This is a genomic window from Anaerobacillus sp. 63XJN7_5_ISO-PGPR-S23-430, from assembly GCF_056173695.1.
Map to the genome: position 1 here is coordinate 2,127,536 of NZ_CM149686.1, position 57,671 is coordinate 2,185,206.

Consider the following 57,671-nt stretch of genomic DNA (forward strand, 5'->3'; position numbering starts at 1 on the left):
CCGCATTTATATGAAAAGATTAAAAACCACCCTACTGTTCGAGCGAGCTATGCGAAGTATCTTACTGAGCAGAAAGTCATCGAAAGTGGTGATGGCGAGAAATATGATGAGGAAATTCTTGCACAGCTACAAGAGCAATACGATAAGGTGGCTAAGGGTGGCGAAGCTGATACAGATGTAAAAGAACTGCAGCCGCCTAAAGAAATTGTTAAAGGAATACCAACTATTGATACATCTGTTCAACTTGAAACATTGAAAGATATTAATGAGAAGCTTCTAATTCGTCCTGATGGCTTTAATGTATATCCAAAGCTTGAGCGGATTTTAAAAAGAAGACTTGATATGTTGGAAGAGGGCGGAAAAGTGGATTGGGCCCTTGGTGAAACGCTAGCATTTGCTTCTATTCTAGGTGATGGAACTCCAATTCGTATTACAGGTCAGGACTCACAGCGTGGTACATTCGCGCAACGTCATCTCGTTCTTCATGATAAAGAAACTGGAGAGACGTTCTGTCCGCTACACGAAATACCGCAGGCAGAGTCTTCCTTTGCGATTCATAATAGTCCACTATCTGAAGCGTCAGTTGTTGGATTCGAATATGGATATAATGTTTTTGCTCCAGAAACACTCGTTATTTGGGAAGCACAATATGGTGACTTTGCTAATGCTGCTCAAGTTATATTTGACCAATTTGTTTCTGCTGGAAGAGCTAAGTGGGGACAAAAATCAGGAATGGTTCTTCTACTTCCTCATGGTTATGAAGGTCAAGGTCCTGAGCATTCAAGTGGTAGAGTTGAACGCTTCCTTACTTTAGCTGCAGAAAACAACTGGACAGTTGCGAACCTTACTAGTGCGGCACAATACTTCCACATATTGCGAAGACAAGCTGCGATACTAGAGAAACAAGAAGTTCGTCCGCTCGTTATTATGACTCCTAAGAGCCTACTTCGTAATCAACGTACATCATCACCTGGTTTCGAATTTAGTCAAGGTCAGTTCCTAAGCGTTGTTGAACAAGCGGGTCTTGGTGAGAAGAAAACGAAAGTCGAACGTATTGTTTTATGTACTGGGAAAGTAGCTGTTGATCTTGCAGCTGAAATTGAGTCATCTGATGAAAAGTATGACTGGCTACATGTTTTAAGAGTGGAGCAATTATATCCATTCCCTGAGGATGAAGTGAAGAAGATTTTTGAACGGTATTCAAATGTGAAAGAAATCATTTGGTTACAAGAAGAACCAAAGAATATGGGAGCATGGAATTATATCGCATCTCGAATTCACGATTCAGCACCTGATGGAGTTTCCGTTACCTATGTAGGACGTCCTGATCGTTCAAGTCCTGCAGGTGGAGAGCCTAACGTGCATAAGAAAGACCAGGAAAGAATTATTCAAGAAGTATTAGAACCATCCAAAACTGTTTCCCATCAAGGAGGTAATCGTCGTGATTGAAGTTAAAGTACCAGAACTAGCAGAATCCATTACAGAAGGTACCATTTCTCAATGGTTAATCAAAGTAGGCGACAAAGTTGAAAAAGGTGACAACCTTGTTGAGCTTGAAACAGATAAAGTAAACATTGAAGTGAGCGCAGAAAATGATGGCGTGATTGAAGAACTTCTTAAAGATCCAGGAGATAATGTTGAAGTAGGCGAAATTATTGCTTATCTTGGCAGCGGAAGTGGAGAAAATAGTTCTTCTGAAACAAAAGAAGAGAAATCCACTGAAAATGCGGAATCAAAACAGGAAGAAAAAGAAACACCTGAGGATGCGAAGTCAGAGCAAGAATCTAAAGCACATGCAACTGAATCAAGTGAAGAAAAATCCGAGAATGGTCGCACTGTTGCTTCACCTTCTGCGCGTAAGCTTGCCCGTGAACTAGGTGTTGATTTAAACAATGTTGAAACACGCGATCCATTAGGTCGTGTTCGTCCAGACGATGTGAAGGCACATGCAGATAAAGCGAACCAGAAAGAAGCACCTAAGCAAGAAAAGAAACAGGAGACTCCGAAACAAGAAAAGAAATCTCCTGATGCAAATGAAGGCAAGCCAGTAGAGCGTGTGAAGATGTCACGTCGTCGTCAAACGATTGCTAAGCGTCTTGTGGAAGTACAGCACACGGCTGCTATGTTAACAACGTTTAATGAAGTTGACATGACAGCAATTATGGAACTTCGTAAGCGTCGCAAAGACAAGTTTCTAGAAGATAATGATGTAAAGCTCGGATTTATGTCATTTTTCACGAAAGCGGTTGTTGGCGCACTGAAGAAATATCCACGTCTAAATGCAGAAATTCAAGATACTGATATTGTCTTGAAGAAGTTTTATGATATCGGTATTGCAGTTGGAGCAGAAGAAGGACTTGTCGTTCCTGTCGTTCGTGATGCAGATAAGCTATCTTTTGCTGGAATCGAACAGGAAATTGGTAACCTTGCAAAAAAAGCTCGTGATAATAAATTAAAGCTTGATGAACTTCAGGGTGGTTCATTCACTATTACTAATGGTGGGATTTTCGGATCAATGCTTTCGACACCGATTTTGAACGCTCCTCAAGTTGGTATTCTAGGAATGCACAAAATTCAATGGCGTCCTATGGCAATTGATCAGGAAAGAATGGAAAACCGTCCGATGATGTACATCGCCCTCTCATACGATCACCGTATTGTTGATGGAGGAGAAGCGGTTAGCTTCCTTGCTAAAATTAAAGAACTTCTTGAAGATCCAGAACAGCTACTTCTAGAAGGGTAATTTAACGAAGAACCTGAATCTCACCGATTCAGGTTCTTTTTACATCAAGACAGTTGGTGATTCCACGATTAACTTGTTTGAAAAGGAATAGATGATCTTCCTTTAACTTATTGGTTCTGTCATGTAAAATAAAAAGAAAGTTGAAAGGAAGTGAAACAAGATGATTCATCATTCATGGAAAGAAGCACCTACTATTAAAAATGTGAAGTGTGTACATACAGATGCAAAGAAGTATATGGTCAATCGCGTATTAACAGAAGGTAAAACATATGAAGTTAAGAATGAAACAGAAGAGTTTTTATTTGTAGTTGATAATAGTGGAAAAGTTGGCGGATTTTATAAAGAGTATTTTGAGGAAATCTAGTATTCCATATCGTTTAGACCAGATCATTAATGATCTGGTCTTTTTATTATACGCAATGATTTTTCACCATTATGAAGGGCACTGGATATTATCCAGTGCCCAGTTACGTTAGCAAAATTGATCATCTTTTTTAGGATTTTTCAAACCGAATAGTGGTCTTAAATAAAGCGCAACATATGAACCTGCGAGAGCTACAATCATCCATACCCAGCCGTGAAGGCTAAAGGATGCAATCCCGCCAAAGTATGCCCCTATGTTACAGCCGTAGGCGAGACGAGCACCGTAGCCCATTAATAAACCGCCTATAATAGAAGCAGCAGCTAACTTCAATGGAACTCTTCTCATAACGAATGCGCCCCCAGCACCTGCTGCAACAAAAGCACCTAAAATGACACCGAAGTTCATAACGCTAGTTGAATCTGTAAGGATTGATTGTTCAAGAGCAGCAGCTTTTCCTCCAGACCAATAACCCCATTGCGTAACATCTATGCCAAGAAACAGCGCAATCTTAGATCCCCATAGAGCAAAAGCTGACGTAATACCCCAAGGATTTCCACGCGAGATAAGTGTTAATGCATTTAGGATACCGAGCGCAATGGCAGCTGTCCAAATCGGCCATGAGCCGCGGAAGATCCGTTTCCATCCAGTTGATGTCGGCAAAGGTTTCATCTTAGGGGGCTTTCGTTTCTTTGCAATACCTCTTATTACAATGAATATGATAGCAAATAAGAATAGTTGGGCAATCCAAGCACCAAAATATCCTAAGCCTGTGTCTTCTGCTAACGAGATTGCCTCAAAGGATGGCATCTGATTTACCCAGAAATCAAAGTGCCAGGCACCAATGACAGATCCAACAATGAAACCAAATAACGTTAGCAGCATTTCAGACTTTCCCCATCCAACTGTATAGAGTGTCCCAGAAGCACATCCTCCACCGAGTTGCATGCCTATACCAAATAGAAAAGATCCTACTACAACACTAGTTCCCACTGGAAAAACATATCCTGTTGGATTTGTATCAAATAAACCAAAACCATTTGCGAGTATTGGCGCAAACAACGTACTAGCCACAGCTAACATAAGCATATGTGATTGAATAGCTGTCCCGTTGCCTACACTAAGAAGTTGTCTAAAGGCGGAAGTGAATCCAAATCTTGCATGTAAGAGGCAGTACCCAAGTAATAGGCCTAAACCAAATAGCACAAATTGTTGAATGCCTTGATCCAGCCACAGAATTAGTGCTAGTAAACCAATAACGATAAAGCCACCTGTTAACACAGGTTTTTGTGGCGCTTTTAAAAACGGTAATTGTAAATTTGTTTTTGAACGATGAATCGGCTGTTCCATAGCCATATATAATGCACCTCATTCCGATGTATTTAGTATGAATTGATTCGTACATCCTACATGATATTTCCCTTTCTGTAAACAAGTACGTGTTCTTTCCTAAAAGCTATCATAATGAACGGCTTCACTTGGATGAACAAAACAATGAGGTATTAACAATATAAAGAAACATCGCTTCTTAAAACCGATCGTTTGATATGTACCATTCGTCCTATATAGAAGGGGTGTGATATAATATTTCTGTGCAAAATGACGTCTTTTCATAGGATTAATAGAACGATATTCAGCTTAAGATCAGGTGTTACAACCGTCTCAGGCTATTGGAGGTTGAGACAATGGAAAAAGAACAATTATTAGATAGTGCTTATGACTTTGTCGATCAAGCTTATTATGAATTAAACAAAGATCCAGCCGAATTAATAAAACGAAAAACTGAAATAAAAAGAGAAATTACCGATACAGGATCCTATACTCATACATATGAAGAGTTAGTTCAAGGTGCAAAAATGGCTTGGAGAAATAGCAATAAGTGTATCGGTCGCCTTTTCTGGAATACGATGACTGTTTTAGATGCTCGATCGGCTTGTACTGTAGAAGAAGTATCTGAAGCATTAATAAATCATATTCGAATGGCGTCTAATGGAGGTAAAATTAAACCTTCCATCACCATTTTCGCACCTGGTAAAGTGCAAATTTGGAATCACCAACTCATACGTTACGCAGGCTATGAAACCGAGAATGGCATCATTGGTGATCCTGATTCAATATCATTTACTAAGAAAGTAATGGAACTGGGTTGGAGAGGTGAAGGGACGCAACACGACGTTTTACCGCTTGTTTTTTGTATAGATGCTGGAAGTCCAAACGTCGTCGAGATCCCTGCTAATGAAGTTATCCAGGTACAAATTAAGCATCCGGAATATGATTTTTCTCCTTTAAATGTTAAGTGGTATGGTGTGCCTATCATATCAGATATGCGATTAGAAATCGGAGGGATCCATTACAATGCAGCCCCATTTAATGGCTGGTATATGGGCACAGAAATCGGTGCTAGGAACCTTGCAGATAAGAATCGATATAACCTTCTACCAGAAGTCGCTAAAATCTTAAATCTCGATACTCTTTCGAATGCGACGCTTTGGAAAGATCGCGCTTTAGTTGAGTTAAATCGTGCTGTTTTGTATTCCTATCAAAAGAATGGCATTAGTATCGTTGATCATCATACTGCTGCAAAACAATTTCACAAATTTGAACAAAATGAAGCGAAAGCAGAACGAGAAGTAACGGGTAATTGGACTTGGCTCATTCCACCTGTATCACCTGCTACAACGCATATTTTTCACAAACCATATAAAAATAAAATTGTAACTCCTAACTATTTTTATCAAGACAAACCATACTAAAAGAGTCTTGAACGTAAATATGGGGCATTGATATTTGATGCTAACTTTAAAAACCACTTGTCGGTGGTTTTTTCTTATGAGCATTAGACTATACAAAAGTCTTAAAAAGCAGTATCCTTTAATATAAATATATTCCTATAAGAAAGGTTGGTATTAAATTGCCTTCATCTATACCTAGACCTCTAGTGAGACTAAATCAATCGTTTATTTTTATATTTGCTACGTCATTTGTCTTTTTTAATCACTGGTTATTTCTTATTATTCCTCTCATTTTTGGAATAATGGGGCTACTTATGAACTTTAATCCAGTTATGAAGGCGGGTAAACTTTTCTTAAAGAAGCCTGTTAATCAATATATTCCTGAAGATAAAGATCAACAGCAATTCAATCAAAAAATAGCTGTGACGTTGTTGTCTGTTTCATTAATCGCCTATTACCTTAACGTGAACTGGTTAGCGATCACGTCTGCCACTATGGTGGCACTTGCTTCACTAATTGCTATTCTTGGTTTTTGTATCGGTTGCTTTGTTCGCTTTCAATGGAAGCAGTATCAATATCGTCGTTCTCAACATTCTTCTAAAAAACAGCCTAATTAGGCTGTTTTTTTAGTTTTGAATGGTATGTTCAAATTGCTCATTAATCTCTCGCTTTTTAGAAAAAACAGATAATAGCATTTCTGGTATAATAAAAGGAGATAATAGATGCAAGAAGAGAAAGGATAGGATTGGATGAAACAGAAAGTATACGATTTAATTGGTGTTGGGATTGGACCATTTAATTTAGGGTTAGCTGCTTTGATGGATCCAATTAAAGAAATGGATACACTTTTCTTTGAGCAGAAAGAACAATTTAATTGGCATCCGGGAATGTTGATTGAAGGGACGCGGCTCCAAGTACCTTTTATGGCGGATCTTGTCACAATGGCTGATCCAACTAATCCGTATAGTTATTTAAATTATTTAAAACATCATAATCGTTTGTATCATTTTTATTTTCTACAGCGTCTTGAAATGCCACGTAATGAGTACAATCATTATTGTCAGTGGGCAGCCAATCAATTGGAAAGCTGTCAATTCGGCTCTAAAGTATTAGCTGTAGTTCCAATAGGTAAACCAGTCGAGCGTTATGAAATTACGGTTGAAAAGCTTACCACTGGTGAAACAGAAACATATGTAGCTAAAAATATTATCCTTGGAGTAGGGACTATTCCGTCATTACCTAAGGCGTTGCAGGATTTACCTGAAGAAGACGTTTTTCATTCTTCCACATTTCTAGATCACACAGAGCGGTGTAAACAGGCTAAGAAAATCACGGTTATTGGGTCCGGGCAAAGCTCTGCAGAGATTTTCCGTGAGTTGTTAAAAGAAAGACAAGAGTACGGGTATTCCCTTAATTGGGTAACAAGGTCTCAAGGATTTTTCCCAATGGAAGAAACGAGATTAAGTTTAGAGCACTTTTCTCCTGAATATGTTGATTATTTCTATGATCTACCTCAGGAGCAAAAAGATGATATCTTTAAAGGACAGCAGTTATTGTATAAAGGCATTAGTCCTCATACCATTACCGATATTTATAACCTTCTATATGAACAGTCCGTGGGAGGTAAAGATATGGATGTGATGCTAATGCCATTAACTGAAATCAATGGAGTTAGAGAAAAAGAAGATGGAACAGGGTATGAAGTAGAGTGTCGACAATGGCAAAAAGGAGAAAATTTCCTTTTGGATAGTGAAGTTATTATTGCTGGTACAGGTTATCGCCCGTTGATTCCTAAGTGCCTTCAAGATTTAGAAGAGATTATTGATTGGGATGAGAACGGGCGATACCATGTCTCAAAAGATTATCGCCTTAACTTAACATGTGAAGCTTCTTCTCACATTTATGTTCATAGTGGCATGCAGCATACTCATGGCGTGGGCTCAACGAATCTCGGACTTGCTGTAAATCGAAATAAAATCATTATTAATCAACTAGCTGAGAAAGAAATATATCCAGTTTTGGAAGGTAATATTTTCCAACAATTTGAACGGAATGAATAATTAAACTTTTAATTTTTAATGGAAAACATTATGATTAAGAAAAGGATCGGGGAGGACTTGAAATGGGTGAAGACATAAAGAACTCCTTGTCACAACTAACGGCTAACAAGTTTCTAGGAAAACTGATTACGCAATATGCTCACATTCATCAAAGGGCGATAGGGTCTGAAGCACAAGAGTATATTAAACAATTAGGGATTCGAACTGGAGAATGGCTAGAAGCTTATTACGATGAACCGACATTGACTCCTGACGATTATGCACATGCTATTGTAGATATCAAAAACGCAATAGGTGGGGAATTCTACATTGCAGAAGTTACAGCGGATTATGTTGTTGTAAAATCAAACAAGTGTCCCTTTGGTAGTCAGGTGAAAGATGCGCCTCATCTTTGCATGATGACTTCTAGTGTATTTGGCGGTATTGCAGCTAGACACTTTCAATATGGGGAAGTCAATCTTAGACAACGTATTGCCATTGGTGACCCAAATTGTGAAGTGATGATCGCACTTAAACCTGGGATTGAATCAGGTGAATGCTACAAAGACATACCAATTACACCTAATAATGGTAACCCTTTTACATGGGAAGAGGATACCATTGCTCTTCTGAATAAGGAATTAAAACGGAGTGACGAGATGGTGATGAAGCTTGTCCAGGAGTTAGAAGACCTAAAAAAACAGGTGGAAAATAGATAAGCTGAAAACCAGCCAACTTGGCTGGTTTTTTTGTATGAAAATAACCTTTTGATAGAAACTAATGTAAAGGAGGAGTGCCATATGGAGAAAAATGCACGAGGTTATGTTCAAGATAGCTGTAGGGCTCTTGAAGAAGCGAGTAAATATTTAGAGGATGCTCTTTCGACAGTTGAAAAAGGGCAAAATCGTGATCGTATTCAGCAGTCTCTAGATGAGTTGATGACTGTTCAGACTCATTGTAACGAGACTGCAAACGTTCTAGAGCAGCGATAAAAAATTTTATTGAGTAAATTTGTAAATTATAGTTTTAGCTCAATTAAAATCGGAAATGGTGAACTAACGCTTTACACAAGGAGGGAAAACAATGAGTCTTTTATTTGGAAAAGGCATGCAGGCGTTCGAACAGGACGCTAAAGCAGAGAAGGAAAAAGTTCAAACGTCTCCTACTGCTCAATTTAACAAGAAGTCTAGATTGAAGCAAAAACCTACGAAAATATAGCCATCCTTTTGGATGGTTTTTTTTATTTCGCTTATTTCGTTTAAGCACGCATATCCATTTACATAAAAATGTGTAAGATTGAAAAAAATGGGGAACAGTTCGATTGTGATACAAAGTAAATTGGAGGAGATTTTAAATGGCTAAACAATGGACAACAACTACATTACACAACGGTATTAAAATGCCAACACTTGGCTTAGGTGTATGGAAAATGGAAAACAATGAAGAAGTGAAAAACGCGGTTAATGCTGCTATTGACGCTGGGTATAAAGCGATCGACACAGCAGCAGCTTATAAAAATGAGGAAGGCGTTGGTGCTGCGATTAAACAGAACGGCATCCCGCGTGAAGAACTCTTTATTACTTCAAAAGTATGGAATGATGATCAGGGTTATGAATCGACAATAAAAGCCTTTGAAGAAACTATTTCAAAACTTGGTATTGAGACGCTAGATCTTTACTTAATTCATTGGCCGGTAGAAGGAAAGTATAAAGAAACGTGGAGAGCTATGGAGAAGCTTTATAAAGACGGTCGTATTCGCGCTATTGGCGTTAGTAATTTCCATCCGAATCACCTTGAAAATCTAATGAAGGATGCAGAAATTAAGCCAATGGTTAACCAAGTTGAATTTCACCCACTATTAAATCAACAAGAGCTTCGAGACTATTGTAAGCAACATGCCATTCAAATGGAAGCATGGTCACCACTTGCTCAAGGGAAATTGTTGGATCATGAGGTGGTTAAAGATATTGCTGAGCAGCATGGCAAATCAACTGCTCAGGTGATTATTCGTTGGGATCTTGAACATGAGGTCGTAACGATTCCTAAATCTTCGAATCCAGAACGCATTAAACAAAATTTTGATGTTTTCGACTTCGAATTAACAACAGATAATATTAGAGCTCTTGATGAGCTAAATCAAAATGAACGAATGGGACCTGATCCTGATAACTTTGATTTCTAAAATAAAGCCGGCCAAAGTGCCGGCTTTTTGTATGCAACCATTTCTTTTTGGCCTCGTCTACAATTAAAAGGGGGAGTAAAGAGTGGGGAAATGGATTATCGGAGCAACGATTATCTTATTAATTGTAGGTTTTTTTACAGGGGTTTGGTTTACAATGATTCGTAACTATTACCCAGAGGCAGAAACAACAGAGTCTGCTTTAATTCAGAAGATAGAAAAACCCTCGAATGGAAACGGATACAAAATAGGTGAGCCTTATGTTGAAAAAGATATGGATGGGAAGGAAATGTTTAGACTAGAAGTAAATGAAGTTGATCAAATTCCAGGACAAGAAGATTTACCTGAATTAGAAAAAGAAAAAGAATATATTGGATTTGAAATTTACGCAAAAAACTTCGATGATGCTGCAATTGATTTTAAGCCATATTACTCGAAACTAAAAGTAGACAGTTCTTACATAAAACCAGAGGAATTTGTCATTATTGATCAAGATGGCTGGAACAAATATTGGATAAAGGGAGGAGGTTCTTTTCGAATCGTCTTAATTTATGCAATCGACCGAAATGCTAAAGAAATGACATTAATCATTACACCAGAGTTTTCTTACAAAGACATCTTGTTTAAAGTAGACAATACGAGTTGACAATAATTTGGATTCAAGATAAAATTATCTCGAATTCGAGATAAATACAGGGTGGTGATCTATATGTTGATTCAGCGGTATAACGAAGAGCAACAAGGTGTAGGCCAATTTGACGGTGGAAAAATCACAGAACAGAAACCAATTGGTTTTCCAGGTGAAGGCTCTGAAGTGAAACGAGTAGGTCCTTTATTTTATTGGGCATGGGCGAAGTCTGAGCATGAAGGATACATCCCGCTTCATCCTCATCAAGGTTTTGAAATTATTACTTATGTGATCAGTGGGAAGGCGGAGCATGGAGATTCACTAGGTACGAGAAGTATCGTAGGTCCTGGTGGTTTACAAGTGATGCAGACAGGTTCTGGTGTATCCCATGAGGAGGGGTTTGTTGGACCCGATATGCAAGGGTTCCAAATTTGGTTTGAACCTCATTTGAGAGAAGCTCTTCGCCGGAAACCTACCTACCAACAATTTGAGCATGAAGAGTTCCAGATAGACGTTCACGATGGAGTACGTGTTAAGGAAATACTTGGTGACGACTCTCCTGTTGCTCTCGAAACAGACGTTCATATGTGGGATCTCCATATAAGCCATCCATTCATTTATAAACAACACATTGGAAAAGGACGTTCAGTAAGCATCTTAGTTTTAGAAGGAAGAGGACGGATAAACGAGACTTCTTATGAAGGAAAGGAATTTTTTGTTATTGAAGCAAGCGAGTTAGAAGAAATGAACATTCAAGCAGAAGCAAAAACAAGGCTTATCGTGATCGAAGTACCGACTACTGTCACCTATCCTTTGTATCGAAAATAGAAAAATGCGCTTTTCCGATCGATTTACTGGAGATTAATTCCTCTTCTAGTGTACGATAGTAAGTACAGATTAATCGGAAAGGCTGGCGTTTGTTTATGAATCATCTTTATAACTCTTTTATTAAAAACGATCGACAAAAGCAGTTGTTTGAATTGGGAAGTAATCTTGCGAATTCATTTGCAACAAGGGCAGACCAAATTGATCAAGAGGGGCGCTTTCCTTTTGAGAATTTTGAGGAGCTGAAAGAATCTGGATATCTTTCGTTAACTGTACAAGAAAAATTTGGAGGTAAGGGCATCAATTTGTATGAGTACGTGATGCTTCAAGAACGACTTGCAACAGGTGATGCTGCTACAGCACTTTCAATCGGATGGCATCTTGGAATCATCCTTGAAATGAGAGAAGAACAAATTTGGACAGATCAAGTATTTGAAAGACTTTCGCATCTCATCGTTGAAGAAAATGCTTTGTTTAACCGGGCGGCTTCTGAACCTGCAACTGGTAGTCCGACCCGTGGTGGGATGCCTCAAACGAAAGCTGTACTTAAAGAGAATAAATGGATTATAAGCGGTCGTAAATCATTTACTTCAATGGCGCCAGGTCTTCAATATGCACTTGTCTCATCCCAAATTGGAGAGACAGGAGAAAAAGGCTTCTTCCTTGTAGATATGACAGCTTCTGGTGTTACGATTGAAGAAAAATGGGACACGATGTCGATGAGAGGTACGAGAAGTGATGATCTTGTCCTAGAAAATGTTGAATTACCGCAAGATGCCCTTATTGAGGGACCTAATACTGCCAAAAGTGAACTGCCAAAAGCCTGGCTCTTACACATACCAGCCTGCTATCTTGGTGTCGCGATTGCTGCTCGTAATGAAGCAGTTGCTTTCGCATCACATTATTCACCAAATAGTCTGCCGGGTCCTATTAAAGAAGTCCCTGAAGTTCAACGGAAAATAGGGGAAATGGAATTGGAGTTAATGAGAGCTAGAGAAATGATGTACTCTGTTGCGTTACGGTGGGTTTCAGAACCCGATAAGAGAAATGAAATGGGCCCTGAGTTAGCGGCTGTAAAACACGTCGCAACCAATAGTGCAGCAAATGTAGTCGATATGGCCATGAGAGTTGTAGGTGCAAGAGCATTATTTAAAGATAATCCTATGCAGCGCTATTATCGGGATGTAAGAGCAGGATTGCATAATCCTCCTATGGATGATGCAGTGATTTCGATGCTTGCTAGCAATGCCTTTTCAAAATTCGAAGAATCTTCCTAATGGAGGGTTCTTTTTTAAACTCACTGAATTGTTCAGGTGGCGCGAGCTCAAATTCAAATCGTTCTAACTTTCGATAAAAAGCAGTAAAATAGACCCTTTATAGCCCTATTTCTTCCTCAATGCCTTCAAATAATACAGCATTCTAGGTCATTAGTTTTAAATTAGACAGAAAAGAAGGAAAAAGTCATTCGAATAGCGAAATAGATCATTAATAAGCGAAAGGAGGGGAGTATGGTGAGAGAACGTCAAACCGTTTCGTTAAGTGGAAGCTTGCTGTTAACGCATCCATGGGGTATTGATCTTAAAGATGAACAAAATCCTAAAGAAGACGGATCTTACGTAATCAATAATCACAAACAGCAGGAGTTGAAAGAAAACAAATGATGCTTATCCATTATATTCTTACAAAAGAAGTCTCATAGATCAGAGCCGTGCGAAATGTTCATCGCTTCGGCTCTATTTTAATTGGAAAGGTTGTGTAGAAGATCGGTATAAAGAAAAAACTAGCTTGTGGAGCCTTAATTTCTAGTTTGTTTTTAGGACGTCGATATCGCAAAAAAAGAAGTGGTAAAATAAATAACGGAAAGACATTGTCTCAATCTCTACATAGCATAGTAAATGATGAGCGTCTTTATGGCGCGATTGCTGGGATAAGCATCCGTAGTAATCATAGTGGAGAGCTTCTCTACGACCATTTTGGAGATTTAAGAATGACGCCCGCTTCAAATATGAAGCTCATTACAGCGGCGGCAGCTCTAGAGAAACTTGGTGCTGACTATCGATTCAGCACTGAGGTACAAACAGATGGAGAAATACAGGATGGTCGTTTAATGGGGAACCTTTATCTAAAGGGGAAAGGAGACCCAACGGTTTTACAGGAAGATTTAGATCAAATTGCTTTAGAATTGAAAGCTCTTGGGATTGAACGTATTCAAGGTGATGTTATAGGTGATTATTCCTGGTATGACGAGCAGTACCTATCAGAAGATATGGTTTGGAGTGATGAACATGAGTATTACGGTGCTCAAATCTCTGCCCTCACTATCTCTCCGAATATTGATTATGACGCAGGAACCATTATTGTTGAGGTTTCACCAGGAGAAGAAGGCGATTCACCTAAAGTAGTTATTTCTCCCACGGCGAACGATATACAATTAGTGAATAACGCTCTTACGACTTCACCCTCTCACGGGGAAGGGGAATTACATATCATTCGTCAGCATGGTACCAATACGCTTACAATCAGCGGTACCATTTCGAAGGATGCTCCACCAGAAAAAAAGTGGATTGCGTTATGGAGCCCAGATAGTTACGCCCTACATCTGTTTAAAGATTCCTTAAAAGGACTTGGTATTTACATAAGTGAGGAAGCCTTAAAAAATAAGTCAACTGAAATCAAAACGCTTTTAACTAAACAATCCATGCCTCTTTCTGAATTGCTACTGCCATTTATGAAACTAAGTAATAATGGGCATGCAGAAGTTCTTATAAAAGAAATGGGCAGGAAAGTTAGGGGAGAAGGAAGTTTTTCAGCTGGTCTCGAAGTTGTGAGAACATTTTTAAGAGAAGAAGGATTAGATCCTGATAACATGTGTTTAAGAGATGGTTCTGGTATTTCACAAATGAACTTGATACAGCCGAATCAGCTATCTTTGCTTTTATTCAAACTTCAAAGCAAACCCTGGTTCTCATCATTTATGAACTCACTTCCTGTAGCGGGAATCCCTGATCGGCTAGTGGGAGGGACTTTGCGAGAGCGTCTAAGGGCTACATCAGCAGAAGGCGTTGTTTTTGCTAAAACTGGCTCTCTAATTGGTGTTACTTCTTTATCTGGATATGTTAAAACGAATAATTCGCTCATTTTTTCAATTATTATTAATAAGTTTCTAGATGAAGAAGAAATGGAAAAGATAGAGGATGAACTGATGATCGTATTATCTTCTACCTTTATGTAATGGGGCATTAGTGGTTGGTAGAGTTGAAGGGTTGAAAATCGAAAAAAGAAATTTAACAGATTGAATTGTCGAATCGTGAAGCCGGTCATCTACATGACTGGTATAATAGTAGTAGACATTACTAATACGGAGGCAATTTAAAATAGCCATTCAGTCATAACTTCAAGTCAATCTATCAGCGGTCAAAGCTGTTTATGACGACTTCAAAGTTAGATATTCATAAAGAAAGAGTAGCAAGGGAAGGGGGATTAAATGTTGAAGCGTTTGTATCAATATCTTTTATTTGTATGTGTGATTTTATCCGTTTCAACGATTTGGTATGAATCTCCCTTTCAACAGGCGATCCTCATCGGCACTTGGATCGTCTTTTTTATTGATTATACGGTCTTTCTTTATTTATCTGAAGATCGATGGGAATATATAAAAAAGCATCCATTTGATTTAATAGCGCTAATTCCGCTAGATTCAATCTTTCAAGGAGCTAAGCTTGCGAGACTTTATAGACTATGGCGAATTAAAACAATCGCCAAGCGATTTAGTAATCCCATTCTAGGTAAAGCGATGGGTATGTCTCCTCAAACGTGGTTTTTAACTAGTTTTGTATTTGTTATCGTCTCAACATTTCCATTCTATTTCTATGAACCTGTCGTGGATTCTTTTCAAGATGCAGCGGTTTGGTCATTAGGTTCGATCATTTTTGTTGGACGATTTTCAGTAGAACCAACTTCTTTTGTAGGTAAATTTGTGATTATTTTACTTACAATTGTAGGAATACTTCTTCATGCGCTTATTGTGAGAACTGTATTTCGTTACGTGGATTACCTTCGTAAAAAATGGTCATCCACAGAGGATGACCATTCAAATGAAGCCTAGTAAAACCATTTTACGATGAAGAATGTAAAAATGGAAAGAGCAACTGATACAATTGTAATAATGGCCATTGGCTTTAGTGCTTTATCTTTCAAATCCTTCAGACTAACACTCAATCCTAGGCCTACCATAGCAGCCGTCAAACACCACGTTGTTATTTCGGTTACTACATTTGTTGCAGATTCAGAAAAGGGAATAATGGGTCCTAGGAGATAAGTTCCTGCGAGACTCATTAAGATAAACCCGATTAAAAACCATGGAAAAGCAACTTTTTGTTTTGTGCCCGCGTTTTTGCGTTTCATTAGGTACATGAAAAGAAAACAAACTGGCACGAGGAGAAAGACTCTTCCTAGCTTTGCAAGGAGCCCCATTGCAAGAGCTGTTTCTCCTCCTGGCGCTGCTGCTAATGCAACGTGAGCAACTTCATGTAGTGAAATACCTGACCATACTCCATATTGACTTTCAGTTAATGGAAGGAATGGGCGAAGAATCGTATATCCGATTGAAAATACCGTTCCAAATAGAGCGATAATCCCCACTCCAATTGCCGTATCCTCTTCTTTAGATTCCACGATCGGCGCAATTGCTGCAATGGCTGCAGCTCCACAAATCCCTGTACCAGCACCAAGTAAAAAGGTTATGGATGTATTAGCTTTCATCACTTTAGAAAGCCAAACAGACGATAAGATAGAAAATACGATGATAAGCGCGCCTAATAATAATATGGGTAATCCATCTTGAAGAATCAGGCTTACATTTAGTTTAATTCCATATAAAATGATGGCGAACCTAAGTATTTTTTTAGATGAAAAAGTGATTCCTCTTCTTAACCATTCGGGATACCCGGCTACTTGCCGATAAACGATTGCGATCAGAATGGCTGATGCGAGTTGTCCTGTAAGACTAAAGCCTGGCACCATAGCAAGGAAATAACCTAATAGTGCAATAAAAAAGGTAAATGCTATGCCGAGGAAAAATCGCATCTTCTCAGGTATAGTTTGTTGTTGTCTTAAAGTATTAATCATCATGTCCCCCCCGTTTCTCTTTCTTTAGTCTACTTCAGCTATTGCTATAAGTGAAATAATTAAATAGAATATGTACTATAAGTATTAACTTATAGTAAGGGGTGATGACGTGGATCAGCAGTTACACGTTTTCGTTACAGTCGTAGAAAAACGCAATTTCTCTCGAGCGGCAGAGGAGTTACACATGACTCAACCTGCGGTTAGTCAATATATCAAAAGCCTGGAAGAGGCGCTTGGTACTAAACTGTTAGAAAGAAACAACCGATCTGTGGAAATGAACAAGGCAGGAGAAATTGTCTACCACCATGCGAAAGAATTCTTAAATCTTTATTCAAAGATGACGTATCTTTTGGATGACCTAACAAACCGAGCGAGTGGGAAAATTACAATTGGTGCAAGTTATACATACGGTGAATATGTCCTTCCACATGTGATTGCAGCTATTAGAGAAAAATACCCATTAATTACACCATCTATAACGATTGGGAATTCAAGAGAAATTGGTGATCTTGTCTACTCACACCAACTTGATGTTGGCATCATAGAAGGTGACTATCCTGCTAGGGACATGCAAGTGGATAGCTTCACTGAGGATGAAATGGTTATCGTAGCATCACCAACACATCATCAAGTGAACAGTGGAAAGACACTTGAACAAGAGATGTGGGTTGTGAGGGAGGAAGGGTCTGGGACGAGAGAAGCTACAGAGAAGATGTGGAAGCAGCTCAATATAGAGCCTACTCAAAAACTAGCCTTTGGGAGTACGCAGTTAATTAAAGAATCTGTCGAAGCTGGAATTGGTATAAGTATCTTATCGAAGTGGACAATACGGAAAGAGTTAGAACTTGGTACATTACAAATTCTGGAAATACCGAATTTCACCTATTCAAGGACGTTTTCAATTTTGATGCGCTCTCCCTTTCAAACAAAAGTACTTGAAGTTTTTCTAGACTATGTTCATTCTCATCATAGAACGTAGCACATATGTAGAGAGTTTTTCGTTAGCGTGATATAGTTAGGGAATTGAAAAAGGAACGGATAAAAGGAAGCGATGTAAGATGAAAGAATTAATTGATGAATGGCAATTAGCGCTTCGCGCTGAAATTGCACACCTTAAAAAATTTGGTAGCAGACCAATTAGAGTTGTCAATGGAAGGCTGCTGTCTTCAGGTGACGATTTTAGGTATTACTTTGATGCACGTACCCCAATTCAAATCCCAACTGGATCAAAGGTTCGGCTTGAGATGAAACATATTAAGCGCGAAGGCAGGGTACTGTCTTCAGAAGGAAAGAATGTCATTCTAGCTCTTGAAGCTGGTTTAGGAGAGCGAATTGGAGAGGCAGATCTCTATCATGACCCATGGGAACTGCTAGATGAACTGCATGAGCGTCTTGAAGAAATAAAAAAAAGCAAAAGAAGGTTAGCTAGGGTTAATCGAGTAATGAATCCTCCCAATTCTGTGAAGCATCCTGATGATAAGATCAAAAGCCGGCTTCATGAGCTGATTCTACGAACCAAATATAACCCAGTGACGTACGTGTGGGGACCTCCAGGGACTGGGAAAACCCATAATCTAGCAAGAGCCGCTGCAAATCACTTTTTCAAAGGAAATAGCGTCCTGATCTTATCTCATAGTAATCAAGCTGTTGATGTATTAATGCGGGAAACAGCCTCATTTGCTGAAAATAGAGAGAAATTTGAAGAAGGAAAAATTGTGCGGTATGGACAACAGCGCGATGTTTCATCAAATCTGCCGCTTTTTACAGATCAATTGCTTATGACGAAGCATCCAGACCTTGCCAACGAGAAAGAGAGTATTCTTGATGAACGAAAAAAACTGAAGGAGGACTTATCTAATTCCTTTAGTAAACGCGATTCTGATCAGTTATTAAAGCTTGAATCAAAATTAGGAAATGTTTTAGAGCAGATTCGTCGGAAAGAAACTCAGTTTGTAAAAGAAGCAACGATTATAGGCACAACACTAACAAAAGCCGCTATTGATGAGAATATCTATCGGAAGAGGGTAGATGTAGTGATCATCGATGAAGCGAGTATGGCCTATGTGCCCCAGGCAGCATTTGCTGCTTCACTTGGAAAACGCGTTGTTATATGTGGCGATTTTAAACAGCTACCTCCTATAGCGTCTGCACGGCACCCGCTTGTTTCAAAATGGTTAAGAGAAGACGTATTTCACTGTTCGGGAATTGTTGAAACTGTCGAAACCGGTAAACTTCATCCTCAACTCTTTCTGTTAAATGAACAAAGACGAATGCACCCGGTTATTTCAGACTTTACAAACAATAAAATTTATCATTCACTTGTAACAGATCATCCGAAAACTGCCGTACTTAGAGCACCGATATCAGACCAAGCTCCTTTTAAAGGTATGGCATCTGCTCTAATTGACACAAGTCATACTGGCTATTTTTGTATGACGGGACATTCATCGAAGTCACGAATGAATTTATGGCAGCTTTTTCTAGCTTTTCAGGCAATTTACGAAGCGTTACAAGCGGGGATGTCATCAATTGGTTATGTTACCCCTTATCGCGCTCAAGCGAAGATGATGAATTTATTAATAGACGATCTTTTAAAACATTCTTTTGTTGAGGCTGACATTCTCTCAGCCACGGTTCATCGTTTTCAAGGAAGTGAGCGAGATATGATGGTGTTTGATACAGTAGATGGAGAACCAGAATCACGTCCTGGCATGTTATTGAGTGGTCACAATAGTGAAAGACTGATCAATGTTGCGATGACGAGAACGAAGGGGAAATTTATACAAATTAGCAATGTTGATTATATACAAAAACGGATGTCTCCATCAAAAACACTACGACAATTAGTTGATCATCAGCTATTAAAAAAAGAGAGAATTTCTCCTACGCATATAGGAAAGTGGGTAAAGAATCAGCATCCCAAATTGAAGTGGCACCACGCACTGAATACTGACATGATTTTTCAAGATATTCAAACTGCGGAAGAAATCGTTATTTCAATTCCTAAGGGAACAAGGTTAACAGCCGAGTGGGTGAACGTATTAAAAAAAGCAAAAGGTAAGCTGTCCATTATTTCACCAGAGATCGTTCAGTCAGTCCCGATTGCTCACCATGTCGACCATAGTCTGGCATTCCCATTTATAGCGCTTGATCAAAATGTGCTTTGGCTTGGTGTTCCATTTGAAGGGATGAAAGATGTCCTTCCACCCGCAGTTGCCTTGAGACTTGAGTCTACACTTTTTACTGGAGAAATATTGAATCAAATTGTTCCCCGAGATTAATAGAATAATGTTCCTTCTACTTTTCTTCGTTTACGTTACTGTGATAAAGTTACAGGGAATAACGATATGAAAAGAAAGCTGGTGACTTATGGGGATTCAAAAACTGGAACATGTCGGGGTACAAGTAAGAAATATTGAAGCTTCGAAAGGTTTCTATCAAGGGATTATTGGATTAGAGTTACTTGATGAATTCGATCATCCTGATGGTGATAAAAAGCTAGCCTTTCTTGGTTTAAACGGGCAAATTTTAGTAGAGCTAATAGAAGGTTATAATCCTGATTTACCCGCAGAAGGAAAAGTTCATCACATTGCCTTTACTGTTGAAAATATCGAACAAGAACGCACTCGTCTTCATGACCTTGGTGTAACGTTTATCGATGAAGAAATCAATACATTACCAAACGGTGCAAAATATTTGTTCTTCGCAGGACCTGATGGAGAATGGCTTGAATTCTTTGAATCTGCTACTTATTAACTACGAGTGAAATGACTAAAAACCAGCGTCCCATTCAGAAGGATGCTGGTTTTTTCTGTTCAAGAGCTCCAATCCATTCGTTTCTGACCGCTCGTCTTCGCTTTTCGTTGTCTAGCTGCGACTCGCAGAAACTACTGGATTTCGCTCTTTCACAAAACACAGAAGGCGTGTTTCTGTTCAAGAGCTCCAATCCATTCGTTTCTGACCGCTAGTCTTCGCTTTTCATTGTCTGAGCAGAAAACTCTTAATCAAAACAGTGATGTTGTAAGATGGTAGAGAACTTATGTGAGAGAAAGAAGGAATATGTATGGCGAAACAGCAGGGTCTTCAAAAAGAGAAGATCTGGACGCGGGACTTTATTTTTATATGTATGGCAAACTTTTTTATTTTTGCAGGATTCCAAATGACCCTCCCAACGCTGCCTTTATTTGTGAATGAACTTGGTGGGAGCGACCAGCTTATCGGTTTTGTTGTTGGTATTTTCACATTATCTGCTTTGCTTATACGACCGTGGAGCGGTCATGTATTAGAGTCACTCGGAAGAAGAATTATCTTTTTAATTGGCTTAATCGTTTTTGTCATTTCCGTTGGCTCTTATGCGTTTACAGGAAGTTTGATTCTTTTGTTTCTTATGAGAGTAGTACAAGGCCTTGGCTGGGGAATGTCTACAACCGCGGTTGGTACAATTGCAACTGACTTGATTCCTCAAAAGCGAAGGGGAGAAGGCATGGGTTATTTTGGCCTTGCTGGGAATTTAGCGATGGCATTTGGACCAGCTCTCGGTTTATTCTTAATCGCTCTTTCTGGATTTCAAACGATGTTTTTGATTGCCGCTTCTGCCGGTTTACTTTCATTCATCATCGCTGCCTTTATTCGCTATAAACCTGCAAATAAAACACCGATTGAAAAAAAGAAATGGGATATATTTGAGAAGACAGCTTTAATGCCTTCTATTCTTCTTTTCTTTATTACAATGGTCTTTGGAGGAATCGCTACTTTTCTTCCGTTGTATGCAGAACAGCTAGGAATTGATGGAATTGAATGGTACTTTGTCGTATTTGCTGTTTCGCTTATGCTCGTACGTGCTTTCGCTGGACAAATCTATGATCGAAAAGGTCATAAAGCTATATTTCTTCCAGGTGCATTTTTGATTTTACTGGCTATGGTAGATCTAACTTTATTAGCCAATCAATTTATGCTCATTCTTGCGGCTGTGTTATTTGGCATAGGATTTGGCTCCGTTCAACCTGCTCTTCAAGCATGGGCTGTTAATGAAGCACCGCTTCACAGAAAAGGTATGGCTAACGCAACCTTTTTCTCCTTCTTCGATTTAGGTGTAGGACTTGGTGCGATGTTTTTCGGTCTAATTGCTTCTACTTTTGGATATGCTGATATTTATTTAACAGCTGGAATATCTGTCATCATTTCTATGGTGATCTACGTCATTTACTTAAAAAGAAGTGCAGCTGTTCATAAACATAGTGAAGCTGTTCAATGGAAGTAAGATTAAATAAGGAACACGTCTGTGTTCCTTATTTTGCTATCGACTAGCCGGAATGATCAAGTCTTTGTTTACTTCAGTTAGGTCTCGACAACCTGATAAGGCCATCGTTAGATCAAAATCTGCAACAAGGTTGGAAAGCACTTGTTTCACACCATTTTCACCACCAACCGCAAGGGCGTACATACATGGTCTGCCGACAAGCACCGCTTCGGCACCAAGCGCGATGGCTTTAAATACATCTGCTCCTCTTCTAATCCCGCTATCCATTAATACCGGAATGTGATTCTCAACAGCTTCAACAATAGCCGGAAGTGCATCCAGTGCTGCGATCGCACCATCCACTTGTCGTCCACCGTGATTCGGAACGATAATTCCATCTGCTCCATATTTAATCGCAAGCTTAGCATCATCTGGATGAAGAATTCCTTTTAAAATGATAGGAAGAGATGTGTATTTTTTGAGTTCTGCTAAATCCTCCCATGTTAATCCTGCATTCCCAAAAACGTTTGTCCAGTGCATAATCGCACCCATAGCGTCTTTTTCAGGCGGAACGTGAAGTCCTGCTCGAAAGGCAGGGTCAGTTAAATAGTTGCCAATACCTTCTCCAATAAGAAAAGGCAAGTAGACATTTTGAAGATCTAATTCTCGCCAGGCCATCATTGGTGTATCAAGCGTTACAACAATCGCAGAATATCCAGCATGCTCTGCTCGCTGAACAAAGCTTTTGGCAATCTCAGGATCGCGACTCCAGTAGAGCTGAAACCATTTTGGCGCATCGCCCATCGCGTCAGCAATCTCTTCCATAGAATGACTTGATGCTGAGCTTGCAATGTAAGGTATTCCCATTGAAGCTGCAGCTCTAGCAGAAGCAAGCTCACCTTCTTGGTGGATAATCGATTGAACTCCTACTGGAGCAACCATTATTGGAGAAGGGAGCATCTGACCGAATAAACCTACCTTTAAATTTCGTTCTTCAACGTGACGGAAAACGCGAGGAACTATGTTCCAACGTTTAAAGGCGTCTCGATTCGAATTTTTCGTATCTTCAGCACCAGACCCTCCAGCCACATAATCATAAGGACCATCCTCTAGTACTTCTCTCGCTCTTTTTTCCCAATCTTCATATCTTGTTGGAAGGCGATCAGGATCAGGCGCATGCATCTGCTTATATATGCCAAACTGTATCTTATTACCAATATTACCCATGATAACGACTCCTTTAACAATATGATTAAGTGAATCTTCTTTTCTTTCAAGCCAATTCCTTCTTAAAAAGGAAAAGTTTATTAAAGTTAAAGGCTTAATAGGAGGATTTCGCTCATTAGTTTCGAAATAGTAGATTGGCACTAAATTCGTTCATTACGAACATAATGGGGGACAATCATGAAGCTTTCGATCATACATACGAACGATATTCATAGTCATTTTGAGAATTTCGCAAAAGCGACATCACTTATTAGGGATTACGCAGATGACCACACACTAATTTTGGATGGTGGTGACTTTGCTGATTTTAAAAGTATAGAGCTTCAAGGAACGCAGGGGATCGCGGCCGTGAAGATGCTTCAATCTGCCGGTTATGATGCGATTACGATTGGAAATAATGAACTGTTTAATGGAAATGAAACGCTAGAGCATATGGCGGTACATAGCCCTGTTCCTTTCATTAGTTGTAATCTTCTTAAAGCAAACGGTGCGTCATTCAAAGGGGTATTTAGTAGTACGATCATACAAAAGCAAGGGATACGTATTTTGATTACAGGTGCTTCACCGGATTTGCAGGAATTTAATGATTTGATGGGTTTTCAAATTTTAGATTACATAGAAGCGATTCAGAAAGAGATAGAAAGCCAAAAAGGAAACTATGATATTTGTATTGTGCTAAACCATGTTGGCACTGAAGGTGATATTGAACTTGCCGATGCAATTGATGAGATTGATTTGATTCTTTCCGCACATGACCACGTTCTCTACGATGAAGCTAAAGTAGTGAATGGCACCATTCTGAACTCAGCTGGTATGTACGGGGAACATATTGGTATTGTAGAAATAGAGGTTACAGAGGATGGTTTAACCTTATTAGCCTCCAGAGCGATCTCAACAGCAAAAGCGGTAGAGGATGAAGAGATTAAAGATATTTTACTTTCAAGTAAGAAAGAAGCGATCGACAATTTGAGTAAACCACTTTTCACAGTTAGTAAAACGCTCTGGCATGATGTACTTGAAGAAAACCCTATGGCGAATTTAATTGCGGACGGTTTAAAAGATCGCTTTGAATGTGACCTCGGACTAATTAACAGCGGCATCACTAATGGGGGAATCGTTGATTTTGTGTCTAATAAAAAGCTCATTGAAATATGTCCTTCACCATTAAATCCGACTTATTTTGAAATTCAGGGAAAGCACTTATATGCTGCTCTTGAAAGCTCGTTAGATAGTTCGGTTTGTATGTCAGATGGCAGGGGGCCAGGCTTCCGAGGTAAATATGTTGGGCGACTTCATGTATCAGGTGCAGTGATCCAACATGATCAAAAGAAAATACATTCTATTACGATTAATAATGAGGTGTTAGATCCAGAAAAGTGGTATCGAATTGCCTCTTCTGATTATTTGTTAAGGGGCTCTGGGTATCCGGACTTAGCATTTAACCGGAACTTCTCCTATCAATCTGATGAAATAAAAGATGTGATAAGAGAATATGCCGAAGATCAAACCTTCGTAGAAAATGCATTTAAAAAGCGCTGGGTGGTTCCAAATGGAGTAACGTTAGACGTTCATTAATGAACTCACTTATAATAGAACATAAATCTTTTCCTAATAAAGAGATTACTAAATGGTCAACTTAAATGGTTTTTTTGATAAATAACAGAATATGTTTTGAACAAATGGGGAGCGCTTGCTTAATAAAAAGTAAGCGCTCTAAGTCGTTTTAGGGCAGTAGATGGGAAGAGTGAGCATATGTTCATCATCGTATTCAATACGAATCGCTCACCATGATCAAGAGATTTTTCACAAAATGTTCACTTACGTAAAAAAATTGAAATGACTATACTATTCACTATGCTTGAAAGAAGGGAGGAGTATTTTTCAAAAACGAAGTAGAAGAGTGAAATTCTGGCCTAATGATGTACTTTGGGATCGTAGATCGTATGCAGGGAAACATTTTATAATTTATCTATGAACAAGCTAATTTGAGAAAGGGCTCTTATGGTAGGGCTCCTGAATCTAATGATTTACCTTATTCTAGAAAATTTTAGTGGTAGCTCCAATTGCGATGAAGACCACGTACGGTAATACATACATATGTTCATAATTAGGAATCAGAGGAATAATGTGGACTACCCTAATATCTTTGGGGGCGCAATGTAAAGATGCACACGTTTAAAGGAGGTATTTGATATGTCAAATGCTAAGGTGAAGAAAATAGTGATCGTTGGCGGAGGAATTGGTGGACTATCAGCTGCTATTGCTCTAGGTGAGATAGGAATTGAAACAGAGATTATTGAACTAAAACAAAAATGGGAAGTATATGGCGTTGGAATATTTCAACCACCGAATGCACTTAGAGCTTTAAATGAACTAGGAGTAGCAAATACATGTATGGAATGGGGCTATAGCTTTGATGGAATGGAATATTGTGATGCGGAAGGGAACCGATTTGCAGAACCTCAATCTCCAAAAATTGATGGGTATCCTGGGCTAAATATTATTTCTCGAAGGACGTTGCACTCCATTTTATATGAGAAAGCAAAGTCTGTAGGAACAAAATTTAGGATGGGAACAACTATAGTAGATATTCATCAAGGTGATGACCAAGCTCAAGTAAAATTAACCGATGGATCTATGCTCACAGCGGATTTAGTTATTGGTTCAGATGGTCAGAATTCTAAAGTGAGAAATTTGATGTTTGGAAAGGTTGAACAAGAATATCTCGGGCAAGCGGTATGGCGTTATACGTTACCTCGGATGGAAGACATAACAAGAAGTACTTTGTATTACGGTCCGAATGCAAAGGCAGGTTTGGTTCCAATGTCTGAAGATGAAATGTATCTGCTGTTAACAACTTCTGAACCCGGAAATCCAAGAATGCCAGAAGATCAGTTAGATCAAATTTTACGTAACAGATTGGGGGATTTTGGTGGAAAAATAGCTGAAGTTAGAGAGCAAATTGTAGATCCTAAAGAAGTCGTTTACCGTCCGGTTTTTAGTTATTTATTACCGTCTCCTTGGTATCAAGGTCGAGTATTGTTAATAGGAGATGCTGCCCACTCCACCGCCCCACATCTTGGACAAGGTGCGTCTCTTGCAATTGAGGATGCTGTTGTTCTAACTGAACTTATTCAACAAGGACTAAATGTGACTCAATTGTTAAAAGCATTTAATGACAGACGTTATGAAAGGTGTCGTATGCTTGTTGAAAGCTCGAATCAACTTGTTAAGTGGGAGTTTTTAGAGTGGGAAGGAAAAATGCCTGATGATGTTAGTGTTCCTAGATTTGTTTATGAAACGTTAGCAAATATGAATGAAGCTATATGATCCGGGCAACTCTATGAAAAAAGCGGAAAGACTTATGCATCTATAAGGAGAACTACTTTTATATGAAAAATAGATTGGAATATTTCAACCGATCATAAGAGAAAAATTTTATTATTTCATAACATCATAAATGTTGAAGTTCGAGCTTTATTAATCAGGCGTAATTTCGTACTAAGAAATTACGCCTTTTCTATGTAGAAATGGTTAAGTAAGTGGGGGAATTTCAATAGAAACTAAATAGCGGGGTTTATTTATACTTTTTGAAGATTAAATGGTTTGCGATTGTTACCAATAACTCTCTGGGTAAATAGGAGTGAGTGCTTTCGGATTGCACAATTGTCCTAATTGTTGTACATTTGTGCAAAGGGGAGAATGCGATGGAGGAAAGAAAGGAAATTAATACGCTATATCAAGTTGCAGAAATGTACTACGAGCAAGATATGACGCAAAGTGAAATAGCGAAAGAACTCGGGATCTATCGAACAACCATTAGTAGAATGTTGAAGAAGATAAGAGAAAAAGAAATCGTACAAATCCGTATCAATTATGATGTCTTCAAAGATGTTACCATCGGGAGAAAACTAAAAGAACAGTATCAACTGAAAGAAGTCATTCTCATCCCCGAGAAAAAAGGTGCCTCTAGTGACCAAAATTTGAAGGCTATGGGGCAAGCATGTGCAAAGTTCTTAGATGGAGTAGTCAAAACTGATGATGTTATAGGATTTTCATGGGGAACATCTCTTGCCGCCGTTGCAGAGGAATTGAATCCTCAAAGAACTCAAGAAGGAATCATGTGTGTCCCGCTTATAGGTGGACCGGACGGTAAACTAGAAAGTCGTTATCATGCTAACACCATCGTTTATGAAATAGCTAAAAAGTGGAAAGGAAATTCTAAATTAGTTGATGTTCCCGCAATCGTTCAATCAGAAGCGTTAAAAGAAGCGTTGATGGATTCTGAACACTTTCGTGAGGTTGAGGATTTATGGGGAAAGTTGACAATTGCCATTGTAGGTATTGGGTCCCCACTAATCAGCGACGGTCCAAACTGGCTCGCTTTTTATGGAGAAAGATTCCAGGGTGAAATGGAAAAGAGTAAAGTAGCAGGGGACATTTGCTCAAATTTCTTTGACAAATCCGGAAAGACTCTAGATACGAGACTCTCAAATCGCACAATTTCAGTTGATATGAATGATCTTCATAAGGCAAGGTACACCATTGGAGTAGCTGAATCTAAGGAAAAGGTTGAAGCAATCCGCGCCGCGCTAGTATCTGGTCACCTTAATGTTCTTGTCACAACGGAAGAGACGGCAAGTGAGTTATTGAATGATGAGCTAGGTTAAACATGAACATTAAGCTGAACTCGAATTTAAGCTTTATGACATGATTTTACGACGGGATCACTTAGAAAAATCGCCTCATCTAAAAGTATATTTGTATGAGCAAAACGAGGTGTACCTTCATAACAGTTAACTTCAGCTATTGGACAAGCCTATTTATTCTTAAAAAATTATCAGTTTGAAGAAAGGTTAATAAGATTGGAAGCGGCTAGATGTATCTTTATTTACCCCTATTGTAACTAACGTGTTCATACTGTCGAAACAAGAGTTAGAAAAATCACGTTAAAAGGAGAGGTTTGAAATGAAGCAAGTGAATTGGGGAATTGTTGGACCAGGAGGGATTGCTACAGATTTTGCACAGGCGATTAATGAGGTTAATGGGCAAATCTTTGGGGTCTGGGGAAGAAATGTAGAAAAAGCTAGGGAATTCGCTGATCGTTATGGAGTAGAGCACGTATATGAGAAAACGGAAGATATGTTTAAGGATGATCGCATTGATATCGTATATGTAGCAACTCCACACAGTATTCACTATTCTTTCATCATTGATGCTTTGGATTCTGGAAAGCATGTTCTATGTGAGAAGGCAATCACAATGAACGGTGAACAGCTGCAAGAAATTATTAATTTAGCAGAGTCCAAGAAACTAATCGTAGCGGAAGCGATGACGATTTATCATATGCCTCTATACAAGAAGTTAAAAGACATTATCCAAGAAGGTAAAATTGGAAAAGTCAATATGGTCAATGTGACCTTCGGTAGTTGCAAGGAAGATGATCCAACCAATCGTTTTTTCAATCCAGACCTTGCTGGTGGTGGGATGTTGGACATTGGTACTTATGCTCTTTCATTCACAAGGTTTTTCCTATCCAGTCAGCCAACGGAACTTCATACAACTGTTAAGAAATATGAGACAGGGGTAGACGAACAATCCGGAATTGTGTTGAAAAATGATCAGGATGAAATGGCAGTTGTCTCATTGGCGATGAGGGCTAAGATGCCTAAGCGAGGAATCGTAGCTGGAGATGAAGGGTTCATCACAGTAGATAATTTTCCAAGAGCTGATAAAGCAACAATTACATATACATCTGATGGTTCTGTAGAAACAATTGAAGCTGGAGAAGAAAGAAGAGCCCTTATGTATGAAGTGCAGGCAATGAATGACCTGATTTTGAATAACAAAGAGAATTGGACCTTACCACTTTCACGTCAGGTAATGTATTTAATGGATGAGGCCCGTCAGAAGTGGGATCTTACGTATCATTTCGAATAAAAAATACTTTTACAGTTCTAATGTGTGACATGATTCAATTCTATTCTTAGGTTTCTTAAATCTGCTCAATTCAAGGAAGGAGAGAATAAGATGTATAGAGGTATTGACCATATAGGGATGACCGTACCAAATATAGAAGTAGCAACTAATTTTTTCCGGGAAGCTTTTGACGCTAAAGTTTGTTATGATGTGCAGCGACCCGAACATGATCCGATGAAAGGAGAAGAAGTAGAGAAACAATTGGGGTTACCATCTGGAAAAATAATTATTCATATGCGTCTATTGAGAATCGGTGAGGGACCAACTATTGAACTTTTTCAGCTAGGAACAAAAGCAGACAAGGATCCAGCGAAAATATCTGATTTGGGTCTACATCATTTTGCTTTATATGTTGACGATATTAAAGAATCTTCTAAACGTTTCGAAGCTGCAGGTGGCTCTCTTTTGTCGGAACCCCACCCACTGGCTGGAGTGGAAGATGGACCACGTAATAGTGGAGTATATGGGACAACCCCTTGGGGAAGTTTGATAGAATTAATAAAGTATCCTGATGGTATTGATTACCCGAGTGAAAGTGAAGCAAAGAGATGGAGCCCTCCAAAGCACTAGAAATTGATCCTGTTCTTTATTGAACTTTTGAATGGAACAAGTTATGTTTCCTATGTAAACAACACTTCAGATTTAAGTCAGCATTTATGCTGACTTTTTTTATAGTTTAAGCATGGAAAAGGGTTTTGCAAAAAAAGCGACTCACACCAACAAGAAAGCGAAAAATCTCCTCTGCAATCTGATGTGCAATTGTAATGAACAATTTAGTAGAAGGACTATGTTTTCAATCTACATAATATCAATATTTTAAACTATTATATTATTAAAAGGAGAGGGTAAATTTGATACACCACATCGAGCTGTATGTATCAGATCTGAAAGAAAGCACAGAATTTTGGGGATGGTTATTAAAAGAACTTGGTTATACACCATTTCAAAATTGGAAAAAAGGGAGAAGCTGGAGAGATAAAGAAAGCTATATCGTATTTGTGCAAGTTGAGGAGAAATACAAAGAAGTGGGATATCATCGTAAACGGATTGGTATAAATCATCTCGCATTTCGTGCTCATTCAAAAGAGCAGGTAGAAAATATTCGATTAATGCTCGTACAAAAACAAACTTCTATTTTATATAACGAGCTATATCCTCATGCGGGAGGCATTAATCATTATGCGCTTTATTTTGAAGATCCAGATCGAATAAAGGTAGAAATTGTATCACCTAACATATAATAAATTTCAATTACCGTACTGTATACACAAAATTTAAAAATAATAGTCTTTAAAATTATTGCAAATCACGAGCGACGTCAATACAAAAAACAGGCCAATTTGGCCTGTTTTCTTTATCCCTTATAAGTCTTTCCAATATACTGAACGATCTTACGTAACTCTGTAACAGTAGGACGACCAAATGGACTTGTTTGTCTTTGTTGATAAAGCAATTCGCCCTTATCATCAATAAGGAAGTAGGCTGGCTCACCATGAGCGCCATGATCTTCATATGGATCATCTTCTCTATGATAGTGAACATCATATGCTTCAAGTGCTTTTAAATCCTCATCAGCTAATACTGGAAAAGAAAGATTCTTTTCTTCAGCCATTGCTTTTAAATCATCAAATTTATCAGTTGATATAGTTGTAATATGAACATTTTTCCCTTCAAAGAAACCAGTACTTTCTTCTAGACTTTCAAGATCACTCACACAAACGGGGCACCAGGAACCTCTAAAGAAAATGACGAGGTGCCATCCACCTTTTTCTTTACGGTATGATTCAAAAGAATATTCTTCGCCGTTTACTGCAGGAAGTGAAAAATTAGGGACTGCGTCTTTCAATGCAAATTTAGACAAAACTATTTCCTCCTTTGAATAATAACAATCTCCTTATAATGTAAGGCAGTTGTTATGATACTCTAATTCAGAAATAAATGATGTAAGATACCTTACTCTATTTTGAGACTGAATAATTGACAAAGATAATTGTCGTTATAGCCTTTTTATTGGGAATAAAAACGAATTGGCTATCATACGTTCAGAACAAACTAATTGCACGTATTCCAACACAATGATACAAAACATATATTGTGTATCATTGTGAAAATGAATGAAAGCTTATTTTTAGGGGTTTTTCTCTTTTCGAACGGAACGAAGAAAGGTATAATGATACATATTAACCAAATGTTTATCATTAACGATACATATTGAATAGAGAAAGAAGGATGCCCTCATGAACACGGTTCAGCCGATTCGTGATCCTCAGAAGATCAAATTAGTAAAAAAACATCTACGAAAGCGAAATTCTAGAGACTGGTTTTTATTTAATATGGGAATTAATACCGGTCTGCGGATTAGTGATTTACTTCCATTACGTGTGGGGGACGTTCGAAATCAAACACACATTATTATTAAGGAGAAAAAAACAGGGAAAGCCAAACGATTTCCGATCAACTATTCTCTTAAGGAACTCATTGAGTCGTATACGTTTGATATGGAAGAACGTGATTTTTTATTTCCATCGAATAAAACCGATTTACCGATTCAAAGAGGACAAGCGTACAAAATATTAAATCAGGCTGCAGCGGAAGTAGGACTTTCCGAAATTGGAACACATACTATGCGTAAGACGTTTGGTTATTTTTACTATAAACAAACAAAGGATGTTGCAATGCTTCAGAAGATCTTTGGACATTCTGCACCATCGATTACATTAAGGTATATTGGAATTGAGCAGGAGCAAATGGATGAATCATTGTTCAACTTTAGTTTATAAGTGAAGCAATGATAGACATGTTATAATTTATAAAAGAGGGGGGAGGAGTTGAAGGTATAAATATAGTTTTGCTTTAAGAAAAACTTCTTGATGCTGCAAAAGCATATTAATGAAGAAACTCATTTGAATTACTGTTTTTGTAACCGATTACAAACAAGAAGGAGGTTATCCCTTTGGATAAAAAAGATCACGTTGATCCTACCGAATCATCTATACATACGGATTTTAAAAACAATATGACTTACGGAGAATACTTAAGTCTCGATCAAATACTCTCTGGGCAAAATAGACTTTCAGACCATCATGACGAAATGCTCTTTATCATCATTCATCAGGTTAGTGAATTGTGGATGAAGTTAATTTTGCATGAACTTAAAGGAGCCATTGAAGCAATTGAAAATAATGAACTTTCGTCTGCCTTTAAAATGCTTGCACGTGTTTCAAAGACCCAAACCCAAATTATTCAGGCTTGGGATGTTCTTTCAACATTAACCCCTTCAGAATATATGGAGTTTCGGGATTCGCTCGGACAAGCATCTGGTTTTCAATCTTATCAATACCGCATGATCGAATTTTCATTAGGATACAAAACATCACACGTGCTTAAAATCTATGAAAAGGATGAAGAACTTCACGCACAACTGAAGAATGCTTATCAAAAACCCGGCATTTATGATGTCGCCATTAAAGCTCTATCCAGGGCAGGTTTACCGATAGATCAGGAAGTTCTTCAGCGCGATGTAACCAAAACTTATGAGAAGAATGATTCTGTGCTGCAGGCATGGCTGACGGTATACCGGAATGTCGATACATACTGGGATCTTTATGAGCTTGCCGAAAAGCTCGTCGATATTGAAGATTGGCTGCAGCAATGGAGATTCCGTCATATGAAAACCGTTGAAAGGATTATTGGCTTTAAGCAGGGTACAGGAGGCTCATCAGGGGTCGGTTATTTAAAGAAAGTACTTGATCACCGTTTCTTCCCAGAGCTCTGGGATATTCGAACTGCTCTATAGGTGATTATAATATCATTATGTAAACTTATGTGAAAAACGCTCTCATTTGGGAGCGTTTTTTTATATGAGTAGTTCATTTAGTTTTGCATCACTTTCTAGGAAAGAGAGCGCCTTCCTTTGAAAATCTTCATCATGAAGGTACGTATATCGATGGGGCTTAACAGAAGGAGCCTTTAAAATAGCTTCAGCCAGGTCAGATTTCTGCATACGTTCTTTCTTAAGGTAATCAAAGAAACCAGTACGTTCAAATACTTTTCTCATCCGTATCGCTCTGTGGTTCTGCACATTAGCCATAATATAAGTTGCGATTCCGACCTGTATGCCGTGCATGTGCGGATTTGATAATTGTTTATCGAGCGCATGGGAAATTAAATGCTCTGAACCACTAATTGGTGCGCTATTGCCGCTAATAACCGTTGCCACACCGCCCATTGTTAACGAGCTTACAAGTTCTTTAATAAAGATCGGATTTTGAATATCTGACATCGGCGTTCGAATGAAACTGTTAACAGCCTTCTTACTTAGCATCGCTGCAAAGGCATTTACGTGCCCTTTCCCATTCTTTTCTTCAAATTCCCAATCATAAAGAGCCGTTATATTACTCATTAGATCACCAACTCCTGCAAGCAAGAAGTGAGAAGGGGCTTGTTTAATCACTTCGAGGTCAGCAATGATCCCATAAGGTACCTGTGCAGGAACAGTAGTTTTTTTGTGATTCACAATAAGAGAGCAGTTGCTACTAGCAAAACCATCATTTGAGGCAGAAGTCGGCATGCTTATAAACGGTAGTTTTCTAGAGAACGAAATATATTTCCCATAATCTATAACCATACCACCGCCCATAGCAATCACAACATCATAAGAATCAAGGGAAAATGCATACCCGATCAGATCATGAATGGTTTTCCCAGGTTCCATCTTTTGAAGATCGATGGAGACATATTTCATATTCTCCTGAAAGGACTCGCCATAAGTCTCATATGTAAATTCATCGAATAAAAATAGGGCATGATGAAAGCCGTGCTTTTGGAGAATCATATCAAGCTGATGGCGGATACCAGAACGAATCTCCAAAATGGCAGGGATCGGAATATTCGTTAATGGATGCATGGTCAAATCCTTCCTTTCTCATGCAGGAAATCTTCAATCTGTTGAAACGATTCAATAGCTACGAATGGCACGTTATTTTCTTTTAGTAGTTCTTGCAGTGCGTCTTTAGCAAAAGTAAGATCAGCAACTTTGGCTGGATGAGAATCTGGTTCGCTATCACCAGCAAAATAAACCACTTCATACTTTTCTTTCAGATCAGAAATCACTTTTGATTTATCAATACCATATCTTCTCGAATAATGTTTATGATTCTCATCAATCGACAAATGGACATTTTTATTCTCGTAATAGCCTTTGTTCGAGAAAACAGGAACATTCTGAATCCCATAATGATTCAAAATGTGGTGAATGTAATAATCTGTCCCAGCACTTAAAATGTAGAAATCCCCGCCGTTTTCTTGTACTTTCTTAATAAAGGAAGGAACATGCTCATCAATCGGTAAGGAGAGGATATCTTGAATAATTTGCTCCTCGTGCTGATCAATGGATTGAAATACCTGCCTTAGAAAATCAATATCTTGCATTTCCCCAGCTTTCCACTTCTTATACAACCCTTTACCTTCAGGATAATAAGTTTCAATCACAAGCCAGTAGAAATCTTTTTTTGAAATGGTTCCGTCAAAATCAGATACAAATGCCCACTTTTTCATTGATATTTCCTCCTTCATATAGTCGTTGATCTATTAAAATTGTAGCATGCTTTCATATTCAAAAGAAATCTGATTCTTTTAGAACAATAACGTACAGCCGCACTAAATTGTGTTAAAATGAATTTTAAAAAGTTAAACAATTCAATTTAATCTGAAGGAGTGCGAGAATGAGTAAAACAATCAGTAAAGTCCAGGTGGAAGATATCATTATCGCAAACCAGGTTTTAAAAGAAGTCGTTGTTCATACACCGTTACAGCGGAATGATATTCTTTCTGATCGATATAATTGCAATGTGTATTTGAAAAGAGAAGATTTACAAAGTGTTCGTTCTTTTAAAATTAGAGGCGCTTATAATTTGATTCAAGGTTTAACGATGGAAGAGAAAGCAAATGGAATCGTATGCGCAAGTGCAGGGAACCATGCCCAGGGCGTAGCATTTTCTTGTAAAACCCTTGGCATTCAAGGACATATCTTTATGCCTGCTACGACGCCCCGTCAAAAAATCTCGCAAGTTGAATTGTTTGGTGGATCGTTTGTGGAAGTCATTCTAACAGGCGATACGTTTGATGATTCCTTTCTAACCGCTAAAGAATTTTGTAACAAACACGACAAAGCATTCATTCATCCTTTTGATGACTATCGTACGATTGCAGGCCAGGGAACAGTAGGACTTGAAATTATGAATGATATTGATGAAGTCGACTTTGTTATGCTCAGCATTGGAGGAGGAGGTCTTGCCTCAGGCGTAGGGTCTTATATCAAAAGCATTAGCCCACACACGAAAATCATCGGTATAGAGCCTGAAGGTGCCCCAGGAATGAAAAGTTCCATTGAGAAGGACGAGGTCGTACCGCTTGATTATATCGATAAATTTGTAGATGGAGCTGCTGTGAAACAAGTTGGAAAGCTAACACTCGATATTTGCAAACATATCCTTGATGATGTCGTACTTGTGCCAGAAGGGAAAATTTGTACAACCATCTTAGAGCTATACAACCAGAACGCCATTGTGGCTGAGCCAGCCGGCGCTTTGTCCATCGCCGCTCTCGATTTTTATCGTGATCAAATAAAAGGAAAGAATGTGGTGTGCGTTATTAGTGGGGGAAATAACGATATTAATCGCATGCAGGAAATCCAGGAACGTTCTTTAATTTATGAAGGGCTAAAACATTATTTTATTGTACATTTCCCACAACGAGCTGGTGCGTTAAAAGAATTTATGGCTGATGTTTTAGGTCCAACAGATGATATTACCCGCTTTGAATACACGAAAAAGAACAATCGTGATCGAGGACCCGTTCTAGCAGGAATTGAGCTCAAACACAAAGAAGATTATGAACCTTTGATTGAGCGTTTAAATCGAAAAGGATTTTCTTACATTGAAATTAACAAGGACCAAGATCTCTTTAACCTACTCATTTAAAACGCCTATAGCAGGCGTTTTTCTTATGAAGTCGTTCGAGTATAAATTGGCCACTTTTTTCTATATGATAAGGAGAGATTGTATTAAAAGAGGTGCGGAATGAAATTAAGTATACTTGATCAAACACCAGTCTTTCATGGAGAAACGACAGCTGAGGCACTACAAGCTTCAAAAGAGTTAGCTATTCTCGGAGATCAACTTGGCTATGTTCGTTACTGGGTTACGGAACACCACGACCTAGATCACTTAGCGTGTCCCACCCCTGAGGTACTCTTAAGCTATATCGGAGCACATACTAGGCGAATTCGACTTGGAGCTGGAGCAATACTACTTCCTCACTATCAACCATATAAGATAGCAGAAATTTTTCATACACTAGCAACCCTTTTTCCAGGTCGCATCGACCTTGGATTAGGCAGAGCACCAGGGGGATCCGCCGAAGCGACTACAGCTCTATCTCCACGATTTTTAGAAGAAGTTCGGAAGATGCCAGAGAAAGTAGATGAACTACTTCGCTTTATCAAAAATGGCTTTGCAAAGGACCATTTGTATCATAATCTTCAAGCAAAGCCTGTTCCTAACCACGTTCCCGAGCCATGGCTCCTTGGAACAGGAAAGAAAAGTGCGCTGTTAGCAGCAGAAAACAGTATGTCCTATGCGTTTGGCTATTTTATGAGCGATCAAAAGGGGAAAGAGCTTCTCGACACATATCGAACAAACTTTGCGGGAGAATCTCCTTATAGCATTCTAGCGGTGTCCATTATTTGCAGTGAGACACAGGAACGTGCAGATGAGCTTGCGCACTGGACTCACGTAGTCAATGAATTTCGAGCTAAAGGGAAAACAACACTCCCAAGTGTTGAAGAGGCACTTACCGTATCACTTCCTAATGATCACACCTCAAAGCTTATTAGTGGAACACCTAAAATCGTCCAAGAAAAGCTACAGGATCTCCAAGAAGAGTATCAACCAGATGAATTCTTAATCACAACGATTACGCCACATCGAAAGGAAAGACTGACTTCTTTTCAACTTCTTGGTGAGGTGCTTATTCAAGGATAGATCTTTTTTCACTAATAGAAGGAAATCTGTTATGATAGAGTTTGGTTTCTTTTGTTTTTTATAGGATTAAATTTTTAACTGTATCCATTTTACAGTGCCAATAGATATGAAAATAAAAGGACGGATCAAGCTAGAAGAGGAGACCGTACATGACCCAACCATTACCTTTTGAAATCACAAAGGAAGATTCCTTTTTCGAGAAACTCGGCGACTATGTTGGCGACGTATTCTACGACATTTTACCGGAGCATGGATATGAGCTTCGAGATGAACAAATCTTTATGGCTTTTCAAATTGAACAGGCATTTAAAAATAAGAGCGTTGTGTTTGCTGAAGCAGGCGTTGGAACAGGGAAAACGTTTGTTTATTTGTTGTATGCCATTTGCTATGCAAGGTATACAAGAAAACCGGCGATTATTTCATGTGCGGATGAAACACTTATTGAGCAGCTAGTGAAAGAAGGCGGAGATATTGAGAAGCTTGAGAAAGCTCTTGGTTTAACTGTTGATGTTCGTCTAGCGAAGGCTAGAGAGCAATATGTTTGTGTGAAAAAACTAGACTATCTTTCTCATCGTACTGACGATGAAGACATCTTAAGTGTGCACGATGAAATACCAGAGTTTGTTTATGAACCAGCTGCATCAATGAAGTCTTTCCATCGCTATGGCGATCGGAAAGAATACCCTTGGGTACCAAATGATAAATGGGAAAAAATTGCGTGGGATCCACTGCAACAATGTTCAACATGTGACTGGCGTCATCGCTGTGGCCAAACGTTAAATCGTGAATATTATCGTCATTCAAGCGATTTGATTATTTGTTCTCATGATTTCTATATGGAACATATCTGGACGAAAGACTCACGTAAACGTGAAGGACAACTTCCTTTACTCCCAGAAGCTAGCACAGTTGTATTTGATGAAGGCCATTTATTGGAATTCTCAGCACAAAAAGGCTTGACGTATCGTTTTCATTCGGAAACTCTATCCAGTATTCTTACAGGCTACATGGACCAGGATGTAAGAGAAGAATCGCTTACATTAGTTGAAGAGATCCTGGAGCTTCACGATAACTGGTTCGCTCATCTTAGTCAGTCCGCGATCGCTGTAGAAGGTTCGATTCGAAAAGATGTCCCACGAACTGAAACGATGATAGAAATTGCAAAAGCGATTGCTGAGAAAGTTGATGCTTTGTTAGAGCAGCTTGTTTTCGATTCAGAGCTTTATGTAATGGAAGACTACCATGTCAAGATTATGGAAGAATACCTCGAGTTCTTCTCATATGGCTTAAGAACGCTACTCCAGGATGGAGAGGGCATTCATTGGCTTGAAGAAACTGAAACCCAGACTTCTCTTGTCATTATGCCAAGACTTGTAGAAGACATTTTGCGAAAAGAAGTATTTTCACAAAAGATCCCATTTGTTTTCTCATCAGCAACGCTTTCGCAAGCTGGAGATTTCTCTTATATAGCAAGCAGCTTAGGCATTCAGAAACATGCTTCCTTCTCTGTAAATTCGCCGTTTGATTATGAAGCACAGATGAAAATGAATGGTTCTGTAGCTGAAAATGAACATCAAAAATGGGAAGAGATGGGCCATTCCCTTCACCTGAATAAAGGTCATTCATTGCTGCTATTCTCTTCGCTAGAAGAAATGAATAGGTTTAGAGAGTGGGCAGACCAACAAAGCTGGACGTTTAACCTAATTTATGAAGGAGACCGTGAAATAAGCGAAACGGTCAAGGCATTTCAACGAGATCATTCTGCTGTTCTTTGCTCGTATCATCTATGGGAGGGACTTGATGTACCGGGTGAATCACTTACTCAGGTTCTAATCTCGTCATTACCATTCCCTCCAAATGACCCTGTTTTCCAGGCGAAACGAAGTCATTCAGAAGATCCAGTAAGCGACGTGGATCTTCCCTACATGTTACTTCGCTTACGACAGGGAATTGGTCGTTTAATTCGAAGTAGTGCAGATCATGGTGTCGTCTGTATTTGGATGACAGAAGATCAAGTGATAAAGTATGAACAACAAGTCCAAGATGTTTCACCTTTACCAATCAACTGGAAATAATAAAAAGCTCTTTCTCAAACGAGAAAGAGCTTTTTTATATTGAAGTTGTTATGATAGATAAAGGGAGGTGTGGCATGAAAACAAATTGGGAAAGACATCATTCGATCATTCATTTACCTGATGAAGCGATAACATCAATCGTAAAAAGCTATCAGCCACATCTAAAGGTAAATACCACGACCCAGCTTTCTGGAGGTTTAAGTCATACGAATTATAAAATCGATATTGCTCATCATAGCTCTGTTGTTATCAGAGTGGCTAGAAACCAGGAAAGCTTGAAACGGGAATATGAAGTTCACAGATCCTTGCCAAAAGATGTGCGAGCACCAGCTTTTCTTCATATCACAAAGTGGAATGGATATCATATTGGTATTCTTGAATGGAAAGAAGGCTCCTTGCTGCGAGACCATCTATCTACTTCGTCTCAACAACATATGAAAGCAATGGGGCAATCCATTGGAGAACAGCTTGCCTCAATGAGAGAACTGCGTTTTAATACATATGGTTTTCTTGATTCAACGCTTGAAGTAAGAGATGAATTTCAATTAACACCAACCTCATTCATCTCAACCATTGAATCCTTTTTTAATCATCATGCTTCCAAATGGTTATCTCTTACTCTAACTGATAGAGTGATGTCATTTGTAAGGAACAATGCCTATTTGCTTGAGCAAGATCAAAGCGAATCCTGCCTTGTTCACGGGGATTATAATGGACTTAATGTACTAATGGACGGAACAGAAGTAAGCGCCGTTCTAGATTGGGAATTTGCCTTATCAGGTAGCATTTATTTTGATTTAGGTAACATGATTCGATACGAATTTGATCACATGACATCATTTAAAGAAGGAATTCAGCAAGGATTATTAAACAGAGGAATCACCCTGCCAAAACAATGGCAAAAGCTTGCCAAACTGGCAGACCTCGTTGCGCTTTGTAGCTTGCTTGATCGACCAGTATGTGGGGAAAACAGGGTAAGGGATATCACTCACCTTATTACTAAAACGATAGAATCTTATTAAGTAGGAACAAGCGAGAGGGGAATATACATGAGGATTGGATTTATACGCCACGGGAGTACAGCATGGAATAAAGAGAAAAGAGCTCAAGGTAGCTCAGACATTCATCTTGACGATCAAGGTCGCAGTGACGCAGCGAAGCTTGGAGACTGGTTAAAGAACGACAAGTGGGATGTGATCTTCTCAAGTGATCTTTCACGAGCTAAAGAAACAGCAGAGATCATCGCCAAAAAGCTCAACCTGAAAGTGATAACCGATCATCGCTTACGAGAGGCCGGCGGTGGGCAGATTGAAGGAACTACAGAGCAAGAACGTATTAAGAAATGGGGAGAAAACTGGCGCGAATTAGATCTCGGTATTGAAAAAGCTCATCTTGTTGTTGAACGCGCACATGCGGCAGTAAATGATTTTCATGATAAATACTCCGGTTTAAATGTGCTAGTAGTTAGCCACGGTTCTTTTCTTAGACATTTCTTTAAAAGCACCCTACCTGAACTAAATCATGAAAATCATATTGTAAATACTTCTTTAACGATTCTTAAAAGAGATGGAGACAAATGGTTAAATGAAAAGTTCCATTCCACACGCCATCTTAATTAATAAACGAATCAATCCATTTCCTGAGTCTTTATTTAGAGAGGATTTTTGATAATGATCGAGAAGACCTTCAATATAGAACGTTACCATTCATTATTGGAGGGAAAAGCCATGAACGCAAAACCCGAAATGATAGGGGAAGATTTATCTCTTATTGATCTCTATGACCTCTCCCTTGAACTAAGGACGGGTTCTTATGTCCTGCATGAGGAAGAACTTACAATCATTGAAACTAGCGCGAGTCCTTCGATTCCTTACTTAATTAGCGGGTTAGAAAAACTCCAAATCAATTTAGAAGAGGTTCGCAACATCATTGTCACTCATATCCATCTCGATCACGCTGGAGGGACAGGGCTATTTCTTGAAAAATGTCCCAATGCTCGTGTTTTTGTTCATCCAAAAGGGATTCGCCATTTAGAAAACCCATCTCGCTTAATTGAAGGAGCAAAAGCTGTTTATAGGAATAAATTCCAGGAGTTATTCGAACCAATAATTCCGATTCAAGAAGACCGGCTAATCGCCATGAATGACATGGACACGATGCGAATTGGGCCGAATCGAATGTTAACTTTCATGGATACTCCAGGACATGCCAAACACCATTTCTCGATCTATGACTCAAAAACGAACGGGGTGTTTGTAGGTGATACGATGGGAGTTTATTATCCGCAGCTCGATGTTGAACTTTATCTTCCATCAACATCACCAAATCAATTCGATCCAGACGCAATGCTAGCATCTGCTGAAAAAATCATGGCCTATGAGCCAGACGCCATTTATTTCGGTCATTATGGAAGAACATCTAACCGAGATGAGGTAATGGCTCAATTAAAAGGCTGGTTATCCGATTTTCTGAGAATAACAAATGACCTCATGCAAAAGAAAGAGGCGCCAATTACTGAGCTTCTTTCAAAAGCGCTATTAGCACATGTGGCAAGTAACCTTTCAATAAAAGGAGTACCTTCCGATCATCCTATATATGATTACATAAAAGTAGACTTACAAGTATGTGCTCTTGGCCTAATCGATTATTTGAAACGAAAATCAGTTCGAACCACTTAGATTCTGCTTAAGTGGTTTTCTTGTGAATAATAGGCAAAGGCTTTTTTTTCATGTTATATTGAATGAATCAGTTAGATCAACAGTACGGAGAGATGCTATGCTAAAAAATAAATCAACGATTCAATCCTTCCGCTATATTTTCATAATGTATGTCGGTACTATTATTTTATTTGCGACCTTTTATATGCTGCCGTTTTCCCACTATGGCTCATTACAGGTCATTGACTCTCTCTTTATATCAACTAGTGCGCTCAGCGTTACAGGATTATCTTCCGTTGACATCTCGTCTGACTTTACACGAGTTGGACAGGTCTTATTGATTATTGAAATGCAACTAGGAGGCATTGGAATCCTCGTACTCGTCAGCTACCTATTTTTAATGATGGGTAAGAAACTAACAATGTCAAGTATGGTCCTTCTATCGAAAGACCAAAACCAGTCGCAGTTAAGAACCATTCGTTCATTAAGTATTTCCGTTTTAATGATCGCGTTAACGGTAGAAGCCATTGGTTTTAGTCTCATGTTCAATGGGATAAGTGAGCAATATAGCTCAGTTAAAGAAGCTGTTTTTGTTACTGTATTTCACAGTGTAGCGAGCTTTACGAATGCTGGGTTTGATTTATTTGGAGATAGTTTGATTTCTTATCAACACAATTGGCTCTTGCTGTTGACTTCAGCAACGATGATCTTTCTAGGAAGCCTCGGTTTTCCTACTATTGTAGAATACATACTCGGCTTTCGAAAAAAGAAAAGCTTGTTTACAAAAGTGAACATCCGTCTTCATAGTTCGCTGTTTCTTGTGGGGGTTGTCATATATTTCACTATAGAACAAAATGGCGTTTTTGGCCATTTGCCAATATGGGATAAGTTCGTAAACGTGATTTTTCTATCAGCTACATCACGGAATGGCGGCTTAACAACGGTAGACATTTCAACACTTAATATCACAACTGTTCTCATACTAATGACATTAATGTTTATTGGTGGGGCATCTTCAAGTACCGGCGGGGGTCTTCGCTTAACAACCTTTGCGGTTCTTGTAGCAAAAATGGTGTCAGTAGCAAAATCTGAAGAATATACCACGCTATTTAAGAAGACCATTTCGCAGGACTCGATTAATAAATCTTTTTTGATCTTTTTAAGCTTTATCTTTTTATTTGGATTTTCAACCATAATTCTGTCCATATTTGAGTCTCAAGAAATCATTTTAGTTGCATTTGAGGTTATATCTGCTTTAACAAACACTGGTTTATCGATGGGGATTACGAGTGAACTTGCAGGAGTTTCAAAGTTGCTATTATGTATGCTAATGATTATTGGGCGCATTGGTGTATTTAGCTTCATATACGCTGTATTTAAAATAGAAAAATCAAAAACGCGCTATATTAAAGAAGATTTGGCCGTAGGTTAAGGAGTGAGAAGTCATGCGAAAACAATTTCTAGTGATCGGTGCTGGTCGATTTGCGAAAGGCATTATTCGTGAACTATATGAGCAAAAATGTGATGTTGTCGTTTGTGATAAAGATGAGGGACCGCTAGAAGATATAGATGACTACACAACACATTCAATCGTTGGTGATTTAAGAGAAAATCGAGTGATGGATGATTTAAACGTAGAACAGTACGATGCTGTTTTTGTAGCTATAGGAACTGATGCCTATTCAGCTATTTTAATTACAAATCGTCTTCGTGACCGAAAAGCAAAAAAAATTATTACTAAAGCAGTGAGTCGAGAAATAGGAGAAATCCTGTCTAACTTAGGGGCTGATCAGGTCATATATCCTGAGGAAGAAGCAGGGATGAAAGTGGCCAAACAAATCATGATGCCTAACGTCCTTGAATACATTGAAATTACGAAGAATGTATCAGCTATTGAAGTAGAGGTACCAGAAGAACTGATTGGAAAAACATTACTTGAACTTGATTTCTCTAGAAAATACGAGTTAAACGTTTCTCTCATCTTGCGAAAAGAAGCCCCCATCTTAAGTCGCTATGCCGAAGTGGCTTTCCAAAAAGGGGATGTGATTTTGATGGTAGGAGAGAATAAAAAAATAGAACGTTTTAAACATAAGTTTTCTATTTAGTAACAGGGGTAACCATAAGCATATAAACACCAAAAAATCCGCATACTATTGCGGATTTTTTTATGAAAATGCAAAAAAATAAAAAAATATTTGTATCCGTTTTCATTCCTTTATTACCAGTACTAAGGCCTTATATCCATTCCAAAAAACGGTGTCATAAAAGATGACAAGAATAAAATTTCTTGTTTATAATAAGTTTATTGAAATATTTTTAATATTTGGTATTAAGTTATTAGAAGAAAAAGAAAGGTTGATCGGACATGACAATTGATACGGCACATTCAACTCAACAAAGTCACCACGTTGCCCTAAGGCGTGACATTAACATGCTGGGAAGCCTACTCGGTGACGTTTTAGTGCAGCATGGCGGCAAAGAACTTCTAGATATGGTGGAATCCATTCGCGAGAAAACAAAATCTCTTCGGAATGTTGCTGATTTGGAAACTTCTCAACAATTAAAAGAAACGATCCAAACGCTCCAACCTCCTATGAGAAAACAGGTTATTCGAGCATTTGCCCTTTATTTTCATCTTGTCAATATTGCGGAACAAAATCACAGAATTCGCAGACGTCGAGATTATCAAATGTTAGAAGAAGAGCAGTCGCAACCTGGTTCAATTCCTCATGCTATTGCCTTACTTAAAAAGAATAATGTTCCTGGGGAATTGATTGAAGATACGCTATCTTCCATTTCATTGGAATTAATCCTTACAGCACATCCAACTGAAGCGACAAGACGATCTGTGCTAGAAATTCATAAAAGAATTGCAACATCACTTAAACAGCTAGACAATCCTTTACTTACAAAACGAGAGCAAAAGGCATTAAAGGCTGATCTATTGAATGAAATCACAACACTATGGCAAACGGACGAGTTACGTCATAAGAAGCCTTCTGTGATGGATGAAGTGAATATGGGACTGTTTTATTTTGAGGAAACGTTATTTGAAGTGCTTCCTCAAATTCATCAAGAGCTTGAAGAGTGTTTGCGTGACCATTACCCTGATGCTAAATGGGAAGTACCTAACATTTTGAAATTTGGTTCATGGATAGGTGGGGATCGAGACGGAAATCCATTCGTTACCCCTGAGATGACATGGAATACGCTCGAAAGACAACGGGATGTAGTCATTACAAAATACAAAGACTCAGTGAAAAATTTAATGCGGCAGCTAAGCCAGTCGACGAACCGCATCGCCATTTGTCCAGAATTGACAAAATCAATTGAAGAAGATCAAAATCGCATACCTGATACGAAAGAGTGGGGCGTTCCACATGAAGCTTATCGCGTAAAGCTTGCTTATGTATTAGAAAAACTTCAGCGCGTTAATCGTGAGAACGGATACAAAAACTCAGAAGAATTTATAACAGATCTGAAGTTAATAGGAAATAGCTTGAAACAGCACTTTCCTGAAGGGTCCCACTTCACAGAGTTGAATAAGCTTATTCGTCAGGCATCTCTTTTTGGTTTTCATCTCGCTACTTTAGATGTTCGAAACCATAGCGGTGAACATGAGGGGGCTATCGCAGAAATTTTAAGTCGTGTAAATCTGGCTGAGAATTACGCCGAATTAGATGAAGAAGAAAAGGTTCAGTTACTCAATCGTCTTCTTGAAGACCCACGACCAGTTCTTTCTACCTATGAGGATTATTCGGAGAAAACACAAAAAATACTCGATATCTTTACGATGATTAAAAAAGCTCACAAAGAGTTTGGTCCTCAATCAATTTCTGTATACTTAATCAGTATGACCGAATCAGCTAGTGACCTTCTTGAGGTACTCGTTCTTGCTAAGGAAGCAAATATTTACCGTCTACACGCAGACGGTAGCGTTGAAAGTGATTTAAATATTGCTCCTTTACTTGAAACAATCGATGATCTTAAAGCTGGTCCTGCTATTATGGAGAAGCTCTTTGATCTTCCAGTCTACAAACATCACTTAGAAAAGCATGATCAACGTCAGGAAATTATGCTGGGGTATTCCGATGGAAGCAAGGATGGTGGAACACTAACAGCTAACTGGAAGCTATATCAAGCTCAACAAGAAATTAGTCGGATCGCTTCTGACCGTAACCTTCGACTTAAATTCTTCCATGGTCGCGGTGGAGCGCTTGGCCGTGGTGGCGGTCCACTACGAAGAAGTCTATTGTCGCAACCTCCTGAAACATATACGGCTGGTGTAAAGATTACGGAGCAAGGAGAGGTTCTATCTTCTCGTTACTTGCTTTACGATATTGCTTATCGAAGTCTAGAACAAGCGACGACAACCTTGTTATCATCTGCCGTATCAGGGATCGAAAAAGATGTTAGACAAGAGAAGTGGCATGAAATTATGGAAGAAATTTCGGCTGTTTCCCTTAAATCTTATCAATCCCTCGTATTTGAGGATGATGGGTTCCTGGCTTACTTTAAACAAGGAACGCCATTACCAGAACTTGGCGCATTAAACATTGGTTCCCGTCCAATGAGCAGAAAAGGTACAGACCACTTCGATGACTTACGTGCAATCCCATGGGTATTCGCTTGGACTCAAAGTCGCCAGTTAATGCCAGCGTGGTATGCGTCAGGTACCGGTCTTACCGAGTTCGCTGCAACAGAAGAAGGATTAAGCAGTCTAAAAGAAATGTATGCGAATTGGCCGTTCTTTGCATCTCTTATCGATAACTTGCAAATGGGATTAATGAAAGCAGATCTCGCTACAGCAGAAAAATATATGTTCTTAATTGATGATGAACACCTAGCGAACCGCATCTTCGGAAAAATCGTCGATGAATACCATCGTACAAAAGATGTCATTTTAACGATTACCGGACAGGAAGAATTACTTGATGGTACGCCAAACATTAAAGATTCGATCCGTTTACGAAATCCGTATGTTGATCCACTAAGTTCTCTCCAAGTGGAACTTATCTCAACGTATCGATCCAACGGTAGTGAGGACGACGAGCTTCTGAAAGAAATTCTCCTCACAATCAATGGAATTGCGGCTGGCCTACGAAATACAGGCTGATCGTACAGTCCTCCTCATTATTATGAGGGGGATTTTTTACATGTTAAATGCTCTCGGTATTCTCGATTTTTACCACAAATACTTTGCCCTCTAATAGAAAAACTAAGACGGTAACAAAAGAATCAAAGGAGGGCAACGTATGTACAAAAAGTTAATGCCGTTATTATTGCCGGGTTTATTGCTTCTTGGAGCATGTAATGCGAATAATAACGATGAAGCGTTAAATATCAATAAAACTAGTTCACCTACAGAGGGTATTCAGCGAATAAACAGTGGTCAACTAACGATCGATCCTAATTCATATAGCACTGAAACACCAAGTGGTAAATTCCCTCATGGTGAAATGGTTCAGGATGGTCAGTTCGAATTCAATGAAGCACTTCCTAATGTTGATCCAAGAGAATATTTACCTGAAGGATTCCCAGAGCAATACGGAATCGGTGGCAAGGAAGAACAACAGCGTCAACAAAAAATGAGACCTGATCAAAATACAGGTCAATCAGAGTCAAATCAAAAAGCCGCACCGAATCAAGAGAAGTCTCCAACCTCCGAACCATCAGGGGAAATCACGAAAGAAGTCCAGCAAGTGATCGATTTAACAAACAAAGAACGAAAAAAGCAAGGGCTTTCTGCACTAAAAGCAATGCCATCATTAAGCGATGTCGCACAGGAAAAATCACGCGACATGCAGCAAAAAAATTACTTTTCTCACACAAGCCCTACGTACGGATCTCCATTTGATATGATGAGGGACTTCGGCGTAGATTTTAATACGGCTGGAGAAAACATCGCACAAGGTCAGCAATCACCAGAAGCCGTGGTTGATGCTTGGATGAAAAGTGAAGGTCACCGTAAAAACATCATGAACAGCAGTTTTACTCACATTGGGGTGGGACTTGCTCAGGATGGTCATTATTGGACACAGATGTTTATTGGAAAATAGTACAGCAGGTGAAAGGGTCATGTACGTGACTCTTTCGCTTTTTTATTGAAAAAATTTCAAGAATCTACATAATGAAGAAGGAGGTCTCTTTACTTTGTCGAATCAAGATACTAACCGGTTAGTAAGTAATCGTCTAAATATGATAAACTCACAAGGAGAGATGACCGATGGATTTACGATTAACTGACGAACAAGTGATGGTTCAAAAAACGATTCGGAAATTTGTAGAAAATGAGTTAATCCCTTTAGAAAATGATGTACTTCGAAATGAACGTGCAGGAAAGCCAGGCGTATCCGCCGAAAAGATGGAGGAGCTTCAGCAAAAAGCGAAAAAAGCAGGATTCTGGGGAATTAATACACCAGAGGAATATGGTGGCGCTGACCTTGGTCAAATGATGCTTGCCATTGTGATGATGGAAGTTTCTAAAACATTTGTCCCGTTTCGTTTTGGTGGATCAGCAGACAATATCTTGTATTACGCCAATGAAGAGCAGAAGGAAAAGTACCTCATGCCAACCATTAATGGTGAAAAAAAATCATGCTTCGCTATGACAGAACCCGGCGCGGGATCAGATACGCGCAACATTAAAATGACTGCAGTACGGGATGGGGATAATTGGGTTCTTAACGGAGAGAAAACGTTTATCACTGGCGGAAATGAAGCAGATTTTGTGATGGTTATTGCCATTACAGATAAAGAAAAACACGCAGCTACAGGTAGAGATGGTGTCACGTGTTTTATTGCGGACCGAGAGATGGGATGGAAATCTGAATACATCCACACAATGGGAGAATGGGGACCTGCTGGCCTAGTCTTTGACAATGTACGTGTGCCACACGAAAATATCCTTGGTGAAGTAGATGGAGGATACAATCTCGGACTTGAGTGGATCGGGTTTGCTCGCTGGATTGTTGGTGCGACAGCGGTAGGAGCAGGCGAAAGATTGTTGAAAATGGCGATTGACTATGCAAATGAAAGAGAAACATTTGGAAAGCCCATCGCAGAACGTCAAGCGATTCAATGGCAAATCGCCGATTCAGCTGTTGAAATAGAGGCCGCTAAATGGCTGGTGCTTAACGCAGCGTATACACTTGATGAAGGGAAAGATAATCGACAACTTGCATCGATGGCGAAATTATATGGATCTAACATGGGGAATCGCGTTGTAGACCGCGTTCTACAAATTCATGGGGGTATGGGCTATACGAAAGAGCTACCAATTGAACGCTGGTACCGAGAAGCTCGCCTTTGGAGGATCTATGACGGAACGGATGAAATTCAACGATTAATCATTGCTAGAAACCTGCTGAAAGGGCATGTGAAAGTAGGACAATACGCTTAGGAGGGTATTTATGTTTGAATCGCTCATTGGGACCCGGTCCAATCCTGTAAAAAACATTGTTGAGCGCGGTTCTTTGAAAGCGTTCTCAAAAGCAATTGGAGATGAATCGCCTATTTATATCGATGAAGCAGTAGGAATGCGCTCAAGATACGGAGCAAACATCGCGCCGCCTACATATCCAAGAGTGTTTGACTATGGAGAAATAAACGGATTTGATTTACCAAATGTCGGATTGATTCACGGAAAACAATCATTTCACTATGAGCGTCCACTTCTAGTTGGAGAAACGGTGATGTGCTCGACATCACTTGAAAACTATTATGAGCGAAAAGGAAAGAGCGGCTTGCTTGGTTTTCTCATACTAAAACGATACGGAGAAGAGCCAAATGGAAAACTCATTTTTACAGAAGAGCAAGTGGTTATTATTACTGAAGCAGTGAGAAAGGGGATGAAATCATGAAGATGGCTAATGACTTTGAAGTGGGGACACAGCTAGAAATCACTCTCCCTCCTGTTTCAAGGTTAGATCTTATTAAATATGCCGGGGCATCCGGAGATTTCAACCCAATTCATACGATTGACGAAGAGGCTGCAAAAGCAGGGCTCCCGGGTATCATTGCTCACGGAATGTGGACGATGGGAAACTTATCAAAGCTATTTACTCCCTATTTTGAAGAAGGTTTCCTAGAAGATTATACTGTTGCTTTTAAAGGAATGGTTTTCTTAAACGATGAAATTACTCTTCAATCATCACTCGTTTCCATCCAAAATGATCGGTATTATTTTGATGTACTCGCTATTAATCAAAATGAAGAAACAGTTGTGAAAGGATCAGCAACACTTAAAAGATACCAATAAAACTAAATAAACAACTCTCCATTTGAAACGAACCATTCACGGGTTCGTTTTCTTTCCGCAATAAAATCGTTAATTCGATTAATTCTGAAACTTTATTTGTTCCAAATCGTAGAAATTAAGGAAGGCAGTTACATAGCAACCTTTACAATTTTTCGAAAGGATGATGCAAGCATGATGGAATTTATCGGATTAATCATCTCCGGTATCATTTTGTTTATATTATTAGTGGCTGGTGGGATTGGCTTTTTTATTTTCAAAAGAAGATACAAAACCGCTAGCTCAAACCAAGCGCTGATTATTACAGGACCAAAACTAGGCGATGCTGAAAAAGACAATCGAATCTTCGTAGATGACAACGGCCGCAGTATGAAAATTGTACGCGGTGGCGGGATACGATTAAAGCTATTCCAAACAAGTACACCGATTGATCTAACATCATTTCAATTAGAAATTGCTTCACCAAAAGCCTATACTTCAGAAGGTGTTCCTATTAGAGCGACAAGTGTCGCAGAGATTAGTATTGGAAGTAAACTTGAAATTGTCGCGAACTATGCAGAAAAATTTCTAGGTAAGCCTCAAAAAGAAAAAGAACGTGAATTAAAAGAAGTTCTTGAAGGACACCTTCGGGCCATCATTTCTTCTCTTACAGTCGACGAAATTTACAAAGACTTCAATTCAGTGAACAAAAAAGTGAAAAACATTGCTGAAGAAGATCTTAAAAATCTTGGTTTTGAAATTACGTCGTTTGCTTTAAAAGAATTAAAAGATGACGATGAAGAGAATGGATATCTAGAAGCGCTTGGGCGTCCAAGAATTGCGGAAGCACGAAAAGACGCTGATATTGCGGAAGCAAATGCAAGACGTGAAACCCGTATGCATAAAGCCAAAACAGATCAAGAAGCAGAAGAAGATGAGATTAGACGACAAATTGAGATTGCACGCTCTCAAAAAGACAAAGATGTGAAAGAAGCCGAGTACAAAGCTGAAATTGAACAGGGGCGCGCACGTTCTGAACAGTCTTACAACCTAGAACAGGCGAGATTAAATCAGAAAGTAAAAGAAGAAGAGATGCAAGTTCAGTACATTGAACGTCAACGTCAAGTGGAATTGGAACAAGAGGAACAGAAGCGTCGAAAAACTCAGGCTGATTCAAATGCATACGATATTCGTGCAAATGCCGAAGCAGAAGCAGAGCGCGATCGTATTGATGGACAAACAAAAGCTGATATTGAAAAGCAAAAAGGACTAGCTGAAGCGGAAGTTATTAGAGAACGTGGCCGAGCGGAAGCAGAAGCAAAAGAATTAATGGCTCAAGCAATGGAAAATTACGGTGATGCTGCGATTATTGAAATGCTTGTTGAGATGTTGCCGAAATATGCACACGAAATTGCTCAGCCGCTATCTCAGATTTCAGAAATGAAAGTGATTGATCTAGGAGGTAGTAATAGTAGTGGTTCAACCAAAATAACTGATAACGTCACGAAAACAATGACAGGTCTTCAAGCAAGTCTGAAGGAATCAACGGGAATGGATTTGAAAGCTATGTTAGAAAGCTTTGTTTCTAGAGGGCAATATGACTCTTTCTCCGCTAATGATCAAGTTAATGATCAAGACTCTAAAGATGAGAAAGATGAGGAACACAGCACATATGATAGCCAATATGAAGTCGCCACCGCTTATGAAGAAGAGAATGAAAAAGAAGCACAAGAAAATATTGAACAAGTGGAAGAAGAAAACAAGTAACACTGTTAAAGTCTGACAAAAGTCAGGCTTTTCTTTTTGACTTATTGCTATAAGAATTGACGTTATGAAAACAGTAGTGATAAAGTAATGAGAGTATTATCAGAAAAGTGTTAATTTTACATAAGAGTGGAGGAAAGCTATATGAAAATCGTATCTTTGCTTTCAACATTTCTAGACGATGATCAAATTAGTGTTAATGCAACGATTCTCGAACAACATAGCAAAGATGAATCTTATCATACGCCACACGATCCGGACGTTGTTGTTTTCCCAAGAACAACCGAGCAAGTAAGTAAAATTATGAAAGCGGCCAATGAGCATAGGATTCCCATCGTGCCATTTGGCTTGGGATCTAGTCTTGAAGGGCATGTGATTCCATATCATGGCGGTATTTCAATTGATTTTCAATTGATGAACCAAGTTCTCGAAGTTCGACCAGAAGATTTTCTAGTACGCGTCCAACCAGGTGTCACACGTTCACAATTAAATAAAGAATTGAAAAAACACGGTCTCTTTTTCACAGTAGATCCAGGTGCGGATGCAACGTTAGGTGGCATGGCCTCAACAAATGCAAGCGGAACCACTTCAGTACGGTATGGTGTAATGCGTGATCAGGTTCGAGACATGGAAGTTGTTCTTGCCGATGGACGGGTCATCCATACCGGTAGCATGACTGCAAAGTCTTCATCAGGTTACCATTTAAATGGCCTTTTTGTAGGCTCAGAAGGGACACTTGGGACATTTACAGAATTAACACTCAACGTAAACGGCATACCAGAAGCTACGCTTGCAGGGCGAATCGTTTTTCCAACTGTAGAGCGAGCTGTAGCCACCGTTACTAATATTCTTCACGCAGCCATTCCGGTCGCTAGAATCGAACTAGTAGACGCACGCTCAGTACAACAGGTGAACAAAACAAATGAAACCAACTATATCGAAAAACCAACGTTATTTGTTGAATTTCATGGTAATGAAGCGGGGTTAAATCAAGATGTTACCTTTGCCAAAAGCATCGCAGAAGACAATGATTGCGAAGAATTTATATTTGAGCACGATACGAAGAAAAGAGCGCTTCTTTGGGAAGCGCGACATAATCTTGCTTACTCCTTTAGTCATGGTTCTCCAGGAAAAAAGATGATGGTAACAGATGTATGTGTTCCCATTTCAGAGTTAACTGGCGCCATTCTCGATGCACGAAAAGCCATCGAGAAATTTGATTTAGACGGAGCTCTACTGGGGCATGTAGGGGACGGGAATTATCATGCTATTGTGATGATTAATCCCGATGACCCCATTGAACTTGAAAAGGCAAACAAGCTAAACCAACACCTAGTGCACTATGCTCTAGATCGTGGCGGAACTTGCACTGGTGAGCATGGGGTAGGTACTGGCAAAGCTCAGTATCAGCAAAAAGAACATGGAGGTTCTCTCGAAGTCATGCTGGCATTGAAGAAAACGCTTGACCCTAATGGGATCCTAAATCCGGGGAAAATTTTCGTGACTGATCAAGTTTCATTCTAGATATGAAAGACCGTTCAAACAACTGAACGGTCTTTTTAATTGGCTCTATAATATTTGTTGGGGTTTAAGAAAATGAAGCACAAAAATACACGCAAGCTCCTATATCTTTTAAACTTGAATTGACGAGAAACAAGAAAAAGATTGGAGTTGCGTGTACGTGCATTTTAACATGAATTTACCCGGATTAGAAGAAGTGATGGTATCGAAAATGGAAGCCATTAATGGCCAGTATCATGTTCATATTGAAGTGCCAAAGAAGGCGCACCAGTGCCCCCAATGTGAAGAATGGACTGTACGTGTTCATGATTATCGGACTCAGAAAGTACAACACCTTAAAGTATTTGAGCGAACGGCTTTTTTGTTTTATCGCAAGCGCCGTTATGTGTGTGCTTGTGGGAAACGATTCGCTGAAAGGAATTCGATCGTCAATCGCTATCAGCGTCACTCAAAGGAATGGAATCAGGCCCTGGGATTACGCGTGGTACAGGGGAGGAATTTTAAGGATACCGCAGCCCAATTTCGTACGTCGCATTCAACTGCGATAAGGCGGTTTGATGAAGTCGCCGCACCAACGCTTCAAGAAGTGAGTGATCTTCCTCGTGTCATCGCTATTGATGAATATAAAGGAGATACCGATGAAGGAAAATATCAAGTTGTCATTGCGGATGGAGATACAAAGCAGCCTTTGGATATCCTTCCTAATCGCTCCATTGAGACCGTAAAGGACTATCTTCGCAAGAAGGGGTCGCGAGTTGAAGTGGTGATCATGGACATGAGCTATGCCTTCAAGTCAGCTGTTCAAAAGGCACTAGGAAAGCCAATCATCGTGGCTGATCGCTTTCATTTTTGTCGCTACATCTATTGGGCATTAGAGCGTGTACGAAGAAGAGTTCAACAGAATTTCCATGATTATGACCGTAAAAAGTGCAAGCGAATGAAGCATGTTTTTTACAAGCGATATGAGCAGTTGAGTGAGAAACAAAAGTGGTATCTGGACCGTTACCTTGGATTATCCGAGGAATTACGAAAGGCTTACGAGTTAAAAGAAGCGTTTCGAAGCTGGTTTGAGGAAGCGAAACGAATCGGTCAAGAGAATCCTAACCAAGTTAAACAGTCTCTGTATAATTACTACAAAACGGTTGAAGCAGAGAATATGAAGGAGTTCAGACAAGCCGTTCAAACACTTAAGAACTGGCAACCAGAAGTCCTGAATAGTTTTGCCTTGAACTATAATAATGGTTTTATCGAGGGTTTAAACAATCAAACGAAGGTCATTAAGCGAAATGCCTTTGGTTTTAAGCGATATGACCGCTTACGAAGAAAGATCCTTTTACATCATCAGTACAAAAAAATTCGTCATTTTCAACTAGGATAAGGAGTAGGAGATGAATCTCCTACCCCAACATTTGATTTAGAACCTTTTAATTTGAATCCTAAAAGGAACTAGTTGTCTTCTTCGAGAAGTAAGTGTAGTACAAAATGTAAGCGATTTCACTTATGTGTTTTTTAGGAGGACGAGAAATGACGATGACGAAAATTGCTGTTGTTGGGGCAGGTACAATGGGAAAAGGGATTGCTTTCTCAGCTGCAGCTGCAGGGCTTTCAGTGAAAATGCACGATGTTAGTGACGAGGCTTTGAAGCAAGCACAGATCTATGTAAAAGACCAATTTGAACGTTTGGTCAAGAAAGAGAAAATAACAAGAGAGCAAGCAACAAAAAGATTCAAAGGAATACAATTCACACACGAATTGAAAGAAGCCGTCTACGATTGTGATCTTGTGATCGAAGCAGTCCTTGAGGTAATGGAATTAAAAACAAGCATTTTTAAACAACTAGATGAGTTTGCTCCAGCTCACGCTATTCTTGCAACAAACACTTCGACAATGAGTCCAACCGAAATTGCCGCACAAACCATGCGCCCTGATCAATGTCTTGCTCTTCATTTTTTTAATCCGGTACCAAAGATGAAGCTCATTGAAGTCATTTGTGGGCTGGAAACATCTGAAGATACCATTGATAAAGCGATGCGGTTTGGAGAAACCATTGGAAAAGAATGCGTAAGAATCAATGAGTTTCCAGGCTTTGCAGTTAGTCGTATGAATTGTCTAATTGGCAACGAAGCGATGAATATGGTGATGGAAGGTGTAGCTACACCCGAAGACATTGATAAAGCCATGAAACTTGGTCTAAATCATCCAATGGGTCCTCTTGAACTAGCTGATCTTGTTGGTCTTGATACTCGACTACGCAATATGGAGTACTTATACAAAACGCTAGGTGAAAAATATCGACCCTGTCCCATTTTAATAAAGTACGTAAAGGCAGGAAGACTTGGGCGAAAAAGCGGAAGAGGCTTTTATACATATTAATAGAAAGAAGGGTTAAGATTGGACTTTCAACTCGATCAAGACATCGAATATTTAAAAACGACTGTCCGAAACTTTGTAGAAAACGAAGTAGAAAAAGTGGCCATGACCATTGAGCGTGAAAATCAAATACCAGAACACATTATCGAGATGTCAAAAGAATTAGGTCTATTCGGTCTTAGTATTCCAGAAGAGTATGGCGGACTTGGAATTGGAATGGTTGGAAAATGCGCTCTATATGAAGAATTAGGTAAAACGCATAACGGGTTTACTACTTTAATTGGAGCACATACGGGAATTGGTTCGGTTGGAATTGTTGAACTTGGTAATACGGAACAAAAGGAATATTATTTACCCGAAATGGCACGAGGAAACATGATCGGAGCCTTTGCTCTTACTGAGCCATCTGCAGGATCAAATGCCTCTAACTTGAAAACGACAGCCGTCAAACAAGGTGATAAATATATTCTAAACGGTACGAAGCATTACATTACTAACGCAACAGAAGCGAGCGTTTTTACCGTAATGGCTGTAACTGATCCTTCACAAGGTACGAAGGGGATTACATCCTTTATCGTTGAAAAAGATTTCCCTGGCTTTCAAGTTGGTGCAGTTGAAGAAAAAATGGGGTTAAAAGGGTCACATTCAGCTGAGCTTATCTTTGATCATTGTGAAGTACCAGAGGAAAATGTTCTTGGAAAAGTAGGAGAAGGATATGTTAATGCATTAAAAATTTTGGCAAATGGTCGTGCAGGCCTCGCTGCTCGTAATCTTGGATCTTCCCAAAAGCTATTGGACTTATGCATGTCTTACGTGGAGGAGCGCATCCAATTTGACGTGCCGATCATTGAACACCAAGCTGTTGCCCATATGGTAGCTGAAATGGGAGTTGAAATTGAAGCACTTCGATCTTTTACTTATCGTGTCGCATGGATGGTTGAAGAAGGAAAAAAGGTCATTAAGGAAGCGGCAATGTTAAAGCTGTATGGATCTGAAGTATACAATAGAATCGCCGACAAGGCTCTACAAATTCACGGGGGGCTCGGTTACATTTCAGATTATCCGATTGAGCGATTTTTCCGTGACGCTCGGATCACCCGTATTTATGAAGGTACATCAGAAATTCAGAAAAACATCATTGCAGGTCAACTTCGTAAAGAATACAAATGAGGAGGTAAAAAGGAGTGGAAAACATCGTTATCGTAGAACCAGTTCGAACACCAGTAGGACGCTACGGTGGTGTCTTTAAAAATCTAAACTCTGGAAAGTTAGCTACCTATGCCATACAAGAAACACTAGCTCGATCAGGTCTCCCCCCTCACTTAGTAGAAGAAGTCATTTTAGGAGAAGTAAGACAAACAACCGAATCATCTAATGTAGCGAGAGTCGCTTCATTACGTGCTGGCATTCCTGAAACCTCTCCTGCATTTACAATCAATCGACTTTGCGCATCAGGTATGCAGTCTGTCGCCTCAGCAGTCCAACAAATTCAATCAAAGCAGTCATCTATTCTGATCGCAGGCGGAACAGAGAGTTTAAGTCAGGCTCCCATTTATTTAAGAAATAGCCGTTTCGGAGGAGACAAAACGCAATTAGTTGATTCTAATTCAGAAGCTGGACAACAGCCTGTTGAACAATATGGTTCTCATCTTGGCATGGGTATTACAGCAGAAAACGTAGCCGAACGTTACAACATATCGCGGGATGAACAAGATGCTTTTGCAGCAGAAAGTCAGCGACGAGCAGCAGAAGCGATTGAAAAGGGTAAATTTAGAGATGAAATTGTTCCGGTCGAAATTCAAAATCGTCGTCAAACGAATCTTGTCGATCAAGATGAACATCCTCGTCCAGGCACAACAATTGAGAAACTTGGCAAATTAAAACCAGTATTTAAAGAGAACGGAACGGTGACAGCTGGCAATTCTTG

General features: G+C 39.2%; 53 protein-coding genes (2 of these 53 running past the window's edge). 47 read left to right on the forward strand and 6 right to left on the reverse strand.

Going from position 1 to position 57,671, the window contains the following annotated elements; all coding sequences use genetic code 11:
• The 3 genes from AC0VYJ_RS11375 to AC0VYJ_RS11385 all read left to right on the forward strand — a co-directional run.
• On the forward strand, nt 1-1,449 hold the 3' portion of the coding sequence (locus AC0VYJ_RS11375; RefSeq protein WP_475367415.1) for a 2-oxoglutarate dehydrogenase E1 component. 1,410 nt of this gene lie to the left of the window's left edge; the window shows 1,449 of its 2,859 coding nt (coding positions 1,411-2,859); its start codon lies off the left edge, out of view; the stop codon is at nt 1,447-1,449.
• Nucleotides 1,442-2,743, forward strand: coding sequence for a 2-oxoglutarate dehydrogenase complex dihydrolipoyllysine-residue succinyltransferase (odhB, locus tag AC0VYJ_RS11380; protein ID WP_475367416.1), 1,302 nt, complete (start codon nt 1,442-1,444; stop codon nt 2,741-2,743). Before AC0VYJ_RS11375 ends, odhB begins: the two co-directional genes overlap by 8 nt.
• 160 nt (nt 2,744-2,903) lie before the next feature.
• Complete coding sequence (locus tag AC0VYJ_RS11385) at nt 2,904-3,107, forward strand: DUF6501 family protein (protein ID WP_194221665.1); 204 nt, start codon at nt 2,904-2,906, stop codon at nt 3,105-3,107.
• Between the two features lie 108 nt (nt 3,108-3,215).
• Here AC0VYJ_RS11385 and AC0VYJ_RS11390 read toward each other — a convergent pair whose 3' ends face one another.
• Nucleotides 3,216-4,454: a YeeE/YedE family protein gene (locus AC0VYJ_RS11390; RefSeq protein ID WP_475367483.1), complete on the reverse strand. Its 1,239-nt coding sequence runs from the start codon at nt 4,452-4,454 to the stop codon at nt 3,216-3,218.
• Between the two features lie 335 nt (nt 4,455-4,789).
• Between AC0VYJ_RS11390 and AC0VYJ_RS11395 the strand changes: the two genes are divergently transcribed.
• The 13 genes from AC0VYJ_RS11395 (at nt 4,790) to AC0VYJ_RS11455 (ending at nt 15,612) form a co-directional block, all read left to right on the forward strand.
• Nucleotides 4,790-5,857 carry a nitric oxide synthase oxygenase gene (locus AC0VYJ_RS11395; RefSeq protein WP_475367417.1) on the forward strand — a complete coding sequence of 356 codons (1,068 nt, stop codon included), beginning with the start codon at nt 4,790-4,792 and terminating at the stop codon, nt 5,855-5,857.
• 158 nt (nt 5,858-6,015) lie between these two features.
• Nucleotides 6,016-6,453 (forward strand): DUF4395 domain-containing protein, encoded by a 438-nt coding sequence (locus AC0VYJ_RS11400; RefSeq protein WP_475367418.1) that lies wholly within the window; start codon nt 6,016-6,018, stop codon nt 6,451-6,453.
• A gap of 132 nt (nt 6,454-6,585) precedes the next feature.
• Entirely contained in the window at nt 6,586-7,896 is a 1,311-nt protein-coding gene (locus AC0VYJ_RS11405; protein WP_475367419.1) for a lysine N(6)-hydroxylase/L-ornithine N(5)-oxygenase family protein, read from the forward strand.
• Nucleotides 7,897-7,958: 62 nt separating this feature from the next.
• Entirely contained in the window at nt 7,959-8,594 is a 636-nt protein-coding gene (locus tag AC0VYJ_RS11410) for a methanogen output domain 1-containing protein (protein WP_475367420.1), read from the forward strand.
• An 81-nt stretch (nt 8,595-8,675) separates the two neighbouring features.
• On the forward strand, nt 8,676-8,867 hold the full coding sequence (locus tag AC0VYJ_RS11415) for a hypothetical protein (protein WP_226613113.1): 192 nt from the start codon (nt 8,676-8,678) through the stop codon (nt 8,865-8,867).
• 91 nt (nt 8,868-8,958) lie between these two features.
• Complete coding sequence (locus tag AC0VYJ_RS11420) at nt 8,959-9,093, forward strand: hypothetical protein (RefSeq protein ID WP_255622435.1); 135 nt, start codon at nt 8,959-8,961, stop codon at nt 9,091-9,093.
• A gap of 136 nt (nt 9,094-9,229) precedes the next feature.
• Nucleotides 9,230-10,057 (forward strand): aldo/keto reductase, encoded by an 828-nt coding sequence (locus AC0VYJ_RS11425; protein WP_475367421.1) that lies wholly within the window; start codon nt 9,230-9,232, stop codon nt 10,055-10,057.
• Nucleotides 10,058-10,139: 82 nt separating this feature from the next.
• On the forward strand, nt 10,140-10,700 hold the full coding sequence (locus tag AC0VYJ_RS11430; RefSeq protein WP_475367422.1) for a hypothetical protein: 561 nt from the start codon (nt 10,140-10,142) through the stop codon (nt 10,698-10,700).
• 63 nt (nt 10,701-10,763) lie between these two features.
• Complete coding sequence (locus AC0VYJ_RS11435) at nt 10,764-11,510, forward strand: pirin family protein (protein ID WP_475367423.1); 747 nt, start codon at nt 10,764-10,766, stop codon at nt 11,508-11,510.
• Nucleotides 11,511-11,605: 95 nt separating this feature from the next.
• A complete protein-coding gene (locus AC0VYJ_RS11440; RefSeq protein WP_475367424.1) occupies nt 11,606-12,784 on the forward strand; it encodes an acyl-CoA dehydrogenase family protein in 1,179 nt (392 codons plus the stop codon).
• 234 nt (nt 12,785-13,018) lie between these two features.
• Entirely contained in the window at nt 13,019-13,168 is a 150-nt protein-coding gene (locus tag AC0VYJ_RS11445) for a hypothetical protein (RefSeq protein ID WP_475367425.1), read from the forward strand.
• 146 nt (nt 13,169-13,314) lie between these two features.
• Nucleotides 13,315-14,739, forward strand: coding sequence for a D-alanyl-D-alanine carboxypeptidase/D-alanyl-D-alanine endopeptidase (dacB, locus tag AC0VYJ_RS11450; RefSeq protein WP_475367426.1), 1,425 nt, complete (start codon nt 13,315-13,317; stop codon nt 14,737-14,739).
• A gap of 252 nt (nt 14,740-14,991) precedes the next feature.
• Entirely contained in the window at nt 14,992-15,612 is a 621-nt protein-coding gene (locus tag AC0VYJ_RS11455) for a hypothetical protein (protein ID WP_430246475.1), read from the forward strand.
• On the opposite strand, the gene AC0VYJ_RS11460 is transcribed toward AC0VYJ_RS11455, so the two are convergent.
• Complete coding sequence (locus tag AC0VYJ_RS11460; RefSeq protein ID WP_475367427.1) at nt 15,609-16,637, reverse strand: YeiH family protein; 1,029 nt, start codon at nt 16,635-16,637, stop codon at nt 15,609-15,611. The genes AC0VYJ_RS11455 and AC0VYJ_RS11460 overlap by 4 nt on opposite strands.
• 106 nt (nt 16,638-16,743) lie before the next feature.
• Here AC0VYJ_RS11460 and AC0VYJ_RS11465 point away from each other — a divergent pair, with 106 nt between their 5' ends.
• The 4 genes from AC0VYJ_RS11465 to AC0VYJ_RS11480 all read left to right on the forward strand — a co-directional run bounded on the left by AC0VYJ_RS11465 (nt 16,744) and on the right by AC0VYJ_RS11480 (nt 21,894).
• On the forward strand, nt 16,744-17,613 hold the full coding sequence (locus AC0VYJ_RS11465; RefSeq protein ID WP_475367428.1) for a LysR substrate-binding domain-containing protein: 870 nt from the start codon (nt 16,744-16,746) through the stop codon (nt 17,611-17,613).
• Between the two features lie 79 nt (nt 17,614-17,692).
• Nucleotides 17,693-19,915: a DEAD/DEAH box helicase gene (locus AC0VYJ_RS11470; RefSeq protein WP_475367429.1), complete on the forward strand. Its 2,223-nt coding sequence runs from the start codon at nt 17,693-17,695 to the stop codon at nt 19,913-19,915.
• A gap of 88 nt (nt 19,916-20,003) precedes the next feature.
• Nucleotides 20,004-20,390 carry a VOC family protein gene (locus AC0VYJ_RS11475; protein ID WP_475367430.1) on the forward strand — a complete coding sequence of 129 codons (387 nt, stop codon included), beginning with the start codon at nt 20,004-20,006 and terminating at the stop codon, nt 20,388-20,390.
• A 307-nt stretch (nt 20,391-20,697) separates the two neighbouring features.
• Entirely contained in the window at nt 20,698-21,894 is a 1,197-nt protein-coding gene (locus AC0VYJ_RS11480; protein ID WP_430246484.1) for an MFS transporter, read from the forward strand.
• A 36-nt stretch (nt 21,895-21,930) separates the two neighbouring features.
• Here the strand turns inward: AC0VYJ_RS11480 and AC0VYJ_RS11485 are convergent, their stop codons facing one another.
• The gene (locus tag AC0VYJ_RS11485) at nt 21,931-23,100 is read right to left on the reverse strand and encodes a lactate 2-monooxygenase (protein ID WP_475365204.1); all 1,170 of its coding nucleotides are present in this window, start codon (nt 23,098-23,100) and stop codon (nt 21,931-21,933) included.
• A gap of 177 nt (nt 23,101-23,277) precedes the next feature.
• Here AC0VYJ_RS11485 and AC0VYJ_RS11490 point away from each other — a divergent pair, with 177 nt between their 5' ends.
• From AC0VYJ_RS11490 to AC0VYJ_RS11515, 6 genes are all read left to right on the forward strand, one after another.
• Nucleotides 23,278-24,675, forward strand: a complete 1,398-nt coding sequence (locus AC0VYJ_RS11490; protein WP_475365205.1) for a bifunctional metallophosphatase/5'-nucleotidase — start codon at nt 23,278-23,280, stop codon at nt 24,673-24,675.
• 618 nt (nt 24,676-25,293) lie between these two features.
• Nucleotides 25,294-26,430, forward strand: a complete 1,137-nt coding sequence (locus AC0VYJ_RS11495) for an FAD-dependent monooxygenase (RefSeq protein WP_475365206.1) — start codon at nt 25,294-25,296, stop codon at nt 26,428-26,430.
• Between the two features lie 377 nt (nt 26,431-26,807).
• Nucleotides 26,808-27,770 carry a sugar-binding transcriptional regulator gene (locus tag AC0VYJ_RS11500; RefSeq protein ID WP_475365207.1) on the forward strand — a complete coding sequence of 321 codons (963 nt, stop codon included), beginning with the start codon at nt 26,808-26,810 and terminating at the stop codon, nt 27,768-27,770.
• 298 nt (nt 27,771-28,068) lie between these two features.
• On the forward strand, nt 28,069-29,040 hold the full coding sequence (locus AC0VYJ_RS11505) for a Gfo/Idh/MocA family protein (RefSeq protein WP_475365208.1): 972 nt from the start codon (nt 28,069-28,071) through the stop codon (nt 29,038-29,040).
• Nucleotides 29,041-29,130: 90 nt separating this feature from the next.
• Nucleotides 29,131-29,649, forward strand: a complete 519-nt coding sequence (locus tag AC0VYJ_RS11510; RefSeq protein ID WP_475365209.1) for a VOC family protein — start codon at nt 29,131-29,133, stop codon at nt 29,647-29,649.
• A gap of 281 nt (nt 29,650-29,930) precedes the next feature.
• On the forward strand, nt 29,931-30,320 hold the full coding sequence (locus AC0VYJ_RS11515) for a VOC family protein (protein WP_475365210.1): 390 nt from the start codon (nt 29,931-29,933) through the stop codon (nt 30,318-30,320).
• A 113-nt stretch (nt 30,321-30,433) separates the two neighbouring features.
• Here AC0VYJ_RS11515 and AC0VYJ_RS11520 read toward each other — a convergent pair whose 3' ends face one another.
• Complete coding sequence (locus tag AC0VYJ_RS11520; protein WP_430246499.1) at nt 30,434-30,940, reverse strand: peroxiredoxin family protein; 507 nt, start codon at nt 30,938-30,940, stop codon at nt 30,434-30,436.
• Between the two features lie 376 nt (nt 30,941-31,316).
• On the opposite strand from AC0VYJ_RS11520, the gene AC0VYJ_RS11525 reads away from it, so the two are divergent.
• Nucleotides 31,317-31,859, forward strand: coding sequence for a site-specific integrase (locus AC0VYJ_RS11525; protein WP_475365211.1), 543 nt, complete (start codon nt 31,317-31,319; stop codon nt 31,857-31,859).
• Between the two features lie 173 nt (nt 31,860-32,032).
• On the forward strand, nt 32,033-32,875 hold the full coding sequence (kynA, locus tag AC0VYJ_RS11530) for a tryptophan 2,3-dioxygenase (RefSeq protein ID WP_430246501.1): 843 nt from the start codon (nt 32,033-32,035) through the stop codon (nt 32,873-32,875).
• Between the two features lie 60 nt (nt 32,876-32,935).
• On the opposite strand, the gene AC0VYJ_RS11535 is transcribed toward kynA, so the two are convergent.
• Together AC0VYJ_RS11535 and AC0VYJ_RS11540 are read right to left on the reverse strand one after the other, a co-directional pair.
• Nucleotides 32,936-33,985 carry an iron-containing alcohol dehydrogenase family protein gene (locus AC0VYJ_RS11535; RefSeq protein ID WP_475365212.1) on the reverse strand — a complete coding sequence of 350 codons (1,050 nt, stop codon included), beginning with the start codon at nt 33,983-33,985 and terminating at the stop codon, nt 32,936-32,938.
• Between the two features lie 2 nt (nt 33,986-33,987).
• Nucleotides 33,988-34,635, reverse strand: a complete 648-nt coding sequence (locus tag AC0VYJ_RS11540; RefSeq protein WP_430246505.1) for an MtnX-like HAD-IB family phosphatase — start codon at nt 34,633-34,635, stop codon at nt 33,988-33,990.
• A gap of 167 nt (nt 34,636-34,802) precedes the next feature.
• Between AC0VYJ_RS11540 and ilvA the strand changes: the two genes are divergently transcribed.
• The 19 genes from ilvA to AC0VYJ_RS11635 all read left to right on the forward strand — a co-directional run.
• Entirely contained in the window at nt 34,803-36,059 is a 1,257-nt protein-coding gene (gene ilvA / locus AC0VYJ_RS11545; RefSeq protein WP_430246507.1) for a threonine ammonia-lyase IlvA, read from the forward strand.
• Nucleotides 36,060-36,158: 99 nt separating this feature from the next.
• Complete coding sequence (locus AC0VYJ_RS11550; RefSeq protein WP_475365213.1) at nt 36,159-37,121, forward strand: LLM class flavin-dependent oxidoreductase; 963 nt, start codon at nt 36,159-36,161, stop codon at nt 37,119-37,121.
• Nucleotides 37,122-37,270: 149 nt separating this feature from the next.
• A complete protein-coding gene (locus AC0VYJ_RS11555; RefSeq protein ID WP_475365214.1) occupies nt 37,271-39,196 on the forward strand; it encodes an ATP-dependent DNA helicase in 1,926 nt (641 codons plus the stop codon).
• A 74-nt stretch (nt 39,197-39,270) separates the two neighbouring features.
• Entirely contained in the window at nt 39,271-40,218 is a 948-nt protein-coding gene (locus AC0VYJ_RS11560) for a phosphotransferase family protein (RefSeq protein ID WP_430246513.1), read from the forward strand.
• Nucleotides 40,219-40,245: 27 nt separating this feature from the next.
• Nucleotides 40,246-40,815 (forward strand): histidine phosphatase family protein, encoded by a 570-nt coding sequence (locus tag AC0VYJ_RS11565; RefSeq protein ID WP_430246515.1) that lies wholly within the window; start codon nt 40,246-40,248, stop codon nt 40,813-40,815.
• Between the two features lie 108 nt (nt 40,816-40,923).
• Nucleotides 40,924-41,874, forward strand: a complete 951-nt coding sequence (locus AC0VYJ_RS11570) for an MBL fold metallo-hydrolase (RefSeq protein ID WP_475365215.1) — start codon at nt 40,924-40,926, stop codon at nt 41,872-41,874.
• Between the two features lie 97 nt (nt 41,875-41,971).
• Nucleotides 41,972-43,285, forward strand: a complete 1,314-nt coding sequence (locus AC0VYJ_RS11575; RefSeq protein WP_475365216.1) for a TrkH family potassium uptake protein — start codon at nt 41,972-41,974, stop codon at nt 43,283-43,285.
• A 13-nt stretch (nt 43,286-43,298) separates the two neighbouring features.
• A complete protein-coding gene (locus AC0VYJ_RS11580) occupies nt 43,299-43,958 on the forward strand; it encodes a potassium channel family protein (protein ID WP_165995817.1) in 660 nt (219 codons plus the stop codon).
• Nucleotides 43,959-44,218: 260 nt separating this feature from the next.
• Nucleotides 44,219-46,969 (forward strand): phosphoenolpyruvate carboxylase, encoded by a 2,751-nt coding sequence (gene ppc, locus AC0VYJ_RS11585; RefSeq protein WP_475365217.1) that lies wholly within the window; start codon nt 44,219-44,221, stop codon nt 46,967-46,969.
• A gap of 139 nt (nt 46,970-47,108) precedes the next feature.
• Nucleotides 47,109-47,912: a CAP domain-containing protein gene (locus tag AC0VYJ_RS11590; RefSeq protein WP_430246527.1), complete on the forward strand. Its 804-nt coding sequence runs from the start codon at nt 47,109-47,111 to the stop codon at nt 47,910-47,912.
• A 167-nt stretch (nt 47,913-48,079) separates the two neighbouring features.
• Entirely contained in the window at nt 48,080-49,255 is a 1,176-nt protein-coding gene (locus tag AC0VYJ_RS11595; protein ID WP_475365218.1) for an acyl-CoA dehydrogenase family protein, read from the forward strand.
• A gap of 10 nt (nt 49,256-49,265) precedes the next feature.
• Nucleotides 49,266-49,715, forward strand: a complete 450-nt coding sequence (locus AC0VYJ_RS11600) for a MaoC family dehydratase N-terminal domain-containing protein (RefSeq protein ID WP_475365219.1) — start codon at nt 49,266-49,268, stop codon at nt 49,713-49,715.
• A complete protein-coding gene (locus tag AC0VYJ_RS11605) occupies nt 49,712-50,113 on the forward strand; it encodes a MaoC/PaaZ C-terminal domain-containing protein (protein ID WP_475365220.1) in 402 nt (133 codons plus the stop codon). The genes AC0VYJ_RS11600 and AC0VYJ_RS11605 overlap by 4 nt, the downstream gene beginning before the upstream one ends.
• A 171-nt stretch (nt 50,114-50,284) precedes the next feature.
• Nucleotides 50,285-51,856, forward strand: coding sequence for a flotillin family protein (locus tag AC0VYJ_RS11610; protein ID WP_475365221.1), 1,572 nt, complete (start codon nt 50,285-50,287; stop codon nt 51,854-51,856).
• Between the two features lie 141 nt (nt 51,857-51,997).
• Nucleotides 51,998-53,377: an FAD-binding oxidoreductase gene (locus AC0VYJ_RS11615; protein WP_283154228.1), complete on the forward strand. Its 1,380-nt coding sequence runs from the start codon at nt 51,998-52,000 to the stop codon at nt 53,375-53,377.
• A 151-nt stretch (nt 53,378-53,528) separates the two neighbouring features.
• Nucleotides 53,529-54,752 carry an ISL3 family transposase gene (locus AC0VYJ_RS11620; protein ID WP_475365222.1) on the forward strand — a complete coding sequence of 408 codons (1,224 nt, stop codon included), beginning with the start codon at nt 53,529-53,531 and terminating at the stop codon, nt 54,750-54,752.
• 122 nt (nt 54,753-54,874) lie between these two features.
• Complete coding sequence (locus AC0VYJ_RS11625; protein WP_475365223.1) at nt 54,875-55,747, forward strand: 3-hydroxyacyl-CoA dehydrogenase family protein; 873 nt, start codon at nt 54,875-54,877, stop codon at nt 55,745-55,747.
• A gap of 18 nt (nt 55,748-55,765) precedes the next feature.
• On the forward strand, nt 55,766-56,914 hold the full coding sequence (locus AC0VYJ_RS11630; protein WP_475365224.1) for an acyl-CoA dehydrogenase family protein: 1,149 nt from the start codon (nt 55,766-55,768) through the stop codon (nt 56,912-56,914).
• A 14-nt stretch (nt 56,915-56,928) separates the two neighbouring features.
• On the forward strand, nt 56,929-57,671 hold the 5' portion of the coding sequence (locus AC0VYJ_RS11635; RefSeq protein WP_475365225.1) for a thiolase family protein. 445 nt of this gene lie beyond the right edge of the window; 743 of the gene's 1,188 nt are visible here — the first part of the coding sequence; it begins with the start codon at nt 56,929-56,931; its stop codon lies off the right edge, out of view.

Coding starts and splice junctions, on each gene's coding strand:
- AC0VYJ_RS11385 (WP_194221665.1), top strand. CDS start 2,904: ATGATTCATCATTCATGGAAAGAAGCACCTACTATTAAAAATGTGAAG.
- AC0VYJ_RS11390 (WP_475367483.1), bottom strand. CDS start 4,454: ATGGAACAGCCGATTCATCGTTCAAAAACAAATTTACAATTACCGTTT.
- AC0VYJ_RS11395 (WP_475367417.1), top strand. CDS start 4,790: ATGGAAAAAGAACAATTATTAGATAGTGCTTATGACTTTGTCGATCAA.
- AC0VYJ_RS11405 (WP_475367419.1), top strand. CDS start 6,586: ATGAAACAGAAAGTATACGATTTAATTGGTGTTGGGATTGGACCATTT.
- AC0VYJ_RS11410 (WP_475367420.1), top strand. CDS start 7,959: ATGGGTGAAGACATAAAGAACTCCTTGTCACAACTAACGGCTAACAAG.
- AC0VYJ_RS11415 (WP_226613113.1), top strand. CDS start 8,676: ATGGAGAAAAATGCACGAGGTTATGTTCAAGATAGCTGTAGGGCTCTT.
- AC0VYJ_RS11420 (WP_255622435.1), top strand. CDS start 8,959: ATGAGTCTTTTATTTGGAAAAGGCATGCAGGCGTTCGAACAGGACGCT.
- AC0VYJ_RS11425 (WP_475367421.1), top strand. CDS start 9,230: ATGGCTAAACAATGGACAACAACTACATTACACAACGGTATTAAAATG.
- AC0VYJ_RS11435 (WP_475367423.1), top strand. CDS start 10,764: ATGTTGATTCAGCGGTATAACGAAGAGCAACAAGGTGTAGGCCAATTT.
- AC0VYJ_RS11440 (WP_475367424.1), top strand. CDS start 11,606: ATGAATCATCTTTATAACTCTTTTATTAAAAACGATCGACAAAAGCAG.
- AC0VYJ_RS11455 (WP_430246475.1), top strand. CDS start 14,992: ATGTTGAAGCGTTTGTATCAATATCTTTTATTTGTATGTGTGATTTTA.
- AC0VYJ_RS11460 (WP_475367427.1), bottom strand. CDS start 16,637: ATGATGATTAATACTTTAAGACAACAACAAACTATACCTGAGAAGATG.
- AC0VYJ_RS11470 (WP_475367429.1), top strand. CDS start 17,693: ATGAAAGAATTAATTGATGAATGGCAATTAGCGCTTCGCGCTGAAATT.
- AC0VYJ_RS11475 (WP_475367430.1), top strand. CDS start 20,004: ATGGGGATTCAAAAACTGGAACATGTCGGGGTACAAGTAAGAAATATT.
- AC0VYJ_RS11480 (WP_430246484.1), top strand. CDS start 20,698: ATGGCGAAACAGCAGGGTCTTCAAAAAGAGAAGATCTGGACGCGGGAC.
- AC0VYJ_RS11485 (WP_475365204.1), bottom strand. CDS start 23,100: ATGGGTAATATTGGTAATAAGATACAGTTTGGCATATATAAGCAGATG.
- AC0VYJ_RS11490 (WP_475365205.1), top strand. CDS start 23,278: ATGAAGCTTTCGATCATACATACGAACGATATTCATAGTCATTTTGAG.
- AC0VYJ_RS11495 (WP_475365206.1), top strand. CDS start 25,294: ATGTCAAATGCTAAGGTGAAGAAAATAGTGATCGTTGGCGGAGGAATT.
- AC0VYJ_RS11500 (WP_475365207.1), top strand. CDS start 26,808: ATGGAGGAAAGAAAGGAAATTAATACGCTATATCAAGTTGCAGAAATG.
- AC0VYJ_RS11505 (WP_475365208.1), top strand. CDS start 28,069: ATGAAGCAAGTGAATTGGGGAATTGTTGGACCAGGAGGGATTGCTACA.
- AC0VYJ_RS11510 (WP_475365209.1), top strand. CDS start 29,131: ATGTATAGAGGTATTGACCATATAGGGATGACCGTACCAAATATAGAA.
- AC0VYJ_RS11525 (WP_475365211.1), top strand. CDS start 31,317: ATGAACACGGTTCAGCCGATTCGTGATCCTCAGAAGATCAAATTAGTA.
- AC0VYJ_RS11535 (WP_475365212.1), bottom strand. CDS start 33,985: ATGCATCCATTAACGAATATTCCGATCCCTGCCATTTTGGAGATTCGT.
- AC0VYJ_RS11540 (WP_430246505.1), bottom strand. CDS start 34,635: ATGAAAAAGTGGGCATTTGTATCTGATTTTGACGGAACCATTTCAAAA.
- ilvA (WP_430246507.1), top strand. CDS start 34,803: ATGAGTAAAACAATCAGTAAAGTCCAGGTGGAAGATATCATTATCGCA.
- AC0VYJ_RS11550 (WP_475365213.1), top strand. CDS start 36,159: ATGAAATTAAGTATACTTGATCAAACACCAGTCTTTCATGGAGAAACG.
- AC0VYJ_RS11555 (WP_475365214.1), top strand. CDS start 37,271: ATGACCCAACCATTACCTTTTGAAATCACAAAGGAAGATTCCTTTTTC.
- AC0VYJ_RS11560 (WP_430246513.1), top strand. CDS start 39,271: ATGAAAACAAATTGGGAAAGACATCATTCGATCATTCATTTACCTGAT.
- AC0VYJ_RS11565 (WP_430246515.1), top strand. CDS start 40,246: ATGAGGATTGGATTTATACGCCACGGGAGTACAGCATGGAATAAAGAG.
- AC0VYJ_RS11570 (WP_475365215.1), top strand. CDS start 40,924: ATGAACGCAAAACCCGAAATGATAGGGGAAGATTTATCTCTTATTGAT.
- AC0VYJ_RS11575 (WP_475365216.1), top strand. CDS start 41,972: ATGCTAAAAAATAAATCAACGATTCAATCCTTCCGCTATATTTTCATA.
- AC0VYJ_RS11580 (WP_165995817.1), top strand. CDS start 43,299: ATGCGAAAACAATTTCTAGTGATCGGTGCTGGTCGATTTGCGAAAGGC.
- ppc (WP_475365217.1), top strand. CDS start 44,219: ATGACAATTGATACGGCACATTCAACTCAACAAAGTCACCACGTTGCC.
- AC0VYJ_RS11590 (WP_430246527.1), top strand. CDS start 47,109: ATGTACAAAAAGTTAATGCCGTTATTATTGCCGGGTTTATTGCTTCTT.
- AC0VYJ_RS11595 (WP_475365218.1), top strand. CDS start 48,080: ATGGATTTACGATTAACTGACGAACAAGTGATGGTTCAAAAAACGATT.
- AC0VYJ_RS11600 (WP_475365219.1), top strand. CDS start 49,266: ATGTTTGAATCGCTCATTGGGACCCGGTCCAATCCTGTAAAAAACATT.
- AC0VYJ_RS11605 (WP_475365220.1), top strand. CDS start 49,712: ATGAAGATGGCTAATGACTTTGAAGTGGGGACACAGCTAGAAATCACT.
- AC0VYJ_RS11610 (WP_475365221.1), top strand. CDS start 50,285: ATGATGGAATTTATCGGATTAATCATCTCCGGTATCATTTTGTTTATA.
- AC0VYJ_RS11615 (WP_283154228.1), top strand. CDS start 51,998: ATGAAAATCGTATCTTTGCTTTCAACATTTCTAGACGATGATCAAATT.
- AC0VYJ_RS11625 (WP_475365223.1), top strand. CDS start 54,875: ATGTGTTTTTTAGGAGGACGAGAAATGACGATGACGAAAATTGCTGTT.